Raw genomic sequence first — 56954 nt, forward strand, 5'->3', positions numbered from 1 at the left:
ATGGCGTCGTCGTTGCCCGGGATCGGGAAGTCGACCTCGTCCGGGTCGCAGTTGGTGTCGAGCACCGCGATCACCGGGATGCCCAGCTTGCGGGCCTCGTCGACGGCGATGTGCTCCTTCTTGGTGTCGACGATCCACACCGCGGCCGGGAGCTTCTGCATGTCCCGCAGACCACCGAGGGTCTTGGTGAGCTTGATCTTCTCGCGGGAGAGCTGGAGCGTCTCCTTCTTGGTGTAACCGGCGGCGGTGCCGCTCAGGTCACCCAGGGCCTCCAGCTCCTTCATCCGCTGCAGCCGCTTGTACACGGTCTGGAAGTTGGTCAGCATGCCACCGAGCCAGCGGTGGTTGACGTACGGCTGGCCGACCCGGGTCGCCTGCTCGGCGATGGCCTCCTGGGCCTGCTTCTTGGTGCCGACGAACAGGATGCTGCCGCCACCGGCGACGGTGGTGCGGACGAACTCGTACGCCTTCTCGATGTAGTCGAGCGTCTGGCGCAGGTCGATGATGTAGATACCGTTGCGCTCGGTGAAGATGAAGCGCTTCATCTTCGGGTTCCAGCGCCGGGTCTGGTGCCCGAAGTGCACACCGCTTTCCAGCAGCTGACGCATGGTCACGACGGCCATGGTGGGTTACTCCTACGTTGTCCCTGGTTGTCCGTCCGGCCGGCGGCCGGACGCCTGGCGCCCGGTCGCCGGCCAGGGTGGGCCCGGTACTGAAGACCGGGACCAGGGAGGCCGTCGCCCCACGGAGGAGACCGTGGAGAGGGCACGCGAGGTCGACCGCACGAGGCGGTCGCCAGTCGACCAGTGTACGCGCCCTCCCCGCTGCCCGGCCCCCGGGTGCGGGACCGCGGTCCGCGGTCAGCCGGCGGCGAGCGCCGCGGCGAGGAAGAGGACCAGCCCGACGGTCAGGTACGCAGTCGGCGGGCGCAGCCAGCCCCGACTGCCGTCGGCGAGCGCCAGCCCGCCGGTACGCAGCCCGTACAGGCCGGTGCCGAAGATCGGCAGCCCGACCACCAGGAAGATGCCCACCACCACGTGCGACGTCGACACCGGGTCGCCGAACAGGCCGTGCAGCAACACCCGCACCGCCGGCACCTCCAGCACCAGCACCATCACCGCCAGCAGCACCGCCAGCGCGGGGCGCCGGGTCCGGTAGACGCCGTCACCGGGCGGCGGACCGTCCGGACGCGGCAGCACCGCGGGCATCGGGCCGGTCGGCATCTCCAGCGGGTTCGGGGTCGACGCCGGCTGGGCCGGGCCGCCCGGACGCTCACCGATCCGCAGCGGGGTCGCCTCGCCGGGGTTGAGCCGTGCCGCGGCGGACTGCTCGGTCCCGCCGTCCGGGCCGGTGGTTCCCGGCGCCGCCTCGACGACCGGGTAGCCGCCGATCGGGCTGAGCCGGGGCTTGTCGACGGCGCTCCGGGCGTCGACGCCGGGGCCGCCGGCCGGGTCGCTGCCGTGGGCGACGAGGCCGTACGGGTCGGTGCCGACCGGGGCGGCGCCGGTCAGCGGGGCGGTCGCCGACGTACCGAGCGAACTCGACAGCGGGTTCCCGTGCGCGGCGGTGCCGAGCGCGTCGACGCCGCTGCGGGACACCGCGCCGAGCGGGTCGTCCGCGCCGCGGGCCGCCGACTCGCGGGCCGCGCGACGGCCGGCGCGCGATCCGGGCAGTTCACCGGAGACCTCCGGGTCGTCCGGCCGCTGCGATCGCCAGCTGCTCGTGTCGTCGACCAGCGGATCGGCGGCGGAGTACCGGCCCGGCTCGGCGTACCGGCTGTCACCGGCGCGCTGCTCGGGTGTGCGGTAGTCGTCGTCGCGGTAGCGGGGCTCGCCTGCGGCGCGCCAGTCCGACTCGTATCCCCGGTCGCCCCATCGCGACCCCTGCTCATCCTCGGAATAGCTCCGTCGTCCGTCCACGACCGGCACGGTATGCGACGGGCTCCAGCCGCGCCATCCGGGTCACCCGGGGATCGGCCCAGGTCAGCGCCGATGCCGCCAGGTCGCCGACGGGACACGGTCAGTAGCTGTGCCGGGCCGGTGCGACCACGCCGCCCCGGCGGTGCGTGTTCGGGATACCGTGCTCCGGCTCACCGCACGAGAACCGGGGTAATGGCGATGACGGCACGACCCACTACGCGCCTGCTGCTGGCGGCCACGACACTGATCCTGATCGCCGGGTGCGCGCCGGAGCCGGCGACGCAGCCGAAGTCCGGTGCCTCTCCGGTGGGCGCGCCGTCGCCGGTCACCCGCACGCTGCGGATGCCGGAAACGCTGCTCGGCCTGACGAAGAACATGGATCGCGTGGCCATCGAAGGGGCCAAGCGGCACCTCGACACCCTGAAGCGTGAAGTCGCCCCGGCCACCAGTGCGGTCGGCTGGGCGTACGGCGGGCACGGGCCGGACGCCGACATGGTGTTCATCACGGGTGTGTCCGGCACGGTCACCGACCAGCAGGGTCTGATCGAGCGCTCGCTGAGCCCGTACCGCGTCGGTGCCCTCGAACAGGTCGATGCCGGACGGCTGGGCGGCACGGCCCGCTGCGGCCGGGGGCGGACCGAGATGAAGAGCTACCTCGTCGTCTGCGCCTGGGCCGACGCCCAGACCCTGGGTGTCGTCGCCTTCCTCTCGTCCCGCCCGATCGGCGATCGCACGGCGCAGTTCCTCGACGTACGCCAAGCGATGACCGAGACCGCCGGGTGAACGGCACGCGCTAACACATCGGACGGGTGATCGCGAGCCCGTCCACAGGCGGCACCTTGTCCACAGGGAGTCCCTTCACAGCGCCCCTGCTCGCGGCCGCCGGTCGCATCCTGGCCGGCATGACGAACCGGAACCGAGCCGTCGGCGCGTACGGCGAGCGGTGCGCGCTGCGGCACCTGATCGAGACGGGTCTGCACCCGGTCGCCCGCAACTGGCGCTGCCCCGAGGGCGAGATCGACATCATCGCCTGGGAGGGCCCGGTCCTCGCCGTCTGCGAGGTCAAGACCCGCCGTGGCGAGCAGTTCGGCTCCCCCGCCGAGGCCGTCGTACCGGCCAAGGCCCGCCGGCTGCGCGGCCTGGCCGCGCGCTGGCTCGCCGAGACCGGCACCACCGCCGACGAGGTCCGCTTCGACGTGCTCTCCGTCCGGCTCCCGCTCACCGGCCCCGCCCGGGTCGAACACCTCCGCGGCGCGTTCTGACATGGGGTACGCGAAAGTGCTGAGCGTCGGCCTGGCCGGAGTCGCCGGGCATCTCGTCGAGGTCGAGGCCGACCTGGCTCCCGGCCTGCCCGCCGTGATCATCTCCGGCCTGCCGGACACCGCGCTGCACGAGGCGCGCGACCGGGTCCGCGCCGCGATCGTCAACTCCGGCCAGAAATGGCCCAACCGGCGCATCACCCTCAACCTGCTCCCCGCCACCCTGCCCAAGTACGGCTCGGCGTTCGACCTCGCCATCGCGCTCGCCGTCCTGGCCGGCTCGGGTGAGCTGCCACCGGTCGCCCTGGACGCCACTGTCGTGCTCGGCGAACTCGGCCTCGACGGCGCGGTACGCCCCGTCCGCGGCACGCTGCCCATGGTCGCCGCCGCCGCCCGCGCCGGGCACACCCGCGTCGTCGTGCCCGCCGGCAACGCCGCCGAGGCGGCAGTCATCCCGGGCGTACGCGTGCACGCGGTCGACACGCTGCACCGGCTCGTCGCCCACGTCCGCGACGGCAGTCCCCTGCTCGCCCCACCCGCCCACGTCCCGGCCGGCGGCCCGGCCGGGCCCGATCTCGTCGACGTCGCCGGGCAACCGCTCGGGCGGCGCGCCCTGGAGATCGCCGCCGCCGGGGGCCACCACCTCGCGCTGCTCGGTCCGCCCGGCGCCGGCAAGACCATGCTCGCCGAGCGACTGCCGTCGATCCTGCCGGAGCTGGACGACGAGGCAGCCCTGGAGGTCACCGCGCTGCACTCGATCGCCGGCCTGCTGCCACCCGGCGGCGGGCTGCTGCGCCGTCCCCCGTTCCAGGCGCCGCACCACACCGCCACGGTGCCCGCGCTCGTCGGAGGCGGCTCCGGGCTGGCCCGGCCCGGGGCGGTGTCGCTCGCCCACCGCGGGGTCCTGTTCCTGGACGAGGCGCCCGAGTTCGGCAAGGGCGCGCTGGAGGCGTTGCGGCAGCCGCTGGAGAGCGGCCGGGTGCGGGTGGCGCGTACCCGGGGTGCCACGGAGTACCCGGCCCGCACCCAACTGGTGCTGGCGGCCAACCCCTGCCCGTGCGCGAAGCCCTCCGGCGACGTCGACTGCGAGTGCCCGCCACTGACCCGGCGACGCTACCTGGGACGGTTGTCGGGTCCGCTGCTCGACCGGGTGGACGTGCAGGTCCAGTTGAGGGCGGTACGCGCGGCGGAGCTGCTGAGCACCGGCGCCGCGCAGGAGTCCTCGGCCACCGTCGCCGCCCGGGTGGTCGCCGCGCGGCACGCCGCCGCCGACCGCTGGGCGGCCACCGGGCACCGGGTGAACGCCGACGTCCCCGGCCCGTACCTGCGCCGGCCGCCGTGGCACCTGCCGGCCCGCGTCACCACGGATCTGCGCCACCGGCTCGACACCGGTTCGCTGTCCGCGCGCGGCTACGACCGCGTACTCCGTCTCGCCTGGACCATCGCCGACCTGGACGGGCGGGACCGGCCCGGCCACGACGACGTGGCGGAGGCCATCCAGCTCCGGACCGGGGAGGTCGCGTGAGCGCCGACGACCGCCGGCTGGCGCGGGTCGCGCTGACCTGGCTCGCCGAGCCCGGCACCCGTTCGGTGTACGCCCTGGTCGAGCGGATCGGCCCGGTCGCCACGCTCGACCTGCTGCTGTCCGGCGAGGCGCCGGAACGGACACTCCGGTCGGCCGTCGCGGCGCGCGGCGTCTCCGGTGACGCCCGGGCGGTCGCCGCCGACGCGCTGGCCAGGGGCGAGCGGCTCGGCGCGCGGCTGGTCACCCCGGAGGACGACGAATGGCCCACTCAGGTCAGGGACCTGCGCCGGCTGGCGCTGTCCGGGGCCACCCGGCGGGTCGACGTGGAGACCGACCCGCCGCTCTGCTTCTGGGTACGCGGGGCGTGGCCGCTCGGTGAGGCGCTGGCGCGCTCGGTGGCGGTGGTCGGCGCCCGGGCGGCCACCCCCTACGGCGCGCACATCGCCACCGAGCTGGGCTACGGCCTGGCCGACCGGGAGTGGACAGTCGTGTCCGGCGGGGCGTTCGGCATCGACGCGGCCGCGCATCGCGGGGCGTTGACAGCGGGCGGGCGCACCGTCGCCGTGCTCGCCTGCGGGGTGGACCGTCCGTACCCGATGGGCAACGCCGCACTGTTCGACCGGATCGCCGAGACCGGTCTCCTGGTGAGCGAGTGGATTCCGGGCGCGGAGCCGCTGCGGCCACGGTTCCTCATCCGCAACCGGGTGATCGCGGCGGCGACGAGCGGCACGGTGCTGGTCGAGGCCGCCGCCCGCAGCGGCGCCACCCAGACGCTCAACCGGGCGCTCGGCCTGCGCCGCCCGGCGATGGTGGTGCCGGGGCCGGTGACCTCCGCGATGTCCGTCGGCGGGCACGAGGTGCTGCGGGAACGGCCGGAGGCCCGGCTGGTCACGAACGTCGCGCACGTGCTGGAGGAGGTGGGGCGCATCGGGTACGACCTGGCCCCGCCCGCCCGGGCGCCCGAGCGCCCCCGGGACCGGCTCGACGAGGAGGCCACCCAGGTGCTGGAGGCGCTGCCCCGCCGCCGGGCGCTCGACCTGGAGAGCGTCGCGGCACGTGCGGGCGTGGACCTGCGTACCGCCATGCGCAAGCTGTCCATGCTGGAGGAACTGGCGATGGTGGTACGCCGCGACGGCGGTTACGCGCTCGCGCCGCCGCCGGTCTCCCGCACGTGAGGCGTCAGTCGCCCTCGAACCGGATCTCGGCGTCGCGGCGCTCCGCGCATCGGCGGACGAGCCGGGCCAGCCGGTGGACGTGGTCGACCTCGGCCGGCACCCCGGCCACCTCGGCCAGGCACCGCAGCTCGGCGAGCAGTTGCGGCATCCGTTCGGCGCCCACGGTCAGCTCGCCGAGCGGATCGACACGGTCCAGCAGCGGCGTGCGGCCACCGCCGCGGACGCGTTTGAGCAGGTCGAGCAGCACGTCCTGCGGATCCGCAACGACCTCGATCGAGACGTACACGGGCCGGCGACGGTAGTCACCCGCCGACACCTGCCGGTAGAGGACGGCGTCCACTCCCACTCTCGGCCCTCCTCGTACCGGCGTCACCGTCACGGGGACGCACTGGCCTGATCGCGGCCGGATCGACCCTCCGTCGGGGCCGGCTCGGCCGCGCTGCCCGCCGGTCGCCGCACCGGAGCGTGCCGCAGCATGAGTTTCCCCTGTCCAGACCGGCTTCTGCCACCCCGCTCAGCGCGTCGTCACGTATCCCAGGTCGGGCAGACGCGAGCGCAGTGGCGGACGGCACAACCCACGGGCGACGGGCCGACCCGCCGACGCAGGCGGGAGTGACGGCCGGGCCGGCACAGCGAGCGGCGGCGCTCCCGCCTTACGCTGGGGCGGTGATCGCCGTCCGCCTCCACCGCCGCGACCGCGTACGCCCGGACCGGGTGCCGCGGTGAGCAAGCGGCGGCGCGGCACGCGGGACGCGCACGAGGAGCTGCCGGCCTCGATGCGCGAGGCGGTGGACGACTTCGCCGACCACCTGTCGCGGGTCCGCAACCGCTCCGTCCACACCGTCCGGGCATACGTCACGGATCTCGTGTCGCTGCTGGACCACGCCGTCCGGATGGGCTGCGCCGAGTTGCCGGAGCTGGACCTCGCCGTGGTGCGTAGCTGGCTGGCGAAGCAGCGGACCCTGGGGGCGGCCCGGACGACGATGGCGCGGCGCGCCGCCGCGGCCCGGACGTTCAGCGCCTGGGCACACCGGACCGGCCTGCTCGCCGACGACGTGGCCGCACCGCTGGCCAGCCCTCGGGCGCGGCGGGAACTGCCCATCGTGTTGCGCGCGGACCAGGCCGCCGCCCTGGTGGAAGCCCCGTCGCGGCAGGGCCCGGGCCCGCCCGAGGCCGGCCGCTCGACGGTCCAGCCCGACCACGCCGGTCTCGGACGCGACCACGGAACGGCCGCCGAGCCGGCCGGCGGCGGACCGCCCGACGCGGTGCTGCTGCGCGACCGGCTGCTGCTGGAACTGCTCTACGGCACCGGGGTACGCATAAGCGAGGCGTGCGGCCTGGACGTCACCGACGTCGACCAGGCCCGGCGGGTGGTACGCGTGCTGGGCAAGGGCGGGCGGGAACGGTCGGTGCCCTACGGAGTGCCGGCCCAGCGGGCGCTGGACGCCTGGCTGCGCGACGGCCGGCCCGCGCTGCTGGCCCCGGGCTCGGGCCGGGCGCTGCTGCTCGGAGCACGCGGCGGGCGGCTCAACCCGACCACCGCACGGCGGATCGTGTCCGGCTGGGCCGGTGCCGCCGGGGTACCACGGGTGACGCCGCACGGGTTGCGCCACTCGGCCGCGACGCACCTGCTCGAAGGGGGCGCGGACCTGCGCGCCGTGCAGGAGCTGCTGGGGCACTCGTCGCTCGCCAGCACGCAGATCTACACGCACGTCTCGGTCGAGCGGCTCCGCGACGCGTACCGGCAGGCGCACCCCCGCGCCTGACCACCGAAGGCGCGCAGGCAGCGTCGGTGGAACGGTCAACGGGCCGAATCCGGCCAGCGCATGATCCATCTCGGGCTAGGATCGACGGATGACGGTGCCGCAGCCACCCGAGCCGATTCCCGGGGCTCGGCTGCTCTTCTCCCTCGATCCCTCCGTCAGCCACCTCAACCACGGCGCGTTCGGCGCCGTACCGATCGCCGTGCAACGCGCCCAGCAGCGCCTGCGCGACGAGATGGAGGCCAACCCGCTGCGGTTCTTCACGCAGGGCCTGGTCGACCGGATCGCCCACGCCCGGCGGCACCTGGCCACGTTCCTCGGCGCCGATCCGGACGGCACCGCGCTCGTCGGCAACGTCACCGCCGGCGCGGCGGTGGTGTTGCAGTCGCTGGCGCTGCGTCCCGGCGACGAGATCGTGACCACCGACCACGGGTACGGGGCGGTGGCGCTGTCGGTCGCCCGGGAGTGCGCCCGCACCGGAGCGGTGTCCCGCACCCTGCCGGTGCCGCTCACCGCCACCGACGAGGCGGTGGTCGAGATCGTCCGCGACGGGCTGCGCCCGGGGCGTACCAAGCTGCTGATCGTCGACCAGCTCAGCTCGCCGACCGCCCGGCTGTTCCCCACGGCGGCGATCGTCGCGGTGGCCCGGGAACAGGGCGTGCCGGTGCTGGTGGACGCCGCCCACGCGCCGGGCATGCTGCCGGCCACCGTCGCGTCCGTCGGCGCCGACTTCTGGGTCGGCAACCTGCACAAGTGGGCGTACGCGCCGCGCGGCACGGCAGTGCTCGTGGTGGCGCCGCAGTGGCGGGAGAGGATCCAGCCGCTCGTCGTCTCGTGGGAGCAGGACGGCGGTTTCCCGGTCCGGGTGGAGTGGCAGGCGACGCTCGACTACACCGGCTGGCTGGCCGCCCCGGTGGGCCTGTTCACGTTGCGCAGCCTCGGGATCGACCGGGTACGCGCGCACAACGCGGCGCTGGCCGCGTACGGGCAACGGGTCGTCGGGGACGCGCTCGGTGTGGCGCCGGAACGGCTGCCGGAGCCCGGCGGACCGGCGGTCGCCATGCGGCTGGTGCCGCTGCCGCCCGGTGTCGCGACGACGCTGGACGCGGCCCGGGAGTTTCGGAGCCGGATCGCCGACCGGCTGTCCGCCGAGGTCTCGATCGCCGGCTGGAACGGGCGCGGTTATCTGCGGCTGTGCGGCCAGGTCTACAACACCCCCGACGAGTACGACCGGCTGGCCGTCCGGCTGCCCACGCTGCTCGCCCAGGGCTGAGCAGGACACCCGATCACCCGGCGACGTCGGCGGGAACGGGGTGCAGCGGGAGCAGCCGCACGCGGCCGAGCCCGAGCAGGGCCAGCGGATCGAGGTATTCCGCGTCGTGTCGCAGCCCCCAGTGCAGGCAGGCCGCCTCGGCGCACCCGGGATGCCCGGCGAGCAGCTCACCGACCGGCGTTCCGGCGTACACAGGGGTACCGGCGGTGACCCGGGAGCGGACCGGCTCGTAGGTGGTGCGCAGCCCGTCGGCATGGCCGATGGTCAACACCGGCCGGCCGGCGACAGTGCCGGCGAACAGGACGATCCCGGGACCGGCCGACAGCACCGGCGCACCGGGCGCGGCGGCGAGGTCGACGCCCCGGTGCCCGGACAGCCAGGGCTGCGGCGGCGGGTCGAACCGCCGCACCACCCGGGGCGCGCCCGGCAGCGGCCACCGGAACCGCCCGCCCGGCGCACCCCGAATTCCCGCAGCCGAGGCGACAGCCGCAGGAGAACCCGAGGACGACAGCGCCGCCCGGGACGGCACGGAGGCGCCCGGCAGGCAGGCGACGAGGACCAGCACCGCAAGCACAGACCGGCCGATGGCAGTACGCACGCCGGACACCCTGCCGACGCCGAGCACCGTCCCGCGAGCCCGACCCGACCGCCCTGTGGACGAGGCCCCGGCTGTGGACGAGCGCCGGAATCGGGGCCGATCTGCTACGGCACAGACGCCTATGCTGGCCCGATGACGAAGGACTGGTACGCCTGGCATCGCGACTACGACCAGCCCGAGTCGGCTCTGGCCCGGCGGCTCGCCGAGGTGCGGCGGCGTGTCTCCGACGCGCTGGACGCGGCGCCGCCCGGTCCGCTGCGCGCGCTGAGTCTGTGCGCGGGTCAGGGCCGCGACCTGATCCCGGTGCTGGCCGCCCATCCCCGGGGTGGCGACGTGACCGCCCGCCTGGTCGAGCTGGATCCGCGCAACGCCGATCTGGCCCGCCGGGCGGCCGCCGACGCGGGGCTGACCGGCGTGGAGGTGGTGACCGGGGACGCCTCGCTGACCGACCGCTACGCCGACCTGGCCCCGGCGGATCTGGTGCTGGTCTGCGGCATCTTCGGCAACATCGGCGACGACGACATCCGGGCCACTGTGCGGCACTGCGCCTCGCTCTGCGCGACCGGCGGCACGGTGCTGTGGACGCGATACCGGCGCGAACCGGACCTGGTGCCGGTCATCTGCGAGTGGTTCGCCGAGGAGGGCTTCGAGCCGGTCGCGGTGAGCAGCCCGGCCGACGGTGTGGGCGTCGGCGCGCACCGCTTCACCGGCACGCCCCGCCCGCTGGCGCCGGGCGCGCGGATGTTCGCGTTCATCGGCTACGACGTGCTGGAGCGGACGGAGCCGTCATGACCACAGTGGACGGGATCAGCCTGCCCTCCCGGGTGGCCGGGCCGGACGAGGCGATCAGCACCGAGGAGCTTCAGCTCGCCGCGCGCAACCACGGCATCCCGCTGGAGGCGTTGCGGTACGACGTGACCCCGGCGGGCCTGCACTACCTGCTCATCCACTACGACATCCCGGACGTCGACCCGGCCGCGTACGCGCTGAGCGTGTCCGGCGCGGTCGAGCGTCCACTGCGGCTGGACCTGGCGGCGCTGCGCGACCGGCCGCGGGTGACCCACCGGGTCACGCTGGAGTGCGCGGGCAACGGCCGGGCGCTGCTGCATCCCCGTCCGGTCAGCCAGCCCTGGCTGGTGGAGGCGGTGGGCAACGCCGAGTGGACCGGTACGCCGCTGGCGCCGCTGCTGCGCGAGGCCGGCCTGTCCGGCGACGCCGTGGATGTGGTGTTCACCGGCGCGGACCACGGGGTGGAGCGCGGCGTCGAGCAGGACTACCAGCGGGCGCTGCCGGTGGCCGACGCGCTGCGCGAGGAGGTGCTGCTGGCGTACGAGATGAACGGCGCTCCCCTGCTGCCGCAGCACGGCGCGCCGCTGCGCCTGATCGTGCCCGGCTGGTACGGCATGGCGCACGTGAAGTGGCTGCGCGACATCACTGTGACGACCGAGCCGTTCGACGGCTACCAGAACGCGGTGGCCTACCGGCTGCGGCGTGACGCGGACGACCCGGGCGTGCCGGTGACCCGCATCGAGCCGCGTGCGCTGGTTCGCCCGCCCGGGTTCCCGGACTTCATGTCCCGCACCCGGGTGCTGCGGCCGGGTCCGTGCACTCTGGACGGCCGGGCCTGGTCCGGCCACGCGCCGGTGACCTCGGTCGAGGTGACGACGGACGGGGGCGGGACGTGGGCGCCGGCGGTCCTGGACGAGCCGGCCGGGGGCGAGTGGGCGTGGCGCCGGTGGTCGGTGAGCTGGACGGCGACGCCGGGCCGGTACGTGCTGGGTGCCCGGGCGACCGACGCGTCGGGGCGTACCCAGCCGGTCGAGCAACCGTGGAACCGGGGCGGGTTCGCGAACAACCTGGTGCAGCGGGTCGACGTGGTCGTGCCGGCGGAGTGATCGGGGGCATTCAGCCGCCTGCGGTCAGCTCCCGAATCCGGAATCTGCGGGAAGCGAGATGTCGGGCTTTTCGAGCTCTTCCACATTGACGTCCTTGAACGTCATTACTCGAACATTTTTGACGAAACGGGCAGGGCGGTACATGTCCCACACCCAGGCGTCGTGCATCTCGACCTCGAAGTAGACCTCGCCGTCGGAGTTGCGCACGTGCAGGTCGACCTGGTTGGCCAGGTAGAAACGGCGTTCGGTCTCCACCACGTAGGAGAACTGGCGGACGATGTCGCGGTACTCCCGGTAGAGCTGCAGCTCCATCTCGGTCTCGTACTTCTCGAGATCTTCCGCGCTCATCGCACTCCGCCTTCCATGACCACATCTTCCCCCACCGACGCCGGAGGTCGCGGCTGCTCGCCCAACGCCACGCCGACGGTACCCCCTGACGCGCCGCAGTGCCCCATCGGCTCGTCCGGGCGCCCGGCGAACGCGCCGGGGCCGAGACCCGGCAGCCCGGCCGCGGGCTCGGGAGGCGCCGCGTCGGCGCCGTCGCCCGCCGGGCGGCGGGCGCGGGGAGGCCGGCCGTCCCGTCCGGAGACGGCGGCCACGTTCACGTACGAGAAGCGGTGTTCCCGGCAGGGCCCGAGCGCGCGCAGGGCGGCGCTGTGCTCGGCGGTGATGTAGCCCTTGTGCTCGGCGAAGCCGTAGCCGGGGAACCGCCCGTCCAGTTCCACCATGATCCGGTCCCGGGTGACCTTGGCCAGCACGCTCGCCGCCGCCACGCACGCGGCCACCCGATCGCCCTTCCAGACCGCCAGGCCCGGCACGTCCAGCCCGTCGACGCCGAAGCCGTCGGTCAGCACGTACTCCGGGCGGGTGGTCAGCGAGGCGAGCGCCCGGCGCATCGCGGCGAGGTTGCACACGTGCAGCCCGCGGGCGTCGACCTCCTCGGCCGGGATGACCACCACGGCGTACGCCAGGGCCCGTGCCACCACCTCGTCGTAGACGCGCTCGCGGGCGGCGGGGGTGAGCAGCTTCGAGTCGGCCAGCTCGTCGATCTCGCCGCGCCGGCCCTCGGGCAGGATCGCGGCAGCGGCCACGAGCGGCCCGGCGCAGGCGCCCCGCCCGGCCTCGTCGGCGCCCGCCACGTGCCGGAAGCCACGCCGTTGCAGGGCCCGCTCCAACGCGTAGAGGCCGCCGTCGCGGCGGATCACGGTGCGCGGCGGGGTCAGCACGCACCGCCTCCCGTCAGCACGGCGCCGAGCCGGCCGGGCAGGTCCGGCGGGTAGTAGCGCTCGGCGGAGGCGGCCAGCTCGGCGACCGGCCACCAGCGGTGGCCGTGCACGCTCGCCCGTTCGACGTCGTTGAAGCCGGCCGTGTCGACCTCCCAGCCGGTCACCCGGACCAGGTAGAACTGCTGCTCCTGGCGGTACCAGACGCCGTCGAACGGGAACTCGACGGTTTCCGCCCAGACCGGCGCGCCCAGCTCGGCCGGGGCCATCCGCAGGCCGGTCTCCTCGGCCAGTTCCCGGGCGGCGCCGTCGGCCGGGGACTCACCCGGGTCGAGCCCGCCGCCGGGGGTGAACCAGTAGCGGTGACCCGGCCGGGCCGGATCACTGCCCTGGAAGAGCAGCACCCGGTCGGACGCGTCGACCAGCAGCACCCGGGCCGCGCGACGAGGGGTGTAGACGGTCACCGCACCAGCCTGCCAGACGCCTGCGACGAACGACCACGCCCTCCCGCCGCCGGGGCGGGGCCGGCGTGCCGGAGCGTGGCGCGGGCCGGCTCAGGGATTGGGGATCCCGTCGAACTGCTCGGGGACGCTGAGCCAGGTCGCGCGGCTGACCGGCCAGAAGATGGTGAAGGCCCGGCCGACGACCTCGCCCTCGGGGATGGTGGCCACGTTGATGTCCTCGCCCGACTGCTGCCAGTGCTCCAGCGAGTCGCCGGACGCCTCCCGGTGGTCACCCATCACCCACAGGCGCCCCTTCGGCACCGTGATGTCGAAGTCCTGGTCGGCGGGCTTGTTGCCGGGGAAGATGAACGGCTCGTCGATCGGCTTGCCGTTGATGACCAGCCGCTCCTGGCCGCCGGTGCGGTCGCAGCAGACCACGTGATCGCCGCCGACGCCGATCACCCGCTTGATGAAGTCCTCACCGTCGGGGTTGCCGCTCCACTCGGTGGGCGCCTTGAAGACGATCACCTCGCCCCGGTGCGGCGAGCGGAAGTCGTAGACCAGCTTGTTGACAAGCACCCGATCGTCGATCTTGAGGGTGTTCTCCATGGACGGCGACGGGATGAAGAAGGTCTGCAGCACGAAGGCACGCACCAGCACCGCGACCAGGATCGCCACGCCCAGGAGGATGGGCAGCTCCTTCCAGAAGGAGCTGCGGGGCTTCTCGGTCTGCTCGTCGATCACGGGAGGAGCCTACGTCGCCGGGTGCGGCGCAGTCGCCCCGAACCCGCCAGAACGGTGAGCGTCGCCGCGACCGGGAGGATCAGGACGACGCCGCCGACCGGGTCGGGATCCACCGGCACCGGCCCCGCCGGCGCGGCGTCCGCGCGGGGCACGCTGGTGAACGTCTCCGGTACGGGCAGACTGGTCCACCGCTGCGACGGCCAGACGATCATGAAGGCGCGGCCGACCACGTTCTCGATCGGCACCGGCCCCTGACATCGGGCGTCCTGCGAGACCAGCCGGTGGTCACCCATCACGAAGATCTGCCCCGGCGGCACCACCACCTCGGTGAACTGCCGGGACCGGCACTCCTTCGGATTGGGCGGCAGCTCGACCGGGGAGTCCTCGGAGACGTACGCCGTCTCGTCCAGCGGCACCCCGTTGACCACCACCCGGCCGTCGTCGCAGCACCAGACCTTGTCGCCCGGTACGCCGATGACGCGCTTGATGAAGTCCTTCTCGCCGGGGCGGCTGACTCCCACCAGATCGCCGAGCGTGCGCCCGACCCGGCCGGCGAAGTTCGTCGGCGGCGCGGGCGCCTCCTGGGCGACCCAGCGGTCGGTGCCCCGGAACACCACCACCTCGCCGCGGACCGGGTCGCGGACGTCGTAGACGACCTTGTTGACGAGCACCCGGTCGCCGACGAGCAGCGTGTTCTCCATCGACCCGGAGGGGATGAAGAACGCCTGGAGCAGGAAGGTGCGGATCAGCACGGCGAGGCAGAACGCCACGATCAGCAGCAGCGGCAGTTCCTGCCAGAGCGGCATCTGACGGCGGCCACGGCGGGCCCGCCGGCGCCAGGGATCGACGGCGCCGTCCTCGTCAACCATCTGCACCATGCCACTCTCCGGTCCGCGGAAACGACACTACCGCCCGGGAGTCCCCTCGGAGACCCCACGGGCGGTAGTGGACCGTTTCGCACCGTCCGGCTGCGCCCGTATCGACCAGGGTAATGCGGTCTGGTCGATACGACATCCGCGCAGCTCGGGCGGCGTGGCGTACGGACGTCAGTTCGCCGGCTGCTTCTCCCGCAGCTCCTTGATCTTGGCCTTCTTGCCGCGCAGCTCACGCAGGTAGTAGAGCTTGGCGCGACGCACGTCACCGCGGGTCACGACCTCGATCCGGTCGATGCCCGGGCCGTTGAGCGGGTAGGTCCGCTCCACGCCGACGCCGAAGCTGACCTTGCGGACCGAGAAGGTCTCGCGCAGACCGTCACCCTGGCGGCGGATGACGACGCCCTGGAAGATCTGGACCCGGGACCGGTTGCCCTCGACGACCCGCGCGTGCACCTTGACGGTGTCACCGGCACGGAAGTCGGGCAGGTCGGTACGCTTCGACTGGGCGTCAAGGGCGTCCAGGATGTTCATCGCTGCGTCCTCGTGAGGCTCACGGCGCATCGTCAGTCGATGCGCGGATGGGTGATTCTGACCCCCGGGTGGTGACCGGCGGGACCGGCCCCGGTCGGGGGTCCTCGCAACCGCCCACGGCGTGGACGGATGCGGCAACCCCTCTACTTTGCCACATGCCCCGGTGGCGGGGAAAATCCGCCCCGGTCCAGCGTCGCCCGGTCCCGCTTGTCGAGCGCCTCCGGGGCCAGCGCGCCGATCATGTCCGGGCGCCGGGCCGCGGTCCGCAGCAGCGACTCGTCCCGCCGCCAGCGGCCGATCTTGGCGTGGTCGCCGGAGCGCAGCACCTCGGGCACGTCCAGCCCGCGCCAGCTCGCCGGCTTGGTGTAGAGCGGAGCCTCCAGCAGCCCGTGCGCGTGCGACTCCTCGTCCAGCGAACCGGCGTTGCCGAGCACGCCGGGCAGCAGCCGGGTAACCGCCTCCAGGATCACCAGCACGGCCACCTCGCCGCCGAACAGCACGTAGTCGCCGAGGGAGACCTCGGTCACCGGCATCCGGGTCGCGGCGTGGTCCAGCACCCGCTGGTCGATGCCCTCGTACCGGCCGCAGGCGAACAGCAGGTGCGACTCGGCGGCCAGCTCGTGCGCCAGGGCCTGGGTGAACGGGACGCCCGCGGGCGACGGCACGAGCAGCCGGGGCAGCGTGTGCCCGTCCGGGCTCAGCTCACCGGGCGCCAGCGCGTCCAGCGCCTCACCCCACGGCTCCGGGCGCATGACCATGCCCGGACCGCCGCCGTAGGGCGTGTCGTCGACGGTGCGGTGCACGTCGTGGGTCCAGGTCCGCAGATCGTGTACGGCCAGCCGCAGCGTGCCGTTCGCCCGGGCCTTGCCGATGAGCGAGAGATCCAGCGGGGCGAAGTACTCGGGGAAGATCGACACGATGTCGACGCGCATGCGGTGGGCTCCAGCTAGAGGTCGAGCAGGCCGCCGGGCAGGTCGACGACGACGCGACCGCCGGCCAGATCCACCTCGGGCACGATCGCCTTGACGAACGGGACCAGCGCGGTACGCCCCTCGGGGCGCCGCAGCACCAGCATGTCGGACGCGGGCGCGTGGTCGATGCGGGCGACCTCGCCCACGTGCTCACCGTCGCGGGTGACCACGGCGAGCCCGACCAGCTGGTGGTCGTGGAACTCCTCCGGGTCCTCCGGCGGGGCGACGTCGGCGCTGTCCACGCCGAGCAGCGTGTTGCGCAGCGCCTCGGCGACGTCGCGCTCCAGCACTCCCTCGAAGGCGACGAGCAGGCGGCCCTGATGCCAGCGGGCCGACTCGACGGTGAGTGTCGGCGGCACCCGCCAGGCACCGGGCTCCGACGGGGTGACCCCCGGCTCGGTGGTCAACACCGAACCGGGGGCGAACCGTGCTTCGGGCTCGTCGGTACGCACCTCCACGGTGACCTCACCGCGGATGCCGTGCGGCTTACCGATCCGGCCGACGACGAGAAGCATCAGTACGAGTCGACGATGTCGACGCGTACCCCACGCCCGCCGATGGAGCCGATCACCTAGCGCAGCGCCTTGGCGGTCCGGCCGGACCGCCCGATCACCGTGCCGAGGTCCTCGGGGTGCACGCGGACTTCGAGGCGCTTGCCCCGACGGGAGTCGACCATGCGCACCCGGACGTCGTCCGGGTGGTCGACGATGCCCTTGACCAGGTGCTCCAGAGCGGGACGCAGCGGCATGTCAGGCCTGCTCGCCGGACTCGGCACCGGTCTGCTCCTCGGCCTTGGGGGCCTCGGCCTCCGGCTTGGCGGCCTTCTTGGCCGGCTTCGCCGGGGTGTCCGCCACGCCGGCGGCGGCCTTCGCCTCGGCCTCGTACGCCGCCTTGCGGTCGGCCCGCTCGGGGGCGACCTTCAGCGGCGGCGGGGCAGGCAGGCCCTTGAACTTCTGCCAGTCACCGGTCAGCTCCAGCAGGCGCTGCACGGCCTCGCTCGGCTGGGCGCCGACCGAGAGCCAGTACTGGACCCGCTCCGACTTGACCTCGATCACCGAAGGGTCTTCCTTCGGCTGGTACACACCGACGAACTCGATCGCGCGACCGTCACGCTTGGTGCGCGAGTCGGCGACGACGATGCGGTACTGCGGGTTGCGGATCTTGCCCATCCGCAGGAGCCGGATCTTTACGGCCACAGTTGTTTCGCTCCTGTTGCGATCTCACCGGCCCGTACGGGCGGTGTGGCGGGTGAGCGCCGACCGGCACAGTGGGGTTTGGGCCGGAGACTGCTCGGTGAACTGGCGACGCGCCCGGGTTAGAGGGCGCCGGACGCGCGCCGGATACCAGCGAACCATTCTGCCAGATCCGGCCCGGAACTCTCACACCGGACCCGGACACCACGCCCGGGGCGGGTCGGGCCGTGACGGAGGACACCGGTTCAGCGCGCCGGCGGGCGGTCCCAACCGGGCGGAAGTTCGTCCGGTACGTCCCATTCCGCAGGTGGGGTGAAGTCGCACCAGGTGCCGTCGAACGGGAACTTGCCCGCCTCGGCGATCCGGATCACCCGCTCGCCCTCGGCGCGTACCGCCTTCTCGTCGGTCACCCAGTAGTGCTCCGGGAACGCCAGCCGCTCGGCGAACTCGTCCTCGTCCTTCCACTCCCAGCTCAGGTCCGGGTACACCACCACGTCGAGGTCCTGGTCGACCATGTCGACGCCGGCCACCGTGCCGTCGTCCCAGCGGACGCCGGGCTCCTCCAGGTTCACGTACCAGTTCTGGAAGCGGCCCGCCGCGTCGCGGAACCACCAGACCGAGTGCGCCGCGCCCGTGGGCAGGAACTTCAGCACCGGCGGGCCGTTCCACAGCCCCTGCGCGAGCCGGTAGGACGACGTCACCCACTCGGCGAACGGCACGGCCCGCATGCCCAGGCCGGCCTCCGTCACCTCGTGCGCGACGGGCGCCGTCCGCGCCACCCAGAGCAGCAGGCCGCGCTCGTCGTCGGAGACCACGCGGGCCGACCGGACCCAGCCGATCCGGCCGTGCCGCACGTTCCGGTGCAGGATCAGCCGTCCCGGCGCGAACCGGCCGGCCGGATCGCCGGGCCGCATCTCAGTACGCGCGGGCGAGGATCGCCACCAGGTCGGGCTCGTCCTCCGAGTCCGGCACCGAGCCGTCGGCACGCACGAGGCAGCGGACCGTCACGCCCTGGCCGTTCGCCTCGGCCTCGCCCTCGACGCCGACCGCCGACCACGGCACCCGCGCCCAGCCGGTGGCGGACGCCTCGATGGCCTCGGCCAGCGTCGACACCTCGACGGTGCGGGACCGGCGGAACTCCAGCGCCTGGTCGTGCAGCGCCCGCTGGTCGGCCTCCAGCGCGGCAAGGACCGCGCCGACCACGTCGGCGACGGGCGTCGGGGCCTTCGAGCCGTCCGTACGCCGGACCACCACGGCGTTGCCGGCGGCCAGGTCACGCGGGCCGACCTCGACGCGGACCGGGTAGCCGCGCAGCTCGGCGTCGACGGCCCGGCGGCCGAACGCGGTGTCGGTCCGGTCGTCGAGCGCCACCCGCACCCCGGCGTCCCGCAGTGCGTCGTGCAGCTTCCGGGCCGCCTCACCGACGCCGTCGCCGTCCTTGACGATCATCACGTACGCCTGGACCGGCGCCAGCTTCGGCGGCACCCGCAGCCCGTTGTCGTCGCCGTGGCACATGATCAGGCCGCCGAGCATCCGGGTGGACGTGCCCCAGGAGGTGGTCCACGCGTGCTCCCGGCCGCCCTCGGCCGAGGAGTAGCTGATGTCGAACGCCTTGGCGAAGTTCTGGCCCAGCTCGTGGCTGGTGCCCAGCTGCAGCGCCTTGCCGTCGCCCATCATGCCCTCGCACGTGTACGTGGCGGTGGCGCCGGCGAAGCGCTCCCGGGCGGTCTTCAGGCCGACCATCACCGGGATGCCGAGCACGTTGACCATGAGGTCCTCGTACGCCTCGTGCAGGATCCGCCGGGCGTAGGCGCGAGCGTCCTCACGGGTCGCGTGCGCGGTGTGCCCCTCCTGCCAGAGGAACTCGCTGGTACGCAGGAAGATCCGCGGGCGCAGCTCCCACCGGACCACGTTGGCCCACTGGTTGAGCAGCAGCGGCAGGTCACGGTACGAGTCGATCCACTTGGCCATGAACTCGCCGATGACCGTCTCGCTCGTGGGGCGCACCACCACCGGCTCGGCGAGCTGCTTGCCGCCACCGTGCGTGACCACTGCCAGCTCCGGCGAGAAGCCCTCGACGTGCTCGGCCTCCCGCTTCAGGTAGCTCTCCGGGATGAACAGCGGGAAGTACGCGTTCTCCGCGCCCGCCGCCTTGATCCGGGCGTCCATCTCGGCCTGCATCCGCTCCCAGATGGCGTAGCCGGCCGGTCGGATCACCATGGTCCCCCGGACCGGGCCGTTGTCGGCCAGCTTCGCCTTGGCGATCAGGTCCTGGTACCAGCGGGGAAAGTCCTCCGCACGGGGAGTGAGCACGCGTGCCATGACCGCACATCCTATGCGTCCCGCGACGGGTCGGCGCAGCCGGGCGCGCCCGCACTACCATCTGCCGTCATGCACCTCCCCGGGCCGGGGACGCACCACCTGACCTTCGCCGGCCACGACGGCGGGCGGTTCCGGGTCGAGGCGGAGTACGAACTCGAGGTGCGCTGAACGGCGCCCGTAGACTTCGATCACCATGCCGAAGCCGAGGAACGTCACACCGGTGCGCGAGGCGATCGTCGACGCCGCCCGCTCGCTGACCGTCACGACCGGCTGGGCCGGGGTCCGGATGGGCGCCGTCGCGAGCGCGGCCGGGGTGAGCCGGCAGACGGTCTACAACGAGTTCGGCACCAAGGCGGGCCTGGGCGAGGCGCTGGCCCGGCACGAGGTGGACCGGTTCGTCGGCCAGGTCCGGTCCGCGCTCGACGAGCACGACTCCGACGTCCGCGCGGCCGCGTACGCGGCGATCCACCGCACCCTCGCCTCGGCCGCCGAGAACCCGCTGGTCCGGGCGGTGCTGACCAGCACCCGGGGCGGCTCGGAGGAGCTGCTGCCGTACCTGACCACCCGGTCCGAGCTGGTGCTCGCCGAGGCCGCGGCGGCGCTGCTGGAGTGGACCGGCGAGCGCCTGCCCGACGCCGATCCGGCGGCGCTGGCGTTCGCGGCGGACAGCGTCGTACGCCTGGTGGTGAGCCACATCGTGCTGCCGGGCGGCCCGGTCGACGAGACCGCCGACCGGCTGGCCGTCCTGGCCGTGCGCCTGTTCCTGATGGCGGTGACGACGCGCTAGGCCCGCCGACGGTGGCCGGTCAGCGGACGACCCGGCCGCGCAGCACGATCCGGCTGGGCGTCCGGACCACACGCAGGTCGCGGCGCGGATCCTCGGGGTAGACCACCAGGTCGGCGAGGCCGCCTTCGACCAGCCCGGGGAAGCCGAGCCATTCCCGGGCCCGCCAGGAGGCGGCCGCCAGCACGTCCGTGGCCGACATGCCGGCCTGCTCGTGCAGAAGCAGCATCTCCTCGGCCGCCAGGCCGTGGTCGATGCCGCCGCCCGCGTCGGTGCCGACGTAGATCGGCACACCCGCCTCGTGCGCGGCGCGCACCACCTCGGGGAAGCGGTCGCGCAGGGCGAGCATGTGGTCGGCGTACCCGGGGAACTTGGACCGGGCCTGCTCGGCGATGTGGCCGAACGTCCGGATGTTGATCATCGTGGGAACCAGCGCGGTGCCCTGCCGGGCCATGAGATCGATCAGGTCGAGGCTCAGCCCGGTGCCGTGCTCCACCGAGTCCACCCCGGCCCGCACCATGATCTCCACCGCCGACTCGGAGAACGTGTGCACCGCCGCGCGTACCCCGGCGGCGTGCGCGGCGGCGACCGCCGCGGTCATGGTGTCGGCGTCCCAGGCGGGCGCCAGGTCGCCCACCCCGCGGTCGATCCAGTCGCCGACCAGCTTGACCCAGCCGTTGCCGGCCGCGGCCTGCGCGGCGACCGTCGCGGCCACCTCCGCGGCGCCGACCTCCACGCCGATGTCACGCAGGTAGCGCTTCGGCGGGGCGACGTGCCGGCCCGCGCGGGCCAGTCGCGGCAGGTCCGGCTCGTCCTCCAGTTCGGGGTACGGGTACGGCGACCCGGCGTCCCGGATCGCCAGCACGCCCGCGTCCCGGTCGATCCGGGCCAGCTCCCGGGCCTGGTCGAGCGAGGTGATCGGGCTGCCGCCGCGGGCGATGCCGATGTGGCAGTGCGCGTCGGTCAGGCCGGGAAGGACGAAGCCGCCGTCGGCCACCGTTTCGGCGCCGGGCACCGGTTCGAAGGTGACCCGGTCGCCGACCAGCCAGACGTCCCGGACCTCGTCGTCGGGAAGGAACACACCGCGCACGTGCAGAGCCATGTGCACAGTCCTACCCGATCAGCCCTCCTCGCCGGCGAGCAGGTCGTTGCGGCGCGCGGTCAGCGCCGGCAGATCGATCGAGACCTTCCACGGCCGCTCGGTGACGAACAGATCCTCGGTGTGTGCCAGTTGCTCGTACTCGCGGGCGGCGCCGTCGAGCGTGTACTCGGTCAGCGCGATCCGCTCGTGCTGCGGATCCACCACCCAGTAGGAGCGGACCCCGGAGCGGGCGTAGACCTTCGCCTTGTCGTACAGGTCGCGGAAGTGCGACGTCGGCGAGACGACCTCGACGGCGAGCAGCGCGTCCTCGACCGGGACCGGCGACCGGCCGGCGTGCTTGCGCCGGATCACCACCACATCCGGGCGCGGCTCGTTGCGGCGGTCCACCCGCATGGACAGGTCGATGCTCACCAGGAACTCCGGCGGGCAGTCGACGCGCAGCGCGAGCAGCAACTCGACGCAGATCTCCTGGTGCAGGGCGGTGGGCGACGGCACGATCAACCTTCCGTTGATCAGTTCGTACGGAAGGTCCTTGGGCAGGTCGCCCAGGTCGTCGACCGTCCACTCGTGCCGCTCGGGCAGGATCGGCGCCGCGGTCATGACATCTCCTTCCAGGGGGCGAACCGACCCCAGGTGATGATCACATCGCCCACCGTCACCGACACGCTAGCGGGGGCCCTTGTCGCCACCCTTGCCCAGCTTGTTGAAGTCGATCTTCGGGAGCTTGAAGCCCGGCGGCAGACCCTGCCCACCGGCCAGGTCACCCGGGTCCAGGCCCGGCGGGAGCTGCGGCATGCCGCCCGGGAAGCCACCCGGCATCCCGGCGCCGGTACGCGGCCGCCCGCCACCCTTCGTGCCCTTGCGCTTGTTCTTCGGCGACTTGGTCGCCTTGCGCCGGCCACCGCCGGGCAGGCCCATCATGCCGCCCATCTGCTTCATCATCTTCTGCGCGTCGGCGAAGCGGTTGAGCAGCTGGTTGACGTCCATGACGGTGACGCCGGAGCCACCTGCGATCCGGGCCCGGCGGGAGCCGTTGATGATCTTCGGGTTGGTGCGCTCGGCCGGGGTCATCGACCGGATGATCGCGGTGACCCGGTCGAAGTGCTTGTCGTCCAGCTCGGCGAGCTGGTCCTTCATCTGCCCCATACCCGGCATCATGGCCAGCACGTTGGCGATCGGGCCCATCCGCCGGACCGCGATGAGCTGGTCGAGGAAGTCCTCCAGCGTGAAGGTCTCCCCGCCCATCAGCTTGGCGGTCATCTTCTCCTTCTGATCGGAGTCGAAGGCCGCCTCGGCCTGCTCGATCAGAGTGAGGACGTCGCCCATGCCGAGGATCCGGCTGGCCATCCGGTCCGGGTGGAAGACGTCGAAGTCCTCCAGCTTCTCGCCGGTGGAGGCGAACAGGATCGGCTGGCCGGTCACCTCGCGGACGGAGAGCGCGGCGCCACCGCGGGCATCGCCGTCCAGCTTGGACAGCACCACGCCGGTGATGCCCACGCCGTCGCGGAACGCCTCGGCGGTGCGTACCGCGTCCTGGCCGACCATGGCGTCGATGACGAAGATGACCTCGTCGGGCTGGACCGCGTCGCGGATGTTCGCGGCCTGCTGCATCATCTCGGTGTCGATACCGAGCCGGCCGGCGGTGTCGACGATGACGATGTCCCGGGCGGCGCGGCGGGCGTGCTCGATCGAGTCGCGGGCCACCTGCACCGGGTCGCCGACGCCGTTGCCGGGCGCCGGGGCGTACACCTCGACGCCGGCCCGGCCACCGAGCACCTGGAGCTGCCCGACGGCGTTGGGACGCTGGAGGTCGGCGGCGACGAGCAGCGGCTGGTGGCCCTGGCTCTTCAGCCAGCGGGCCAGCTTGCCGGCGAGCGTCGTCTTGCCGGAGCCCTGGAGGCCGGCCAGCATGATCACCGTCGGCGGGTTCTTGGCGAACTGGAGCCGCCGCCCCTCGCCGCCGAGGACGTTGATCAGCTCCTCGTTGACGATCTTGACGATCTGCTGCGCCGGGTTGAGCGCCTGGGAGACCTCGGCGCTCCGCGCCCGCTCCTTGACGTTCGCGATGAAGCCCTTGACCACCGGCAGGGCGACGTCGGCCTCCAGCAACGCCATCCGGATCTCGCGCGCGGTGGCGTCGATGTCGGCGTCGGTGAGCCGGCCCTTGCCGCGGAGCTTGGTGAAGATCCCGGACAGGCGGTCACTCAAGGTGTCAAACACGCGAACATCCCGTTTGTCGTTTTCGGCGGGCACATGCTGCCGGGCCGGTGGTCCAGCCCACCGTTAGGGTAGCCCGCCGCCCGCACCCCCGCTCCGGCCCGGCGGCCCGTTCCGCTACACGGCGGCGAGCACGGCGGCCTCGATCCGGGCCCGTTCCTCGTCCGAGGGCCAGCCGCCGACCAGGTAGAACGCGTCCACCACGTCGCCGCCGAGCGTCGAGATCCGGGCCGCCCGCACCTGGGCGCCGGTCTCGTCCAGCGCACAGGTGACCCGGTACAGCAGCCCGGCCGCGTCGGCGGCCCGCAACTCCAGCAGGACCGCGTCGGTGGCCGCCTCCCGGTGCCAGACCACGCGTGGCGCCGCGCCCTGGCTGCGCGCGGCCAGCGCCCGCCCGCGCAGCCGCTGGATGACCGAGACGTCGCCGCCGACCGCGCGGCGCAGGTCGGCACTGAGCGCGATCGGCTCCGGGGCCAGCCCGTAGCGCGGCTGCACCCGGCACTCGACCAGGGCCCGGCCGTCGACGGTGGCGGCGTCCGCGGAGATCACCTCCAGGCGGTGCAGCGCCAGGCAGCCGGCGACGGTGGCGAGCAACCCGCGCCGGTCGGCAGCGGCCACCGACACCCGGTCCTCCCCGAGGTGTACGACCGGCAGCGGCCCGGCCACGAGCGCCGGGTCCGGGGCCGGCGGGGCGGGCACCACGCCCGTGTCCAGCGTGGTCCGCACCCGGCTCACCAGTTCGGCGATCAGCCGGCCCTTCCAGCCGGACCAGGCGGCCGGGCCGGTGGCGGCGGCGTCGGCGCGGACCAGGGCGTGCAGCAGTTCCAGCGTGCCGGTGTCGCCGACCCGCTCGGCGACCCCCGCGACGGTCTTCGGATCGGACAGGTCGCGCCGGGTGGCCACGTCGGGCAGCAGCAGGTGCAGCCGGACCAGCGTGCCGATGAGCGCCGCCTCGTCCGGCGGCAGCCCGATCCGGGTGGCGACCGCCTCGGCCAGCGGCGCGCCGACAGCCGAGTGGTCCCCGTCCAGCCCCTTGCCGATGTCGTGCAGGAACGCGCCGAGCAGCAGCAGGTCCGGCCGTTCCACGTCGCGGGTGTGCCGGCTCGCCTCGTACGCGGTCTGCACCAGGTGCCGGTCGAGCGTGAACCGGTGCACCGGGTTGTGCTGGGGCAGGCTGCGCATCCGGGTCCACTCGGGCAGCCAGCGGTCGATCAGCCCGTACCTGTCGCATGTCTCCCAGGCGGGCACCAGGCCGGGACCGGCGCCGAGCAGGGTGATCAGTGCGGCGCGGGCCGCCGGTGGCCAGGGCGCGGGCAGCGGCGGGCAGTACGCGGCCAGCCACTCGCAGGTGGCCCGCGCGATCGGCAGCCGGGTGGTGGCGGCCGCGGCGGCCACGCGTAGCGACAGGCTCGGATCGGGGCGGGCCCCGATGGCGGTGCGGGCGAGCACCAGTTCCCCGTCCTGCTCCACCACGTCCCGGGCGACCGGGCGGCGCAGCGGACGGCCGGGCGCGGCGCGGTGCCGGCCGGAGCGGAGCCGGTCGGCGGCCCGCCAGGCGTCGTCGAGGGCGTGGCTCACCGTGCGGGCGTCGCCGGCGACCAGCCGCAGCAGCGCGTCGCCGTCCTCGGCGCCGAGCAGGCGCGCCACGCCGTCGCGTTCCTGGGCGACCAGGCGGTCGACCCGGCGGCCCACCTGCTGGTGCAGCGCGTCGCGGGTGTCCAGCAGCCGCCGGTGCGCCGCGTACACGGCGGGGCGGAGCGCGTCGGTGACCCCGGCGGTCGCGATGGCGCGCAAGATGCCCACGTCGCGCAGCCCGCCAGCCGCCTCCTTGAGGTCACCTTCGAGCAGGAACGCCAGTTCGCCGTGCGCCTCCCAGCGGGCGGCGGTGATCTCGCGCAGGCCGGGCAGCTGGCGGATCGCGGTGCGCCGCCAGTGGTCGGTGGCGGTACGGGAGAGCTGGTCGGTGAGCGCCGGGTCGCCCGCCACGTGCCGGGCGTCGAGCAGACCGAGGGCGACCTTGACGTCGTCCTGGGCCACCGACAGCGCCTCGGCGACGGTGCGCACCGAGTGGTCCAGCCGCAGCCCGGCGTCCCAGATCGGGTACCAGAGCGACGCGGCCAGCTCGTCGATGCCGGGCACCCCGGCGTGCAGCAGCACCAGGTCGAGGTCGCCGTAGGGGGCGCACTGGCGACGGCCCAGCCCGCCCACCGCGACGAGCGCGACGCCGTCCCGGTCCGGGAAGGCCCGGCACAGCCAGGCGTCGAGCGCGTCGGCCCGCGCGGACCGGGCCGCCTCGCCGATGCCTGCGGGTACGCCGGCGACCTCGTTGACCACCGCCTGGCCCTCGGAGGGGCCGGTGGCAGTGGTCAACGAGGTCACGTCGGCGGATCCGGCGATCAGAGGGCGTCGAGCCCGCGCTCGCCGGTACGCACCCGGACGACCTCCTCGACGCCGGTCACCCAGACCTTGCCGTCGCCGATCTTGCCGGTCCGGGCGGCGCCGACGATCGCGTCCACGATCTTGTCGACGTCCATCTCGTCGGTGAGCACCTCGACCCGGATCTTGGGCAGGAACTCGACCGTGTACTCGGCACCCCGGTAGACCTCGGTGTGCCCCTTCTGCCGGCCGTAGCCCTGGACCTCGCTGACGGTCAGCCCGGCCACGCCGAGCGCGTGCAGGGCCTCCTTCACCGCGTCCAGCTGGTACGGCTTGATGACCGCGGTCACCAGCTTCATGTCCAACCCCTCCATCCCAGGAACGTTAACCGGCGACCTTCTCGCTGACCGGCGCGGACTCGTCGGTCTCGACGGCGGGCTCCGCGGCCGGCTTGCCGGCGCCGATCCCGGCCATCGCGAACGCGCCACCGCTGCTGCCCGTGGTGGGCGACAGGTCGTAGCCGCTCTCCGCGTGCTCGGCGATGTCGATACCGTCGACCTCGGCCTCGGCGGAGACCCGGAGGCCGATCGTCTTGTCGATCACGAAGCCCAGGGCGAAGGCGACCACGAAGGAGTAGACGCTGACGATCAGCGCGCTGATCGCCTGCTTGCCGAGCAGCGTGGCGTCGCCGCCGACGAACAGGCCGTCGGTCTCCACCAGCGAGCTGACCGAGGCGGTACCGAACAGGCCGATCCAGAGGCAGCCGATCCAGCCGCCCACGAAGTGCACGCCCACCACGTCGAGGGAGTCGTCGTAGCCGAGCCGGTACTTCAGGCCGACCGCGAGGGCGCAGACCGCACCGGCCACCACGCCCAGCAGCACCGCCGCGGCCGGGGTGACGAACGCACAGGCCGGGGTGATCGCGACCAGGCCGGCGATGGCGCCGGACGAGGCGCCGACCAGGGTCGGCTTGCCGTCGCGCAGCCACTCCACCACGATCCACCCGAGCAGCGCGGCGGCGGTGGCGACCTGGGTGTTGATGAACGCCAGCGCGGTCACCCCGTCGGCGGTCAGCTCGGAGCCGGCGTTGAAGCCGAACCAGCCGAACCACAGCAGCGCGGCGCCGAGGGCGACCATCGGGACGTTGTGCGGCTTCATGCTCTCGCGCGGCCAGCCGACCCGCTTGCCGAGCACGAGCACCAGCGCGAGCGCCGCCGCACCGGCGTTGATGTGCACAGCGGTTCCACCGGCGAAGTCCAGCGCGCCGATGTCGCCGCCGATCAGCCCGCCGCCCCAGACCATGTGGGCGACCGGGAAGTAGACCAGGGTGGCCCAGCCGAACGCGAACAGCAGCCAGCCGGCGAACTTCACCCGGTCGGACAGCGCGCCGCTGATCAGGGCCACGGTGATGACCGCGAACATCATCTGGAAGGCGATGAAGACGTAGATCGGGATGCCGGTCTCGCCCCACAGGTCGTTCTCGCCGACGAAGGTCTTGGTGCCCAGGTACTGGCCCAGGTCACCCCAGAACTTGCCGCCTTCGCCGAAGGCGACGGTGAAGCCGTAGAAAAGCCACAGGATGCTGACGAGCCCGATGGACGAGAAGCTCATCATCATCATGTTCAGAACGCCCTTGGACCGGTTCAGGCCGCCGTAGAACAGCGCGAGACCGGGGGTCATGAGCAGCACGAGGGCAGTCGAGACAAGCAACCAGGCAGTGTTCCCGGTGTCGATCTCCACGCTGCCTCCTCTCGTTGTCGTATTCCTCCCTCCGACTGAGACCTGGCAGCATCGCCCGTCAGCCGGTTGCGCGGAAGCTTTGTCGCCGGCTGTTTCCTTCAGCGACACCGCGCGATTTCCGACGCGTGACGGGTTGTTTCCGGCGTGTGAAGAACGCCGATCTTGGTCAGCGGAGCGCGTACTCCAGCTGGTGCCGCTCGTAGTCGAGCAGCCGCAGGTCGCGCATAGGGCGACGCAGGTGGCCCTTGTGGACGATCCGGACGAACGCCGGCTCACCGGCGGCGGCCATCCGCCGGATGCCCTCGACGTGGTCGACGATGCGCTTGCGGATGGTCCGGATGAGCCGGTGCCGATCGCGCGGGATCAGCCCGTACGCGTCGGCGAACAGTCGCAGCCGGCGCGGCCGGTCCGGGTGCTTCCAGCCGAGCGTGATCGAGTCCCGGTCGGAGAAGATCGGCACCCAGGTCCAGGCCGCGTACGCCACGTCGTAGATGCGGGCGCCGGGCGACGCGAGGTCGAAGTCGATCAGCCCGAGCGTGCCGTCCGGCCGCCAGATCACGTTGTGCGGTGCCGCGTCGTGGTGGCAGATGACCTCGGTGTCCGGCGGGGGCGGCCCGAACGAGCGCCAGACCGCGCCGGGCGGCGGGGTGAAGCCGTACTGCGCGTCGTGGAACATCCGCAGCATGGTGGCCACCGTCACCAGGGCCTCGTCGGTGACCCAGTGCGGGGCCAGCGGGTACTCCCCGCACTCCCCCTCCAGGTACGACAGGACCTCCCGGTTGCGCTCGTCCATGCCGAGCGCCCGGGGCGCGCCGGTGAATCCGACGTACTCCAGGTGGCGCAGCAGCGCGTGCACGGAGGGCGTCCACGGCCCGGCGTTGCGCCGGACCGTGTCTCCCACACGGACCACTGTGCTGACGTTCCCGCCGTGCAGCGGGATCTCCTGCGAAGTCACGTACGGTCTCCCGAGGCGTGGCGACGGGTGGCTGGGGTCGCGCCACCCCGCGTAGGCGCGATCGTCAGTCGTCACGGGAGAGGCTACGCGTCCCGGGCGAGCGGCTCGGTGCCGAGCAACGCGTCGACGAACTGTGCCGGGTCGAACGGGGCCAGGTCGTCCTTGCCCTCGCCGAGGCCGACGAGCTTGACCGGGATGCCGAGCTTGCGCTGCACGGCGATCACGATGCCGCCCTTGGCCGTCCCGTCGAGCTTGGTCAGCACCACGCCGGTGACGTTCACCGCCTCGGTGAAGACCCGCGCCTGCTCCAGCCCGTTCTGGCCGGTGGTGGCGTCGAGGATCAGCAGCGTCTCGTCGATCGGGCCGTGCTTCTCCACCACCCGCTTGACCTTGCCCAGCTCGTCCATCAGGCCGACCTTGTTCTGCAGCCGGCCGGCGGTGTCGATGAGCACGGTGTCCACGCCGGTGTCGATGCCGCGCTTGACCGCGTCGAACGCGACGCTCGCCGGGTCGGCGGCCTCGGGTCCGCGGACCGTCTCGGCGCCCACCCGGCCGCCCCAGGTCTCCAGCTGGTCGGCGGCGGCGGCCCGGAACGTGTCGGCCGCGCCGAGCAGCACGCTGCGGCCGTCCGCGACCAGCACCCGGGCGATCTTGCCGCAGGTGGTGGTCTTGCCGGCGCCGTTGACGCCGACCACGAGCACCACCGCCGGGACGCCCTCCTTCGGCGCGGTGCGCAGCGCGCGGTCCAGACCCGGGTCGAGCGCGTTGACCAGCTCGGCGGCGAGCAGCGCCCGCAGCTCGTCCCCGGTACGGGTGCCGAGCACCCGGGTCCGCTCGCGCAGCCGGTCGACGATGTCCCGGGTGGCGTCGATGCCGACGTCGGCGGTGATCAGGCTGTCCTCGATCTCCTCCCAGGTGTCCTCGTCCAGCCGGTCGCGGCTGAGCAGGCCGAGCAGGCCCTTGCCGAAGACGTTCTGCGAGCGGGACAGCCGTGAGCGCAGCCGGACCAGCCGACCGGCGGTGGGCTCCGGCACCTCGACCTGCGGCACCTCGACCGGAGGGGCCGGCGGCGCCTCGACCACCACGCCGGTGGTGAGTTCCGCCTCCGGAGCCTCGACCGGCGGGCCGGCCAGGTCCTCCTCCGTCCGGGTGTCGACCTCCGTGCGCGGCAGCGGCGGCTGCGGGCGCCGGCGCAGCCGGGGCACCACGAGGCTCAGGCCGCCGATGATCAGCACGCCGAGCAGGGCGAGAGCGACGAGGAGGTATTCCGTCATGCCCGAAATCCTGTCAGATGCCGGCGACGGCGTCCCACTCACCGCCTCGGCACGCGAACAACCTGCGGGTACGCTCGCACCGGAAGGCGTACCGCAACCGCCGGCCGGGTAGGGAACAGCCGAAACGATCTTGTCGGAGGTGCATGTCGTGCCCGGTTCCCGCCTGCTCATCGGCCCGTTGCTGCGCCGGGTCGTCGACACGCGGGCGACCGTCTGGGTCGAGACGAGCGCGCCCGCTGTGGTCACCGTGCGCACGGCCGACGGCGCCACCGGCAGCGCACCGACCTTCTCCGCGTACGACCACCACTACGCCATCGTCGTGGTGACCGGGCTCACCCCGGACAGCGCCACGACCTACGAGGTGCTGATCGACGACGAGGTGGCGTGGCCGCTGCCCGACTCGTCGTTCCCGCCCAGCGTGATCCGGACCCGCGCGCTCGACGACGCGGACCAGCCGGTGCGGCTGCTGTTCGGCTCCTGCCGGGAGACCACCCAGCACTCCACCGCGCGCAAGCTGCCGCCGGACGCGCTCGACGCGTACGCCCGGCGGGTGATGGCCGCGCCCGGCGAGGCCGCGCTGCCCGACCTGCTGGTGCTGCTCGGCGACCAGGTGTACGCGGACGAGACCTCCCCGACGGTGCGGCGGCTGCTCAAGCGGCGCCGGCGGCGGCCGAAGGACGCCCCGGCGACGCAGGTGGTCAGCTTCGACGAGTACACCAAGCTCTACCTGGAGTCGTGGCGCGACCCGGAGATCCGCTGGCTGTTCTCCACCGTGCCGAGCGTGATGATCTTCGACGACCACGAGGTGATCGACGACTGGAACACCTCGCAGTCGTGGCGCGCGGACATGCGCGAGCAGCCGTGGTGGGCCGAGCGGATCCGCAGCGGCCTCGCCTCCTACTGGGTCTACCAGCACCTGGGCAACCTGAGCCCGGACGAGATCGCCGCCGACCCGGTGTACGCGAAGGTGATGGCCGCCGAGGACGCCACGAGCGTGCTGCACGAGTTCGGCGAGCGGGTCGACAAGGAGGCCGACCTGGCGCACGACACCGAGCGCTGGCGGGCCGTGCAGTACCAGTGGAGCTACGCGCTGGACCTGGGCCGCACCCGCCTGGTCATGCTGGACAACCGGTCCAGCCGGGTGCTCCAGCCGGGCAACCGGGCGATGCTGCCGCCGGGCGAGTGGTCGTGGTTCCTCGACCAGGCGCACGGCACCTACGACCATCTGGTGGTGGGCAGCTCGCTGCCGTGGCTGCTGCCGCCGGGCATCCACCACGTCGAGGCGTGGAACGAGCGCCTGGCCGACTCGGGCCGTCCCTGGGTGGCCCGGCTCTCCGAGCAGATCCGCCGGGCCCTGGACCTGGAGCACTGGGCGGCGTTCCGGCGCTCGTTCGAGGCGCTGGGCGAGCTGTTCGCGCGGCTGGGCAGCGGCACCGCGCCGCGCACCGGGGCGCGGGTGGGCGCCGGGCCGGCGTACGCGCGACCGGCGTCGATCAGCGTGCTCTCCGGCGACGTGCACCACTCGTACGTGGCCCGGGCCCGGTTCGCCGACCGCGACGTCCGCACGCCCGTGTACCAGCTCACCTGTTCGCCGATCCACAACCAGGTGCCGGCCGCCATGCGCCCGCTGATGACGCTGGGCTGGAATCCCGGCCCGGCCGGTGCGACCCGGGCGCTGGCGCGTTCGGCCGGGGTACGCCGCCCGCCGGTGCGCTGGCGGAAGCTGGCCGGGCCCTATTTCGGCAACGCGGTGGCCACGCTCACCCACCAGGGCCGCAGGGCCGCCGTGGTGATCGAGGGGACGACCAGCGAGGGCGAGCTGCGACCGGTGGCGCAACAGCAACTCAGCGACGGGGACTGAGTACCCTCTGAGCGTGGACGAGACGCTGCGCGCCGTGGAGCACGAGTTGACCGCGTTGCTGCGCAGGGGCCGGGCGCTGTCCTGGGAGATCGCCCGCGAGGTCCACCCGAACCTGGAGCCCAACGCGTACGGCCTGCTGCTCTGGCTGCGCCGCTCGGGCTCGATCCGGCTCACCGACCTGGCCGCGAAGCTGGGCATCGGCAAGGGCACGCTCAGCCGCCAGATCGGCGGACTGGAGGCGCTGGGCCTGGTCCGCCGCGACCCGGACCCGACGGACCGGCGGGCGGCCCAGCTCAGCCTCACCGAGGAGGGCACCCGGCGGTTCGACGCGGCCCGGGCGGCCCGACTCGGACAGATAAGGCGTTCGCTCGAAAGCTGGCCGCAAGAGGACGTCGCGGACCTGGCCCGGCTGATGCACCGCTTCAACGAGTCGTTCTGACCCGGCCCCACCTGGAACAAAGCCCGCCCGGGTGAGGTTGTTGCTTTAGGCAACCACCCCCCGCGGTTGCCCGAGGCAACCTTTCTCCCCGCTCCGGAGGCAACCCACGATGACCCAGGCGACTGCGCCCGCACGGGCGACCGCCGTCGACATGTCCCACCGGCAGATCCTGGAGGCGCTCTCCGGCCTGCTGCTGGGCATGTTCGTCGCGATCCTCTCCTCCACGGTCGTCTCCAACGCGCTGCCGCGGATCATCACCGACCTGCGCGGCGGCCAGTCCGCGTACACCTGGGTGGTCACCTCGACGCTGCTGGCGACCACCGCGACCACACCCATCTGGGGCAAGCTCTCCGACCTGTTCAGCAAGAAGCTGCTGGTCCAGCTCTCCCTGGCGGTCTTCGTGCTGGGCTCGGTACTCGCCGGGCAGGCGCAGACCACCGGTGAACTGATCGCCTGCCGGGTGGTGCAGGGCGTCGGCGCGGGCGGCCTCACCGCCCTCGCCCAGGTGATCATGGCGACGATGATCGCGCCGCGCGAGCGCGGCCGGTACAGCGGCTACCTCGGCGCGGTGATGGCCGTCGGCACCATCGGCGGCCCGCTCATCGGCGGCGTGATCGTGGACACCGCTTGGCTCGGCTGGCGCTGGTGCTTCTACGTCGGCGTGCCGTTCGCCGTGCTCGCCCTGATCGTGCTCCAGCGCACGCTGCGGCTGCCGGTGGTCAAGCGCGACGTGACCATCGACTGGTGGGGCGCCACGCTCATCACCGCCGCCGTCTCGCTGCTGCTGGTCTGGATCACCCTGGCCGGCGACAAGTACGACTGGATCTCCTGGACCAGCGGCGCCATGGTGACCGGCGCCGCGCTGCTCGGCGCGCTCGCCGTCCGCGTCGAGAAGCGTGCCGCCGACCCGATGATCCCGCCGCGGCTGTTCCGCAACCGCACCATCACGCTCGCCGTCGTCGCCAGCATCGCGGTCGGCGTCGGCATGTTCGGCGCCTCGGTGTTCCTCGGGCAGTACTTCCAGATCAGCCGCGGCGCCAGCCCGACCATGTCCGGCCTGATGACGCTCCCGATGATCGGCGGTCTGCTGGTCGCCTCCACGGTGGTCGGCCGGATCATCACCGCCACCGGCCGCTGGAAGAGCTGGCTGGTCATCGGCTCGGTGCTGCTCACCGCCGGCTTCGCGCTGATGGGCACGATGCGCGCGGACACGCCGTACTGGCACCTCGCCGTCTTCATGGCGCTGATCGGCCTCGGCGTCGGCATGTCCATGCAGAACCTGGTGCTGGCCGTGCAGAACACGGTCCGCCCGGACGAACTCGGCGCGGCCAGCTCGGTGGTCGCGTTCTTCCGCAGCCTCGGCGGCGCGATCGGCGTGAGCGCGCTCGGCGCGGTGCTCGGGCACCGGGTCACCGGCTACACGGCCGACGGCCTGAGCCGCCTCGGCATCCCGGCCTCCGGGTCGGGTGGCGGCGGCCTGCCGGACGTGCACACGCTGCCCGGCCCGATCCGCACCGTGGTCGAGGCCGCGTACGGGCACGCCGCCGGTGACATCTTCCTGGCCGCCGCACCGTTCGGGCTGCTCGCCCTCGTCGCTGTGGTCCTCATCCGGGAGGTGCCGCTGCGCCGCTCCAACGCCGAGCCGGTCCCCGCCGGGCGGGAGACGGCCGAGGCGATCCCGGCCGGAGCGGGGGACTGACGATGGACGCCACGGAACGTGAGCGGTACGGCCCGCGGACCCGTCCGCTGCCCTACGAACGGGGTACGGACGGGCCACGGGTGGTGCTCGTCGGCGTGGACGGCAGCCGCACCTCGATGCGCGCCGCCTCGTACGCCGCCGGACTGGCCCGGCGGCAGGGCGCCACGCTGGTGGCGGTGTTCGTCAGCTCGCCGGCCTCGTACAGCGCGATGCTCTCCGGTGTGGTGGCCGGCGCGGTCCAGCAGACCCACGACGAGCTGGCCGACGAACTGCGAGCCGAGTGCCGGCGCGGGGCCGAGGAGCTGGACCTGCCGGTGACGTTCCTGTGCCGGCGCGGCGACGCCTACACCGAGCTGTGCCGGGCCGCCGACGAGCACCGGGCCGACATGGTGGTGGTCGGCTCCTCCGAGCAGGCCGGGCACAAGCTGGTCGGCTCGGTCGCCACCCGGCTGGTCCGCAGCGGCCGCTGGCCGGTCGTCGTGGTGCCGTAGGCCGGCGATTAACGCTTCGCGGCGTGCCCGGCGCTCACCTAGCATCCCTCGGATGACCTGGACCGCACCTGAGATCGACCGCCGCCACGAGCCCTACGTCGCCGACGAGCGCACCATGCTGCAAGGCTGGCTCGACCTCCACCGTGACACCCTGCAACACAAGTGCGCCGGGCTGACCGCCGAGCAACTGCGCACACCGAGCGTGGAGCCCTCCGGGCTGACCCTGCTCGGCCTGGTCCGGCACCTGGCCGACGTCGAACGGTGGTGGTTCCGCCACCGCGCCGCCGGCCTGGACCTGCCGGACCTCTACGACTACAGCACCGACCCGGACGCCGACCTCAACGACATCGCCGACGCCGACCCGGCCGAGGCGTTCGCCACGCTGCGGGCCGAGATCGAGGCGGCCGACCGGGCCGTGGCCGACCTGCCGCTGGACCACACGTTCCGGCACCGCCTGCCCGACGGCAGCACCGGCGACATCAGCCTCCGCTGGGTGTACGTGCACGTGATCGAGGAGTACGCCCGGCACAACGGCCACGCGGACCTGATCCGGGAACGCGTCGACGGCGTGACCGGGACCTGACCCGGATCAGTACGCCAGCGCCGCCCGCAGGTACCGCAGGTCGGCCGGTCCGCTCCAGCGGTGCGCGGACAGGCCCGCCACCCGGGCGCCGGCCACCGCGCGGTCCTCGTCGTCGACGAACAGCACCCGCCCCGGCGGCGTCTCCAATGCCTCGCAGGCGGCCTGGAAGTACTCCTTCGCCGGCTTGTGCACCCCGACGACCGAGGAGTTGACGATCACGTCCAGCTCCTCGGTCAGGCCCAGCGCGGCCAGGTCGGCGTCGAGCAGGTCGGTCGCGTTCGTGCCCAGCCCGACCCGTACGCCCGCGGCCCGCACCTCGCGGACGAACGCCAGCACCTCGGGGTCGACCTCACCGCGGTAGCTCTGCCACTCCTGGACCGCCGCCCGGGCCCGATCCGCGCCGACGGCGGGGGTCAGCGCGTCGGCCACGCTCATCATCCACTGGGCGTGGCTGACCTGGCCGGTCAGCACCGGCTGGAGCAGTCCCCAGGACATCGCGATCTCACCGAGGACCCCCTCGGTCAGCCCGTACTCCCGCTCGACACCGGCGGCCACCGCCGGATCCCAGCGGCGCAGCACGCCGTCGAAGTCCACCAGGAGCGCCGTGGCGCGTTCCCGACTCACTCGCTCGTCACCTGTTCCTCGTCGTCGGCCCGGTTGAGCCGCTGGCTGATCACCTGGGTCACACCGGCGCGCATGGTCACTCCGTAGAGCGCGTCGGCGATCTCCATGGTCCGCTTCTGGTGCGTGATCACGATGAGCTGGCTCTTCTCCCGCAACTGTGCCAGCAGCGTGATCAGGCGGCCCAGGTTCACGTCGTCGAGCGCCGCCTCCACCTCGTCCATGATGTAGAACGGGCTGGGCCGGGCGCGGAAGATCGCCACGAGCATCGCCACCGCGGTCAGCGACCGCTCCCCGCCGGAGAGCAGCGAGAGCCGCTTGATCTTCTTACCCGGCGGGCGGGCCTCGACCTCGACACCGGTGGTGAGCAGGTCCTCCGGATCGGTGAGCACCAGCCGGCCCTCGCCGCCGGGGAACAACACGGTGAAGACCTGCTCGAACTCCCGGGCGGTGTCTTCGAACGCGCTGGCGAAGACCTCAAGGATCCGGTCGTCCACGTCCTTGACCACTGTGAGCAGGTCCCGGCGGGTGGCCTTGAGGTCCTCCAGCTGCTCGGAGAGGAACTTGTAGCGCTCCTCCAGCGCCGCGAACTCCTCCAGCGCGAGCGGGTTCACCTTGCCCAGCAGGGCCAGTTCCCGTTCCGCCTTGGCGGCCCGCTTCTCCTGCACCGGCCGCTCGTAGCGGACCGGCTCCGGCACCGGCCGGCCGTCCTTCTCGGCGAGCGCCACGTCCGCGTCGGTGGGCGGGACCAGCCGGTCCGGGCCGTACTCGGCGACGAGCGTGGCCACGTCCAGCCCGAAGTCCTCGGCGGCCTTGGCCTCCAGCTGCTCGATGCGCATCCGCTGCTCGGCGCGCGCCACCTCGTCGCGGTGCACCTGGCTGGTGAGCCGTTCCAGCTCGGCGGCGAGGCGCTTGGCCGCGCCGCGTACCTCGGACAGCTCGGCCTCGCGGGCGGCGCGCTCGCGGGCGACGGCGTCGCGGTGCTCCTCGGCCCGGGCGATCGAGACGGTGAGCCGGGTGAGCGCCTCGCGGGCGCCGCCGACCACGGCCCGGGCGATCTGGGCGCCGCGCGTGCGGGCCGCGCGCCGGGCCGCGGCGCGCTCCCGCGCCGCCCGTTCGGCGGTGGCCTGCCGGGCCAGCGAGTCGGCCCGCCCGGCGATCGAGGCCACCCGCTCCTCGGCGGTACGCACCGCGAGCCGGACCTCCATCTCGTTCTGCCGTGCCTGCGGCACCATGGCGGCGAGCTGGTCCCGCTCCTCGGTGGACGGCTCGGCGTCGATCGGGGTGGCCTCGGCCAGCCGGAGCCGTTCCTCCAGCTCGGCGAGCGCGGCCAGGTCCCGTTCCCGGGCCGCCTCGGCGCGGGCCCGGGACTCGCCGAGCCGGTCGGTCTCCGCCTTCGCCGAGCGGGCGGCGGCGCCCAGTTCGGCGAGGCGGCGCGCGGCCGCGTTGCGGTGGCTCTCCGCCTCCCGCTTGGCGGCGGCGGCGTGCTGCACCGCCTCCTTGGCGGCGGCCACCTCGGCGCGCGCCTCGGCCAGCTGTTCGCGCAGCTCGGCGGCGGTGCGTTCGGCGGTGGCCCGGTTGGCCCGCGCCTCCTCGACGGCGGCCTGCACCTCGATGAAGCTCGGCGCCTTGGCCGACCCGCCGGCCGCCGCGTACGCACCGACCACGTCGCCGTCGGGGGTGACCGCGCGCAGCTCCGGGTTCGCGGCGACGAGCGCGGACGCGGCGGCCAGGTCGTCGACGAGCGCCACGTCGCGCAGCGCCCGGTGCACGGCGGGGCGGATCGCGGCCGAGCACTCCACCAGGTCGGGGGCCCAGCGGGCGCCCTCGGGCAGCTTCGGGCGCAGCGCGTCGGCGGAGCCGTCCATGCCCGGCCCGGCGGGGCTGCCGACGAGCAGCCCGGCCCGGCCGGCGTCGGAGATCTTCAGCAGCCGCATCGCCTCGACTGCCTCGTCCACGCCACTGACCGCCACCGCGTCGGCCAGGCCGCCCAGCGCGGCGGCCAGCGCCGCCTCGTCACCGGGTGCGACGGTGAGCAGCCCGGCGAGGCTGCCGAGCAGCCCCGGCACCTGGTCGGCGCGGGCGAGCAGCTCCCCGGCGCCGTCCTTGCGGCGCAGGCCCATGGCGAGCGCCTCCTCGCGGGCCTTCCAGGTGGCGGCGTCCTTCTCGGCGGCGCGCTCACCGTCGGCCAGGCTGCGCACCGCGGCCTGCGCCCGCTCGTGCACGGCCACCGCCTCGTCGTGCCGGGCGTCCAGGTCGGCGTTGTCCCGGTCCGCCTCGGTCGACTGCTCGGCGACCGCGTCCAGGTCGGCCTGCGCCTTCTCGGCCCGGCTCATCGCGTCGGTGTGCGCGGCGGCGAGCCGTTCGATCTCCTCGCCGGCGCTCGTGGTCCGCGCCCGGGCGGAGTTGACCTGGCCGGTCAGGCGGGCCAGCCCTTCCCGCCGGTCGGCGATGGCCTTGGCGGCGGCGACCAGCTCCCGTTCGGCGGCGGCGAGCTGCCGTTCCAGTTCCTGGCGGTGCTCGACCGCCTCGGCCAGCCGGATCTGGTCCTCGGTGAGCGCGGCGCGCAGTTCCTCCTCCTGCTCGCGTACGCGCCGCGACTCCGCCTCCAGCTGCTCCGGGTCGCGGCCGGGGCGCTCGTCGTCGCCGGCGGCGCTGAGGTGACGCAGCCGCTCCCGGGCCAGCTGCTCGATCGAGCGGAACCGCTCCTGGAGCGCGGAGAGGCGGTACCAGGTGTCCTGCGCCGCCGCGAGCAGCGGCGCGTCCTCGGCCAGCGCCGCCTCCAGCTCGCCGAGGCGGCCCTGCACCTCACCGTGCTCGGCCTCGATCAGCTCGCGCCGCTCGCGCAGCGCGGTCTCGTCGGCGATCTCCTTGTCCAGTGTGGTCCGCAGCGTGTGCAGGTCGTCGGCGAGCAGCCGCAGCCGGGCGTCGCGCAGGTTGGCCTGGATCCCGGCGGCGCGGCGGGCCACCTCGGCCTGCCGGCCCAGCGGCTTGAGCTGGCGGCGCAGCTCCGCGGTGAGGTCGGTCAGGCGGTTGAGGTTGGTCTGCATCGCGTCGAGCTTCCGCAGCGCCTTCTCCTTGCGCTTGCGGTGCTTGAGGACGCCCGCCGCCTCCTCGATGAACGCCCGCCGGTCCTCCGGCTTGGCGTGCAGCATGCCGTCGAGCCGGCCCTGCCCGACGATGATGTGCATCTCGCGGCCGATGCCCGAGTCGGACAGCAGCTCCTGGATGTCGAGCAGGCGGCAGGAGTCGCCGTTGATCTCGTACTCGCTCTCGCCGGAGCGGAACATCCGGCGGGTGATGGAGACCTCGGTGTACTCGATCGGCAGCGCGCCGTCGGTGTTGTCGATGGTGAGGGTGACCTCGGCCCGGCCCAGCGGCGCCCGCCCGGCGGTGCCGGCGAAGATGACGTCCTCCATCTTGCCGCCACGCAGCGCCTTGGCGCCCTGCTCGCCGAGCACCCAGGCGATGGCGTCGACGACGTTGGACTTGCCGGAGCCGTTCGGGCCCACCACGCAGGTGATCCCGGGCTCCAGCTTCAACGTCGTGGCGGAGGCGAAGGATTTGAAGCCCTTCACCGTCAGGCTCTTGAGATGCACCTTCTCGATCCTCGTCCGGTGGCCGCCGTACCGTCGCCGGCTGCGCGGACCTGGTGAACCCGCAGACTAACCCGGGACCGGGGCGCCGCCGCCACGCGACCCACCCGCCGGACCGGCTGTCCGCTTTCGGCCCGGCGGCCGCGGAGGGAACGGAAATGCATGATCACAATTACCGGGCGCAATTCCGGGCGGTTCCGCAAGATCGAGAATTGCGGCGGCGGCGGCGAAAAGGGGTACGCACATGGCTGCGCGCCGGCACTTGAGTGTCGGCGCGCTTTTCGGTGTGGTGCGATTCAGTTTTCCGGCAACTGGAGATCAGGTCAGTGCGGGCTCGGCCAGACGGAGGAGGTCATCCGCCTCCGCCGCTGCCGCCGCAAGCCGATCGTTGTCGGCGCGCAGACGCGTGATCTCGAACTCCAGTGCCTGAACCCTGGCACGCAGTCGGGTGACCTCGTCGAGCAGACGCCGGTCGGGCGCTGCACTTACGTGGCCGTAGAGGGCCTTCGCCATGCTGACTCCTTGATGTGCGCTGCCGGAAAGGCCGGCCAACGCGCGCCCATGATGTTCGCGGCTGCCATTCCCACTGCATCGGGGCATGGCTGGGCGCGACTGGCGACACCTACATATTGAGCCGAAACCCCCTCCTTCGTCAAGTTGACCAAGGCCGTAGATCATCTCCACGTCGGCCGGTCCACTCGCCGGGGGGCTGCCACAAGGCGCGGACACGCTCTGTCCGGACGCCTTTACTGTACGCCGGAAATGTGTGAACGACTCATCCTTGCCGCCGGCTTCGCCTTAACTCTTTCTTAGCCACGTTGCCGCAGCTTGGAACGCGCCCGTAGCGTCACCCGGGCCCGCAACCGACCCGTGGAGGGGACAGGCGTGTACCGCTGGAACGACCCGATCGAACCGGAGGGCGCCCGCCGGCGTCCCGAGCCGCCGACCGACGAGGGTCCGGCGTGGCTCAGCGACCGGCCCGAGCCGCGGTCGTCGTACCTGTTCGGGGACGGAGCGCAGCAGCCGCCGGCCGGTTACGGCGCCCCGCCGGCCGCCGGGGGCTACCGCCCGGAGAGCGCGCCCCCGCCGCACCGGGACCGGTGGAACGGCGAGGAGCAGCCGACCGCCGCGTGGCACGGCCAGGGCCAGGAGCAGCCCACCGCCTGGCAGGGGCATGAGCAGCCGGCCGGCGGCTGGGAGCAGCCCGCCGCGACCTGGCAGCCGGCGACCGGCAGCCCGGCCGACGACCGGCGGCGCCCGAAGCGGCGCCTGTCCCGGCCGCTCGTGATCGGCGGGGCCGCCGCCGCGGCGACGCTCGTGGTGAGCCTCGGCGTGGGTGCCGTCCTGCTGCCCGGCGACGACCAGGGTACGAAGCGCACGTCCGCCGACGCGCCGGTGGCCGCCGCGCCGCAGGCACCCGAGGGGTCGGAGGAGGCGCCCGCCGACGCGCTCGCCCCCGAGTCGGCGAGCCCGTCGGCCGTACCGACCACCGCCGCGCCGAGCCCGACGAAGAAGGCCACCCCGAAGCCGAGCCGCAGCACCGCCCCGTCGCGGCAGCAGGAGCGCACCAGCGCACCGAGCGGCGGTACGTCGAGCGGCGGCTCCACGAGCACCAAGGCCACCGCCACGACCGGGCTCAGCGCCGAACTCCAGAAGGTCGTCACGATCGTCAACCAGGAGCGGGCGAAGGCCGGCTGCAAGGCGCTCACCGTCAACGCCAAGCTGAACCTGGCCGCCCAGCGGCACAGCCAGGACCAGGCCGACCACCAGAAGATGGACCACACGGGCAGCGACGGCAGCCAGCCCTGGGACCGGGTCAAGGCCGCCGGCTACAGCTACCGCATGGTGGGCGAGAACGTGGCCTGGAACTACCAGACCCCGGCGGCGGTCATGGAGGGCTGGATGAACTCCGAAGGCCACCGGAAGAACATCCTCAACTGCTCGTACACCCAGATCGGGGTGGGTGTGGCGCGCAGCAACGGGCCGTACTGGACGCAGGTCTTCGCCACCCCGAGCTGAGCGCGCGTCGTGACCGGCCCGGCGCTCGTTGAGCGGTCGGGGGCGGCGTCGGGCCGCCCGCGTCCGGGGAGCTGTCGATGCGGATCCGGCCGGTGTGGGCCGTGCCGCGCTCCCGGCCGGCCCGCGTCCGCCGACGTGGCCCGCGCCGGGGCGTGGCGCTCGCGCTGACCGCGCTGCTGCTCGCCCCGGTGTCTGCCTGCCGCCGGCCGATCACCCCGCCCGGCGCGCCCACGCCCTGGCCGGCCGCGCAGGCCGGAAGCTGGCGGTGGCAGTGGCAGCTCACCACCCCGGTGGACGTCACAGTCGACGCCGACGTCTTCCTCCTCGACCCGGTGGCGACCACCTCGGCCGAGACCGCCGCGCTGCGCGAGCAGGACCGCCGGCTGATCTGCCACGTCCGGGTCGGCACGTACGCCGCGGACGACCCGGACGCCACCCGCTTCCCCGCCGCCGTACGCGGCACGGCGGTGCCGGCGCGTCCGGGAAGCCGTTTCCTGGACGTGCGGAACTGGGACGCGCTCGCGCCGGTGCTGGCCGACCGGTTCCGGCTGTGCCGGGGCAAGGGCTTCGGCGCGGTGGCGTTCGCCGACGCGGACGGCTACCGGCACCGTTCCGGCTACCCGCTGGACTTCGACGACCAGTTGCTGTTCAACCGCCGGCTGGCCGGGCTGGCCCGCAAGCTGGACCTCTCCCCCGGCCTGGTCGACGACGTGGCGCAGGTGGCCGCGCTGGCCCCCGACTTCGACTTCGCGGTCAACCAGGAGTGCGTACGCCGCCGCGAGTGCGCGAAGCTGCTGCCCTTCGTCGACGCCGGCAAGCCGGTCTTCCACGTCGAGTACACCGGCGAGCCGGCGGACTTCTGCGTCACCTCGGTCGGCTACGGCTTCGCCTCGATCCGCAAGGACCGCGAGCTGGACGCCTGGCGGCAGCCGTGCGCCCTGCCGTGACACCCCGCCGCCCCGCCCGCCGGGAGCGGGGCGCCGATGACGATCATCCCGTACGAAAGCTGCCAACACTCTCCGTGACCCTCAGCGGCGAATAGACGCACGGAAGGCGGTATACCTGAGAGTCATAACTATGACTCTCAGGTATACCGCGCGAACACGAATACCTTCTCAGCGGCCGGCACGAGCCGGAGCTGATGTCAAGCTGTCCGGCACCACCGGTTGGGCGCCGGGACCGAGCCCCGGGGCGGGTCCGCTCGGGATCAGCGGACGCCGACCAGCTCCGGTGCCGGGGCGGGCGGCGGCTCGACCGCCGGGACGGGCCGCCGACGGCGCATGAAGCGTGGCGCCCACCAGTTCGCGTCACCGAGCAGCGTCATCACCGACGGAAGCACGACCGCGCGGATGATCGTGGCGTCCAGCAGGATCGCCGCCGCCAGGCCGATGCCGAGCTGCTTGAAATCGATCATGCTGAGCGTGGCGAAGATGGAGAACACCGCCACCATCACCACCGCCGCGCTGGTCACCACGCCGGCCGAGGAGGTGATGCCGTGCGCCACCGCCTCCCGGGTGGGCATGCCCCGGTCGACCGCCTCACGGATCCGGCTGACCACGAAGACGTGGTAGTCCATCGACAGCCCGAACAGCACCACGAACAGGAACAGCGGCAGCCAGGTGACGATCGCGTCCATCGAGGTGAAGCCGAGCAGCCCCTCCGCCCAGGTGCTCTGGAAGACCAGCACCAGCAGCCCGTACGCGGCACCGGCGGAGAGCAGGTTCAGCACGATCGAGGTCAGCGCCACCACCACCGACCGGAACGTCCACGCCATCACCAGGAACGTCAGCGCCAGCACGAACGCCGCGACGATCGGCAGCTTCGCCCAGATGTGGGCGGCGTAGTCCTCGCTGGCGGCCACGCCGCCGCCGACCGCGTACTCCACGCCCGGGATGCCGACGAGCGTGGCCGGGACCAGGTCCTCGCGCAGCTCGTGCAGCGACCGGGACGCCTCGTCGGAGCGGCTGGCGTGCGGCGTGGCCACCTCCAGCACCGACACCCGCCGGTCCGCCGACACCCGGATCTCCGGGCCGTCCCCCTCGGCCGGCGCGAAGAGCGGGTCGGCGGCGGTACGGCCGGCCAGGTCGGTGAGCGCGGCCCGCACCCGGTCGGCCTGCTCGGCGGGCGCCCGCACGGCGACGGTGTGGCTGGTGCCGTTGCTCGGGAAGGCAGCGGTGAGCCGGTCGTACGCCTGCATGGCCGCGGTGGTGCGCGGCACGTCCTCCGGGCCGGGGAACTTCAGCTTCATGCCGAGCGCCGGCGCGGCGAGCGCGAGCAGCAGCGCGACCGAGATCAGCAGCGTGGCCACCGGCGCGCGCAGCGCGGGCCGCAGCACCGCCGGCCAGAACCGGGGCCGGGCCGGCTGCCCGTTGCGCGGGGCGGTGAGGCGCCACAGCAGCGGCACCCGTGGCCGGTCCACCCAACGGCCCAGCTTCGCCAGCAGCGCGGGCAGCACTGTGAGCGAGCCGATCACGGCGACCGCCACCACGAGGATCGAGCCGACCGCCAGCGAGGAGAAGATCGCGTCCTGGGCGAGCAGCAGACCGCCCATCGAGATGATCACGGCGGTGCCGGAGACCACCACGGCGTGCCCGGAGGTCTCCGCCGCGATCTCCACCGCGTCCAGGCCGGAGCGGCCCTTGGCCCGTTCCTCCCGCTCCCGCCGCACGTAGAACAGCGAGTAGTCCACACCGACCGCCATACCGATCAGCAGGATCACGCTCGCGGTGGTGTCGGTGGCCGGCACCATGTGCGACGCGAGTGTGGACAGACCCATCGCGGCGGCCACCGAGGAGAGCGCCAGCAGCACCGGCACCCCGGCGGCGATCAGCGCGCCGAACGCGATGATCAGGATGGCCAGCGTCACCGGCAGGCTGAGCAGCTCGGCGCGCTTGAAGTCCTTGCCGAGCGTGTCGTCGAGCGCCTTGTCGATCGACGGGCCGCCGACCTGCTCCACCCGCAGTTGCGGGTGCGCGTCCTGCACCTTCGCGGTGGTGTCCCGCAGCGGCTGCACCCGGTCCCCGGCGGTGCCCGGGTCGCCCGACATGGTGATCGGCACCAGCAGCGCGCCGCCGTCGCGCGACGGCATCGGCGTACCGATCGAGGCCACGCCGTCGACCTGCCGCAGCCGGTCCGCCGCGTCCTGCGCGGCGGCCTTCGCGGCGGCCTGGTCGAGCGAGCCCGAGCGTGCGGTGATCAGCACGTTCTCGGTCGCCGGCTGGTCGAACCCGCCACTGTCGACGATCAGCTGTGCCCGTCCGAACTCGCCGATCGCCTGATCCTCGTCGGTGGCCTCGTTCAGCCCGGCGGCGCTGCCGCCGACGAAGCACACCGCCACGAAGACCACCCACAACGCGATCGCGCGCCACGGATGCTCCGCACTCCACCGTGCCAGCCGCACGGTCACCGGTCGCCTGCCCATGTCCCGGGTTCCACCCTCCTGATGCCGGCCCTGTGCCGACCCCAGATGACGCTAGGCAGCAGGCCGGGCCCCGACATCGGGGAACGGCCCCCGCTCGTCCCCGATCCCGGCGGCGAGGTCCGCGCGGCCGGAACCGGCCGCGCGGACCGGGCGGAAAAGGGCATCTCCGGGTACGCTCCGGCGCGTCTCCGGGGACAGTCGGGCGATGCACACCGGCGCAACCCCGAACCGGCTCGGGGTCATCCCCGGAGAGTGCCCCGGGGCCGCGGCTGGCATCGCGGGCAGCTGTAGGAGGACCGGTTCATGAACGCCTCGCGTCGGATCGGGGCGCCGCAGCGGGGGCAGGGCTCCCCCTCCCGGCCGTACGCGTTGAGCGACCGGTCGAAGTAGCCGCTCTCGCCGTTGACGTTGACGTACAGCTCGTCGAAGCTGGTGCCGCCCTGCTTGATCGCCTCGGCGAGCACGTCCCGGACGTGCCCGAGCAGCCGCAGCGCGGCCGGACGGGTCAGCGCGTCGGCCGGGCGGGCGCCGTGCAGCTTCGCGCGCCACAGTGCCTCGTCGGCGTAGATGTTGCCCACCCCGGAGATCAGCGTCTGGTCGAGCAGCGCGCGTTTGACCTCCGTACGCTTGCGCCGCAGCGCCGCCACGAACGCCTCGTCGGAGAACTCCGGGTCCATCGGATCGCGGGCGATGTGGGCGATCTCCGCGGGCAGCTCCGCCCCACCGGCCGACACGGACAGCCCGCCGAACGTGCGCTGGTCGACGAACCGCAGCTCCGGCCCGTCGTCGGCGAACCGGAACCGGACCCGCAGGTGCAGTTCGTCGGCCGCGCCGACCGGCTGCAACAGCAGCTGGCCGGACATACCGAGGTGGCCGATCACCGCGTCGCCGCTGTCCAGCGGCAGCCAGAGGTACTTGCCCCGGCGGCGTACCCCGGTGATCGTCCGGCCGGCGAGCACGTCGGCGAAGTGTGCGCCACCGGGCGCGTGCCGGCGTACCGCCCGCGGGTGGCGTACCTCGACGGCGGCGATCCGCCGGCCGATCACCCACTGGGCGAGTCCTACCCGGACGGTCTCGACCTCGGGCAGCTCAGGCACGGCCGGCGCCCGCCTCGACATCCGTCGTGTCGGCCTGTGGGCTCGTCCCGTCCGGGGCCTGCGCCGCCGCGTCCGCCTCGGCCCGTGCCGCCGCCTCGGCCTGCTCGGTGAGCGTGCGCCAGGCCGACTCGGCCGCGCGCTGCTCGGCCTCCTTCTTGCTGCGCCCCTCCGCACCGCCGTAGCGGTTGCCGGCCACCACCACCCAGGCGGTGAACGTCTTGAGGTGGTCCGGCCCGGTGCCCTCGATCCGGTACTCGGGCACGCCGAGCCCGAGCGCGGCGGTCAGCTCCTGGAGGCTGGTCTTCCAGTCCAGCGCCGCGCCCCGGCCCGCCGACTCGGCCATCAGCGGGTCGAACAGCCGGTGGATGACGATGGCCGCGGTGTCCAGGCCGTACTGGAGGTAGATCGCGCCCAGCAGCGCCTCCAGCGTGTCGGCCAGGATGCTCGCCTTGTCCCGTCCGCCGGTGGCCTCCTCGCCCTTGCCGAGCAGCAGGTACGCGCCGAGCCCGTCCGGGCCCAGGCCACGCGCCACGTCGGCGAGCGCCCGCATGTTGACCACGCTGGCGCGCAGCTTCGCCAGCTGCCCCTCGGGCAGGTCGGGGTGGTTGTGGAACAGCGCTGTGGTGATCACCACGCCGAGGACCGAGTCGCCCAGGAACTCCAGCCGCTCGTTCGTGGGCAGGCCGCCGTTCTCGTACGCGTACGAGCGGTGGGTCAGCGCGCGCTCCAGCAGCTCCGGGTCGAGCGACACCCCGAAGGCCGCCTCCAGGTGGCCGACGGGAGCACGCCGCCGCTTGTCGTTGGTCATGGTGCTACCTCGGTGTCGTGTCGGTCAGGTGCGAGATCGTGCGGGATGTCGGCGAGCAGGGTGCGGACCGTCCCGGCGGCGTCACGGCGCCACAGGTGGGCCGCGAGCGCGATGCCGGAGGCGACGTCCTCGGGGCCGGCCGCGCCGTGGCACACGACCACGGTGCCGCCCACCCCGAGCAGGGCCGCGGCACGCGGGGCGCCGCCGCGTGACGGTGGGCCGCCGGCCATGGCGTACGCGCCCTCGATGGCCTTCAGCAGGACGTTTCCGGTGAAGCCGTCGGTCACCACGACGTCGGCGCGGGTGCCGAGCGAGATGTCGTACCCCTCGACCAGGCCGACGTAGCGGCTGTCGCAGGGCAGCGGCGCGGCGGCGAGCGCGGGTGCGGCGATCCGGCGCAGCCGGTCGCCCTTGCCCGTCTCGACGCCGACGGAGAGCAACCCGACGCGGGGTGCGGTGACGGCGTGGGCCACGGCCGCGTAGGCGGCGCCGAGGAGGGCGTGCCGGGCCAGCGTGGCCGGGCCGGGTTCGAGCGTGCCGCCGACGTCCAGCAGCACCACCGGCCCCTCGACGGCGGGCAGCGTGGCGGCGAGCGCGGGTCGGCGTATCCCGGTCCAGCGGCCGAGGCCGAGCGCGGCGGCGGTGACTGTGGCGCCGGTCGAGCCGGCGGAGACGACCGCGTCGGCGAGTCCGTCGCGGACGGCCTGCACGGCGGTGCGTACCGTGCTCTCGCCGCGGGCGGCGGTGGGATGGTCGGCCATGCCGACGGCGGTCCGCACCGGGCGGACCGTGACCCGGGCGCGCTGAGCCGGGTCGAGCGCACCGATCAGCTCGTCGGCCACCTCGATCGGGCCGACGAGCAGCAGGTGCAGGGCGGGATCAGTGCGTACCGCTCGCAGAGCGCCGTCAACCACGACGGCGGGAGCATCGTCCCCGCCGAGGAGGTCGACGGCGATCCGCGCGGTGCCCGGCTCCGACAGTCCGCCGGCCGGAGACCGGTCGGCGGCGGCGGGAGCCGGGGCACCGGGCGAGAGCCTTGGTGCGCGCGTCACCCGACCGGTGGTCGGGGACGTCACTCGGCGGCCGGGTCAGACCTCGAGGACCTGACGGCCGTTGTAGGTGCCGCAGACGGAGCAGGCGGCGTGCGGCAGCTTGGCCGACTTGCACTGCGGGCAGGCCACGGTCGCCACCGCCGAGGCCTTCCAGTTCGCCCGGCGGGCGCGGGTGTTGCTGCGCGACATCTTGCGCTTGGGGACGGCCACGGTTCTTACTCCTCTGTACGGGTCAGTTGCGTCAGGCTCGCCCAACGCGGGTCGACCTGCTGATGGCTGTGGTCGGCCGGCAGATCGTCCCAGTGCACCCCGCAGTCGGGGCACAGGCCTGGGCAGTCCTCCCGGCAGAGCGGGTTGGTCGGCAGCGCCAGCACCACCGCGTCCCGCAACGCCGGCTCCAGGTCGATCAGATCGCCCTGCATCCGGCCCACCTCGTCCTCTTCGGTCGTGTCGTCCGTGGTGCTGTTCTCGTACGCGTACAGCTCCTGGATCGTCACGGCCAACGAGTCGTCGATCTCGCGCAGGCAGCGGCCGCACTCGCCCTTGACGGGACCGGTGACGGTCCCGGAGACGAGCACGCCCTCGGACACCGACTCCAACCTCAGGTCGAGGTCGAGGTCCGCGCCCTCCGGCACGCCGATCAACTCCACGCCGAGGTCCGCCGGTGCCGGCACGACCCGCTTGTGCGTACGCAACGCGCCAGGTCGGCGCGGCAGTTCCCTCGTGTCGAGGACCAGCGGCGACCTGGGGTCGAGTGTGCTTGGCGAGTGTTTGGGCATAGTCAGACTCCGGCCGTTGAGAGGCCGACAAAGAAGGTTACCTGCCAGGTGGGCGGACCGTCGAACCGGGGCTCACCTCCGGCTCGACGGCAGCCGGCTGTCGGCGACCGGCTCGCGCGCCGCTCAGAAGGGTAGCGGGCGGTCCGCCTCGTCCCCGGCGAAGGTGCCGATCTCGCGCAGCGCGTGCATCTTGTCCCGGCCGCGCTCTATCGAGGCCAGCGCCCGGGTGAGGAACTGCTCGAAGTTGGCCAGGGCGGTGTCGACGTAGTCGTCCACCTCCTCGCGGAGGCGCTGCGCCTCGGCCCGCGCCTCGGCGATGATCCGCGCGCCCTCGTGCTCGGCCGAGACGGTGATCTCGTTGACCGAAACCAGCCGGGCGTGTTCCGCCTCACCCTCGCTGATGATCCGGTCGGCCTCACGCTTGCCGGCCTCCATGATCTTGTCCCGCTCCTCCAGCAGCGCGGCGGCCCGGCGCAGGTCCGCGGGAAGCTCCGCGCGCAGCTCGTCGAGCGTGGCGATCATCTCGCCCCGGTCGACCATGCAGTTGTTGCGCGACATCGGGACGGAGCGGGCCTGCTCCACCATGGCGATCAGTTCGTCGATGCGATCGAGCGGGTCCACCGGTACCTCACTCCTGTCTTCGTCGGCCGCCCTCCATCATGCGGCCTGCGCCCCGTCTCGGCGCTGCAGACATCATGTCGCGCCGAGGCCACCCACACCCCACCCGCCCCACCCGGCGCGTCGCCCCTCCCCGCCCTCCTCCCCGCCCTCGTTTCGGCGATCTTGCAGTTGCGGCCCGGCACTCGTCCCTTGCGGGAGGAATGTCCGGGCCGAAAGTGCAAGATCGCCGGGCGGAGGGGGTGGGGTCAGGGGCGGAGGCGGGCGGAGAGCTGGGCTCGGACCAGGTCGGGGACGTGGGCGGAGATGTCGCCGCCCCACTTCGCCACGTCCTTGATCAGGCTGGACGAGATGAACGAGTAGAGCGGGTTGGTCGGCATGAACAGCGTCTCCACGCCGGCCAGGCCGATGTTCATCTGAGCCATCTGCAGCTCGTAGTCGAAGTCGCTCACCGCACGCAGGCCCTTGATCAGCACACTCGCCTGCTGCGCGCGGCAGAAGTCGACGAGCAGGCCGCGGAACGACTCCACCCGGACGTTGTCGTACGAGGCGGTCACCTCGCGGAGCATGGCGATCCGCTCCTCGACGGTGAACAGGCCCTGCTTCGACTGGTTGACCAGCACCCCGACGATCACCTCGTCGAACAGCCGGCTGGCCCGGCCGATGATGTCGAGGTGTCCGTTGGTGACCGGGTCGAACGAGCCCGGGCAGACCGCACGTCTCATGATCGGCGACCGTACCAAAGAGTGGTCTCGCCGTAACGTCTGCTGCGCTCCGGAGTGACACCTTCCACCCACGTGACCGGTCCGGTACGGCTGGACCGCTCGACGATCACCAGGGCGTCCGGGGCGAGCCAGCCGCCGTCGACCAGTGCCGCCAGCATCGCGGTGATCTCGGCGTCCGGCACCGCGTACGGCGGATCGGCGAACACCACGTCGTACGGCGCGCCGTCCGGGCCGGCCGCCAGCACCGTGGCGACCTTGCCGGTGACCAGGCGCGCGGCCGGCCCGGCCCGGAGCGCGGCGATGTTCTCCCGGATCACCCGGGCGGCCCGCGCGTCGGACTCGACGAGCAGGACGTGGGCCGCCCCCCGGGACAGCGCCTCCAGACCGACCGCGCCGGAACCGGCGTACAGGTCGGCGAAACGCGTCCCGTCCAGGTCGACGTGGGAGTGCACGGCGCTGAACAGTGCCTCGCGGACCCGGTCGGAGGTGGGCCGGGTGCCGGCACCTGGTGGCGCGGCGATCCGCCGGCCGCCGAGCGTGCCGGCCACGATCCGGGTCACCGTCGCTCCCTGCGCATGCCCCGACGCTACGCGACGCCGCGTGGGGTGGACGAAGTACCCGGCGCGACGATCCGTGACCCGATGTACATCAATGATCTCGAATGCATACCGGACCCGGTACGACCCTTCGGATAAGGGTGACGCCCGCGCTCTCGGGCGCCGACCACCCGGTCGGCGCGCCCTCGCCGTGCGTGCGGCGCCGCGGGTCAGGCCGCGTCGAGCACCGACGTGACAGCGGCCGGGCTCACCTCGGCCTGGTTGGCCAGCAGGACGAGCCGCTCGTCCGAGTCGGGCAGCCAGGCGGCGAACGCCTTGTAGCCGCCGTTGTCCCCCGAGTGGTGCAGCGCCCGCCGCCCGGCCAGCGGACCGACGAAGAACCCGTAGCCGTACGCCTCATCCGGCCGCCCGGTCGGTGCGTGCGGTGCGGTCAGCGCCGCCACCGAGGCCGGGGCGAGCAGCCGGCCCCGGCGCGGTACGTCGAGCCAGGTGAGCAGGTCCGCAGCGGTGCACCAGACGTCGCCCGCGCCCATGCTGACGGTCGCCAGGTCCCAGGACGGCACCGGACGGCCGCCCTGGTGCCCGACCGCCACGTCCGGCCGGCCGTCGCCCGTACCGGCGAAGCTGCCCGTCATGCCCAGCGGCGCGAAGACCTCCTCGGCGAGGAACGCGGCGTACGGCCGGTCGGCCGCCCGCTCGACGGTCCGGGCCAGCAGCACGTAACCGGGGCTGCTGTAGTGCCACCCGGCTCCGGGCGGGAACAGCGGCGGAAGCGCCGCGAACCGGTCGAGCAGCTCGTCCGGCTCGGCCGGCCCGTGCAGGTCGATCGCCGGGTACTCCTCCCAGTGGCCCAGGCCGGAGGTGTGGGTGAGCAGGTGGTGCAGCGTCATGCCGGACCATTCCGGCGGCGGCGTGCCGGGCAGCCACCGGGTGACGGGGTCGGCCAGGCGCAGCACGCCGCGCTCGGCGAGCAGCAGCACCGCCACGGCCGCCATCTGCTTGCTGATCGAGGCGATCTGGAACCGGGTCGCCGGGGTGCACGGCCGGCCGGATGTCTCGTCGGCCGCTCCGGCGACCCGGTCCACCAGGAGCTCGTCGCCCCGGGCCAGCAGCAGCACACCGCGTTCGAGGAAAGGTGTCGACATCTGCGCGAGCCTAGGCACGCGACGCCCGCCCCGCAGTCCCCGGACCCGCACCAGCGCGGTCACCGGGCACACCGGCCGCCGAGCGTCAGCCCTTCTCCAGGTATTCGGCGCGCTCCTCGTCGACCAGCGCGGCGACCGACGCCGCCAGTGCCGGATGCCGGGCCAGATCCGGATCCTCCCCGACCAGCTCGATCGCCTCGGCCCGCGCGTCGCGGATCAGTTCGGTGTCCCGCAGCAGCGACAGCAGCCGCAGGTGCGAGCGCCGGCCGGACTGGGTCGCGCCCAGCACGTCGCCCTCCCGGCGCTGCTCCAGGTCGAGTTCGGCGAGCTTGAACCCGTCGGTGGTGGACGCGACCGCGTCCAGCCGCTCCCGCGCGGACGAGCCCTCGGCCGCCTCGGTGACCAGCAGGCACAGACCGGCGGCCGAGCCCCGGCCCACCCGGCCGCGCAACTGGTGCAGCTGGGAGACGCCGAACCGGTCGGCGTCCAGCACGATCATCACTGTCGCGTTGGGCACGTTCACGCCGACCTCGACCACTGTGGTCGCGACCAGCACGTCCAGCTCGCCGTCGGCGAACGCGCGCATCACCGCGTCCTTCTCGTCGGCCGGCAGCCGCCCGTGCAGCACCCCGATCCGCAGCCCGTGCAGCGGCCCCTCGGCCAGCAGCGGGGCCACCTCGGTCACCGCCAGCGGCGGGCGCCGGCCGTTGTCGTCCTCCCGAGGCGCCTCCTCGTCCGACACCGGACCTTCTCCGATCCGGGGGCACACCACGTACGCCTGGTGGCCCTTCGCGACCTCCTCGCGCAACCGGCGCCAGGCCCGGTCGAGGAAGGCCGGCTTCTCGGCGGCCGGGACCACGTGCGAGGCGATCGGCGAGCGGCCCTGCGGGAGCTGGGACAGCGTGGAGGTCTCCAGGTCGCCGTAGACGGTCATGGCCACGGTGCGCGGGATCGGGGTGGCGGTCATCACCAGCACGTGCGGCGGCTGCTCGGCCTTGGCCCGCAGCGCGTCGCGCTGCTCCACGCCGAAACGGTGCTGCTCGTCCACCACCACCAGGCCGAGGTCGTGGAAGTCGACGCCCTCGTAGAGCAGGGCGTGCGTGCCGAGCACGATGCCGGCGCGGCCCTCGGCCACCTCGGCCAGTGCCCGGCGCCGGGCCGCCGCGCCGAGCGAGCCGGTGACCAGCTCCACCCGCGTGGCGTCGGCGGCGGCGCCCAGCTCACCGGCCCGGCCGAGCGGGCCGAGCAGGTCGAGGATGCCCCGGTGGTGCTGGGCGGCGAGCACCTCGGTCGGGGCCAGCAGCGCGGCCTGCCCGCCGGCGTCGACCACCTGGAGCATGGCGCGCAGCGCCACCACCGTCTTGCCGGAACCCACCTCGCCCTGGAGCAGCCGGTGCATCGGGTGGGCCCGGGCCAGGTCGGCGGCGATCTCCCGCCCGACGACCTGCTGGCCGGAGGTCAGCTCGTACGGCAGCCGGGCGTCGAACGCGTCCAGCAGGCCGCCCGCCTTCGCCGGCCGCGCCCGCCCCGGCGACGCCGCCGCCCGGTGCTTGCGCTGCACCAGCGTGAGCTGCACGGCGAACGCCTCGTCCCACTTCAGCCGGCGGCGGGCCCGGTAGAGCGCCTCCTTGCTGGTCGGACGGTGGATCTCGCGCAGCGCGGTGCCGATGTCGATCAGGTTGCGGGAGGCCCGCACGGTGGCCGGCAGCGGATCCTCCGGCGGGGTGAACGTGTCGAGCACGACTCGGACGCATCGGGCGATCACCCAGGTCGGCACCGCCGCCGCGGCCGGATAGACCGGGATCAGCGCCCCGGCGAACTCCTCGACCTCCTCGTTCGCCGCCGCCTCGCCCTCGCCGCCCTCGCCGAGCAGGACGTACTCCGGGCCGTTGAGCTGGCGCTTGCCGCGGAACTCGGTCACCTTGCCGGCGAACAGCCCCCACCGGCCGGGCCGCAGCTCCCGCTCCCGCCACGCCTGGTTGCCGAAGAACGTGCAGGTGAGCACGCCGCCGGAGCCGTCGCCGACGGTGACCTCCAGCAGGTTGCCGCGCCGCTGGCGCATCGGGCGGACCGCGGTGCGCTGCACCTGGGCCAGCACGGTGACCTGCTCCCCCACGTCGAGCGAGCGGATGTCGGTGTGCTCGCCGCGCTCGTCGTACCGGCGCGGGAAGTGGTAGATCAGGTCGCCCGCGGTGTGCAGGTCGAGATGCCCGGCCAGCGCCTTCGCGGTGCGCTCGCCGACCAGCTTCTTCAACGGCGTGTCCACGGTGGCCGCCTCGCTCGTCATTCGACCCCCACCAGGAGCGGATAGTGCGGCTGCCCGCCCTCGTACGCCTGCACCTCAACGAACGGCCAGGCCGCCTCGACGTGTGCGCGGACCCGGTCGGCCAGCCCGGCCGGCGCGTCGGCGCCGCAGAGCAGCGTGACCAGTTCGCCGCCACCGCCGAGCATCCGGTCCACCACAGCGGTGCACGTGTCGACCAGATCCTGCCCGATCAGGTGCACCTCGCCCTCGACCAGGGCCAGCACGTCACCCGGGCGGGCCGGACCGGCGACGGTGAGCGCCTCCCGGGCGGCGTGGCAGACCTCGGCGTACCGGCAGGCGCCGGCCGCCTCGGCCATCGCGATGACGTCGTCCTCGAACCGCCGCTTCGGATCGCGTACGGCCAGCGCGGCGAGCGCCTGCACCGGCGAGCGGGTGGGCACCACGCTCACCTTGATGCCGAGGCCGTGCACCTCCTTGGCCGCCGCGCTCGCCACCGACTGGGTGTTCGGGTCGTTCGGCAGCACCACCACCCGGGCGGCGCCGGTGGCCCGGATCGCGTCGAGCAGCTCACCCGTGGACGGGTTGGCGGGCACCACCACGGCGCCCTCGGCGGCGAACAGCTCCGCGATGCCCGCGCCGGTGGCCACCACCACGGCGGCCCGCCCCTCGGGCAGCGGCACCTGCCGCCCCGGCGCCGGGGCGGCCTGGTCGGCGAAGCGGGTCACGCTGATCCGGTGCGGGCGGCCGGCGACCACGCCCGCCTCGACCGCCGCCCCGATGTCGTTGACGTGCACGTGCACGTTCCAGGTGCCGTCGCCGTCGCCGACGACGGCCAGGGAGTCGCCGAGCGCGTCCAGCTCGGCGCGCAGCCGGGTCACCGCCTCGTCGGTGGCGTCGAGCAGGTACTGCACCTCGTAGGCGTACGCGTCGGAGCCGCTCTCCCGCACGGCGGTGGCCGGCGCGCGGCGGACGGGCGGCGCGGGCACCGGCTGCCCCGGGCTCTCCCCCGTGATCACCTCGACCAGCGCGTCCAGCAGCAGGCACAGGCCGCGCCCGCCCGCGTCGACCACGCCCGCGCGGGCCAGCTCCGGCAACTGCTCGGGGGTACGCGCCAGCGCGTGCGCCGCCGCCTCGGCCGCGGCCCGGGCCACGGCGCGCAGGTCGTCGCTGTCCGCCCGGCGGGCCGCGTGCGCCGCGGCGGCGACCACGCTCAGCAGCGTGCCCTCGACCGGCCGGGTCACCGCGGCGTAGGCGGCGGTGGTGGCGTCGGCCAGCGCGTCGGCGAGCTGCCGCCCCCGCACCGCGGGCACGGCGGCGAGCGTGTCGGCGAAACCACGCAGGATCTGCGAGAGGATCACGCCGGAGTTGCCCCGCGCCCCGAGCAGCGCGCCCCGGGCCATCAGCCGCAGCGCGTGCCCGTGCGGCGTGTGCCCGTCGTCGGGGAGCGTGCCGAGGTCCATGGCCAGGGCCTGCTGGGCCGAGGTGAGCGTGAGCACCAGGTTGGTGCCGGTGTCGCCGTCGGGCACCGGGTAGACGTTGAGGTCGTCGATCTCGCCCTGGTGGGTGCGGAGGGCGGTCAGCCCGCTCGCGCACCAGCGGCGTACCGCTGCGGCGTCGAGGGTTTCCAGCACGTCGGGAAGCCTACTGGCGCGCACCGACACGCGCCGGGGTCGTCCGCCGCGTGTCCGCCCCGGCCGACGGCCCGGCCGGGACGCCGGTACGCTGGGTGGGCTCGCGAAAGGGCCGGTTGGGCGTACCGACTGTCATCGGGTAACCTGACCAGGTTGCCCGGGCAGCGCCTGGCGGCGACCTCATGAACGTTTCAATCCCAGGAGTATCCCGTGGCTAGCGTGTGCGACGTCTGTGGCAAGGGGCCGGGCTTCGGCCACAACGTGTCCCACTCGCACCGGCGGACCAACCGCCGCTGGAACCCGAACATCCAGTCGGTGCGTACCCCGGCCGGTGGTGGCACCACCAAGAAGTTGCAGGTCTGCACCTCGTGCATCAAGGCCGGCAAGGTCACCCGCGCCTGACGCGGCAGCGCCACCGGAACATCGTCGGTCGCCGGCGGATCCCTTCGGGGTCCGCCGGCTTCTGTCGTGTCCGGAGACCCGGCCGGTCCACCGACTCGGTATCGGCCGACCCGCCCCCGCACCCCTGACCGACCGTACGGCGACCGGCTGGTACCGGCCGGTTAGGGTGCTGCTGCGCCGGCCGTCCGGTTCCGGCGCGAGCCGTGGGGAGGATGACCGGTGGACCTCGATCTGGGTCGCGAGCAACTGGTGGTCGTGGGCGCGTCGTTCGGCTCGCTGAGCTGGTTCGACCAGGAACTGCCGCCCGGCAGCGTGGTGCTGGTCGAGGAGCCGGACGTGATCGCCCGTCGCGACCTGGCCCGGTTCGCCGAACGGCTGCCGATGATCGGGCGCCTCGTCGCCGCCGAGTACCAGACCGGCTTCGACCCGGACGCCCTGCTCGCCCGCGAGCCCGGCCTCGCCGACGCCCGGCTGGTCCTGCCCGGCCTGGAGTACGCGGTCGGCGCCACCGCCCGGCTCGCCGAGCGCCTCGGCCTGCCCGGCGCCGGGGTGGAGGCCGCCGACGTCTTCTCCGACAAGCACCGGATGCGGCTGCTCGCCGACCGGATCGGGCTGGCCAACCCGGCCTACGAGCTGGTCGACGACCCGGCGCGGGCGGTGGAGTTCGCGCAGGCGCACGGCGGCCGGTGCGTGCTCAAGCCCACCCGCCGCTCGGGCAGCCTGGGCGTACAGCTGATCACCGACGCGGCCGAGGTGCCGGACCGGTGGGCGGCCAGCGCCGCCCCGCCCGACCCGGCCGAGGCCACCGAGCGCGGCCTGCCCACCGGCGTGCTGGTCGAAAAACTGCTCGTCGGCTCCGAGCACAGCGTCGAGCTGCTGGTCGCCGACGGCGAGGTGGTCTTCGCCAACGTCACCGACAAGCGGATCGCCGGTGGCCGCTTCCCGGTCGAGACCGGCCACACCGTGCCGTCCGCGCTGCCCGCCGAC

General features: G+C 73.6%; 57 protein-coding genes (2 of these 57 running past the window's edge). 18 read left to right on the forward strand and 39 right to left on the reverse strand.

The features are described 5' to 3' along the window. Both rpsB and V6U82_RS04360 read right to left on the reverse strand, forming a co-directional pair. On the reverse strand, positions 1–623 hold the 5' portion of the coding sequence (gene rpsB, locus V6U82_RS04355; protein WP_114919656.1) for a 30S ribosomal protein S2. 244 nt of this gene lie to the left of the window's left edge; 623 of the gene's 867 nt are visible here — the first part of the coding sequence; it begins with the start codon at positions 621–623; its stop codon lies off the left edge, out of view. A 237-nt stretch (positions 624–860) separates the two neighbouring features. Continuing rightward, entirely contained in the window at positions 861–1919 is a 1059-nt protein-coding gene (locus V6U82_RS04360; RefSeq protein WP_334459325.1) for a hypothetical protein, read from the reverse strand. 306 nt (positions 1920–2225) lie between these two features. Here V6U82_RS04360 and V6U82_RS04365 point away from each other — a divergent pair, with 306 nt between their 5' ends. The 4 genes from V6U82_RS04365 to V6U82_RS04380 all read left to right on the forward strand — a co-directional run bounded on the left by V6U82_RS04365 (position 2226) and on the right by V6U82_RS04380 (position 5878). Beyond that, positions 2226–2702, forward strand: a complete 477-nt coding sequence (locus tag V6U82_RS04365; protein WP_128138351.1) for a hypothetical protein — start codon at positions 2226–2228, stop codon at positions 2700–2702. Between the two features lie 119 nt (positions 2703–2821). After that, positions 2822–3181 (forward strand): YraN family protein, encoded by a 360-nt coding sequence (locus V6U82_RS04370; RefSeq protein ID WP_334459326.1) that lies wholly within the window; start codon positions 2822–2824, stop codon positions 3179–3181. Between the two features lies 1 nt (position 3182). Continuing rightward, positions 3183–4703: a YifB family Mg chelatase-like AAA ATPase gene (locus tag V6U82_RS04375; protein WP_334459328.1), complete on the forward strand. Its 1521-nt coding sequence runs from the start codon at positions 3183–3185 to the stop codon at positions 4701–4703. Continuing rightward, positions 4700–5878 carry a DNA-processing protein DprA gene (locus V6U82_RS04380; protein ID WP_128138982.1) on the forward strand — a complete coding sequence of 393 codons (1179 nt, stop codon included), beginning with the start codon at positions 4700–4702 and terminating at the stop codon, positions 5876–5878. The genes V6U82_RS04375 and V6U82_RS04380 overlap by 4 nt, the downstream gene beginning before the upstream one ends. 4 nt (positions 5879–5882) lie before the next feature. Here V6U82_RS04380 and V6U82_RS04385 read toward each other — a convergent pair whose 3' ends face one another. Next, a complete protein-coding gene (locus V6U82_RS04385; protein ID WP_128138983.1) occupies positions 5883–6224 on the reverse strand; it encodes a hypothetical protein in 342 nt (113 codons plus the stop codon). A gap of 430 nt (positions 6225–6654) precedes the next feature. On the opposite strand from V6U82_RS04385, the gene V6U82_RS04390 reads away from it, so the two are divergent. Further along, positions 6655–7644 carry a tyrosine recombinase XerC gene (locus V6U82_RS04390; RefSeq protein WP_334459671.1) on the forward strand — a complete coding sequence of 330 codons (990 nt, stop codon included), beginning with the start codon at positions 6655–6657 and terminating at the stop codon, positions 7642–7644. Between the two features lie 88 nt (positions 7645–7732). Next, positions 7733–8914: an aminotransferase class V-fold PLP-dependent enzyme gene (locus V6U82_RS04395; RefSeq protein WP_334459330.1), complete on the forward strand. Its 1182-nt coding sequence runs from the start codon at positions 7733–7735 to the stop codon at positions 8912–8914. 13 nt (positions 8915–8927) lie between these two features. Here the strand turns inward: V6U82_RS04395 and V6U82_RS04400 are convergent, their stop codons facing one another. Next, the gene (locus tag V6U82_RS04400; RefSeq protein ID WP_442933420.1) at positions 8928–9512 is read right to left on the reverse strand and encodes a murein hydrolase activator EnvC family protein; all 585 of its coding nucleotides are present in this window, start codon (positions 9510–9512) and stop codon (positions 8928–8930) included. A 132-nt stretch (positions 9513–9644) separates the two neighbouring features. On the opposite strand from V6U82_RS04400, the gene V6U82_RS04405 reads away from it, so the two are divergent. Further along, complete coding sequence (locus tag V6U82_RS04405; protein WP_334459331.1) at positions 9645–10304, forward strand: class I SAM-dependent methyltransferase; 660 nt, start codon at positions 9645–9647, stop codon at positions 10302–10304. Further along, positions 10301–11407, forward strand: a complete 1107-nt coding sequence (locus V6U82_RS04410; RefSeq protein WP_334459332.1) for a sulfite oxidase — start codon at positions 10301–10303, stop codon at positions 11405–11407. The genes V6U82_RS04405 and V6U82_RS04410 overlap by 4 nt, the downstream gene beginning before the upstream one ends. A gap of 24 nt (positions 11408–11431) precedes the next feature. Here V6U82_RS04410 and V6U82_RS04415 read toward each other — a convergent pair whose 3' ends face one another. The 12 genes from V6U82_RS04415 to proS all read right to left on the reverse strand — a co-directional run bounded on the left by V6U82_RS04415 (position 11432) and on the right by proS (position 19709). Then, positions 11432–11755 (reverse strand): DUF2469 domain-containing protein, encoded by a 324-nt coding sequence (locus V6U82_RS04415; RefSeq protein ID WP_011905215.1) that lies wholly within the window; start codon positions 11753–11755, stop codon positions 11432–11434. Continuing rightward, positions 11752–12633, reverse strand: a complete 882-nt coding sequence (locus V6U82_RS04420) for a ribonuclease HII (protein WP_334459334.1) — start codon at positions 12631–12633, stop codon at positions 11752–11754. Before V6U82_RS04420 ends, V6U82_RS04415 begins: the two co-directional genes overlap by 4 nt. After that, the gene (locus tag V6U82_RS04425) at positions 12627–13094 is read right to left on the reverse strand and encodes an NUDIX hydrolase (protein WP_334459335.1); all 468 of its coding nucleotides are present in this window, start codon (positions 13092–13094) and stop codon (positions 12627–12629) included. Before V6U82_RS04425 ends, V6U82_RS04420 begins: the two co-directional genes overlap by 7 nt. Before the next feature lie 90 nt (positions 13095–13184). Beyond that, positions 13185–13817: a signal peptidase I gene (gene lepB, locus V6U82_RS04430; RefSeq protein WP_114919649.1), complete on the reverse strand. Its 633-nt coding sequence runs from the start codon at positions 13815–13817 to the stop codon at positions 13185–13187. Then, complete coding sequence (lepB, locus tag V6U82_RS04435) at positions 13814–14695, reverse strand: signal peptidase I (RefSeq protein ID WP_334459336.1); 882 nt, start codon at positions 14693–14695, stop codon at positions 13814–13816. Before lepB (V6U82_RS04435) ends, lepB (V6U82_RS04430) begins: the two co-directional genes overlap by 4 nt. A 168-nt stretch (positions 14696–14863) precedes the next feature. Then, positions 14864–15223: a 50S ribosomal protein L19 gene (gene rplS, locus V6U82_RS04440; protein WP_013284591.1), complete on the reverse strand. Its 360-nt coding sequence runs from the start codon at positions 15221–15223 to the stop codon at positions 14864–14866. 143 nt (positions 15224–15366) lie between these two features. Next, entirely contained in the window at positions 15367–16155 is a 789-nt protein-coding gene (gene trmD, locus V6U82_RS04445; protein ID WP_128136374.1) for a tRNA (guanosine(37)-N1)-methyltransferase TrmD, read from the reverse strand. Positions 16156–16169: 14 nt separating this feature from the next. Then, positions 16170–16709: a ribosome maturation factor RimM gene (gene rimM, locus V6U82_RS04450; RefSeq protein ID WP_334459338.1), complete on the reverse strand. Its 540-nt coding sequence runs from the start codon at positions 16707–16709 to the stop codon at positions 16170–16172. A gap of 56 nt (positions 16710–16765) precedes the next feature. After that, complete coding sequence (locus tag V6U82_RS04455) at positions 16766–16969, reverse strand: KH domain-containing protein (RefSeq protein WP_334459340.1); 204 nt, start codon at positions 16967–16969, stop codon at positions 16766–16768. Continuing rightward, positions 16944–17390: a 30S ribosomal protein S16 gene (gene rpsP / locus V6U82_RS04460; RefSeq protein ID WP_120571174.1), complete on the reverse strand. Its 447-nt coding sequence runs from the start codon at positions 17388–17390 to the stop codon at positions 16944–16946. The genes V6U82_RS04455 and rpsP overlap by 26 nt, the downstream gene beginning before the upstream one ends. Before the next feature lie 242 nt (positions 17391–17632). Then, positions 17633–18301 carry a DUF402 domain-containing protein gene (locus tag V6U82_RS04465; protein ID WP_334459342.1) on the reverse strand — a complete coding sequence of 223 codons (669 nt, stop codon included), beginning with the start codon at positions 18299–18301 and terminating at the stop codon, positions 17633–17635. Between the two features lies 1 nt (position 18302). Then, on the reverse strand, positions 18303–19709 hold the full coding sequence (gene proS / locus V6U82_RS04470) for a proline--tRNA ligase (protein WP_334459343.1): 1407 nt from the start codon (positions 19707–19709) through the stop codon (positions 18303–18305). Positions 19710–19902: 193 nt separating this feature from the next. Between proS and V6U82_RS04475 the strand changes: the two genes are divergently transcribed. Then, a complete protein-coding gene (locus V6U82_RS04475) occupies positions 19903–20496 on the forward strand; it encodes a TetR/AcrR family transcriptional regulator (RefSeq protein ID WP_334459345.1) in 594 nt (197 codons plus the stop codon). Positions 20497–20515: 19 nt separating this feature from the next. On the opposite strand, the gene V6U82_RS04480 is transcribed toward V6U82_RS04475, so the two are convergent. From V6U82_RS04480 to ftsY, 8 genes are all read right to left on the reverse strand, one after another. Continuing rightward, positions 20516–21595 carry an amidohydrolase family protein gene (locus V6U82_RS04480; protein ID WP_334459346.1) on the reverse strand — a complete coding sequence of 360 codons (1080 nt, stop codon included), beginning with the start codon at positions 21593–21595 and terminating at the stop codon, positions 20516–20518. A gap of 18 nt (positions 21596–21613) precedes the next feature. Further along, positions 21614–22195 (reverse strand): Uma2 family endonuclease, encoded by a 582-nt coding sequence (locus V6U82_RS04485; protein WP_334459347.1) that lies wholly within the window; start codon positions 22193–22195, stop codon positions 21614–21616. Positions 22196–22261: 66 nt separating this feature from the next. Next, complete coding sequence (gene ffh / locus V6U82_RS04490) at positions 22262–23815, reverse strand: signal recognition particle protein (protein ID WP_121685483.1); 1554 nt, start codon at positions 23813–23815, stop codon at positions 22262–22264. Positions 23816–23929: 114 nt separating this feature from the next. Beyond that, entirely contained in the window at positions 23930–26191 is a 2262-nt protein-coding gene (locus V6U82_RS04495; protein WP_334459348.1) for a [protein-PII] uridylyltransferase, read from the reverse strand. Between the two features lie 17 nt (positions 26192–26208). Next, positions 26209–26547, reverse strand: a complete 339-nt coding sequence (locus V6U82_RS04500) for a P-II family nitrogen regulator (protein ID WP_013284578.1) — start codon at positions 26545–26547, stop codon at positions 26209–26211. A 25-nt stretch (positions 26548–26572) separates the two neighbouring features. Next, on the reverse strand, positions 26573–27928 hold the full coding sequence (locus tag V6U82_RS04505; protein WP_128137364.1) for an ammonium transporter: 1356 nt from the start codon (positions 27926–27928) through the stop codon (positions 26573–26575). A 166-nt stretch (positions 27929–28094) separates the two neighbouring features. Beyond that, entirely contained in the window at positions 28095–28958 is an 864-nt protein-coding gene (locus V6U82_RS04510) for a phosphotransferase (RefSeq protein ID WP_174361701.1), read from the reverse strand. An 8-nt stretch (positions 28959–28966) separates the two neighbouring features. Next, the gene (gene ftsY / locus V6U82_RS04515) at positions 28967–30157 is read right to left on the reverse strand and encodes a signal recognition particle-docking protein FtsY (RefSeq protein ID WP_334459350.1); all 1191 of its coding nucleotides are present in this window, start codon (positions 30155–30157) and stop codon (positions 28967–28969) included. 148 nt (positions 30158–30305) lie between these two features. Here ftsY and V6U82_RS04520 point away from each other — a divergent pair, with 148 nt between their 5' ends. The 5 genes from V6U82_RS04520 (at position 30306) to V6U82_RS04540 (ending at position 35230) form a co-directional block, all read left to right on the forward strand. After that, on the forward strand, positions 30306–32018 hold the full coding sequence (locus V6U82_RS04520; protein WP_128137365.1) for an alkaline phosphatase D family protein: 1713 nt from the start codon (positions 30306–30308) through the stop codon (positions 32016–32018). Positions 32019–32031: 13 nt separating this feature from the next. Next, positions 32032–32457: a MarR family winged helix-turn-helix transcriptional regulator gene (locus V6U82_RS04525; protein ID WP_120571185.1), complete on the forward strand. Its 426-nt coding sequence runs from the start codon at positions 32032–32034 to the stop codon at positions 32455–32457. A gap of 109 nt (positions 32458–32566) precedes the next feature. Further along, a complete protein-coding gene (locus V6U82_RS04530; protein WP_334459352.1) occupies positions 32567–34156 on the forward strand; it encodes an MDR family MFS transporter in 1590 nt (529 codons plus the stop codon). 2 nt (positions 34157–34158) lie between these two features. After that, positions 34159–34647 (forward strand): universal stress protein, encoded by a 489-nt coding sequence (locus V6U82_RS04535; protein ID WP_128137367.1) that lies wholly within the window; start codon positions 34159–34161, stop codon positions 34645–34647. Positions 34648–34699: 52 nt separating this feature from the next. Then, complete coding sequence (locus V6U82_RS04540) at positions 34700–35230, forward strand: DinB family protein (protein WP_128137368.1); 531 nt, start codon at positions 34700–34702, stop codon at positions 35228–35230. Between the two features lie 6 nt (positions 35231–35236). Here V6U82_RS04540 and V6U82_RS04545 read toward each other — a convergent pair whose 3' ends face one another. The 3 genes from V6U82_RS04545 to V6U82_RS04555 all read right to left on the reverse strand — a co-directional run bounded on the left by V6U82_RS04545 (position 35237) and on the right by V6U82_RS04555 (position 39960). Beyond that, positions 35237–35854 carry an HAD family hydrolase gene (locus V6U82_RS04545; protein WP_128137369.1) on the reverse strand — a complete coding sequence of 206 codons (618 nt, stop codon included), beginning with the start codon at positions 35852–35854 and terminating at the stop codon, positions 35237–35239. Further along, on the reverse strand, positions 35851–39450 hold the full coding sequence (gene smc / locus V6U82_RS04550) for a chromosome segregation protein SMC (RefSeq protein ID WP_334459355.1): 3600 nt from the start codon (positions 39448–39450) through the stop codon (positions 35851–35853). Before smc ends, V6U82_RS04545 begins: the two co-directional genes overlap by 4 nt. A gap of 315 nt (positions 39451–39765) precedes the next feature. Beyond that, positions 39766–39960 (reverse strand): hypothetical protein, encoded by a 195-nt coding sequence (locus tag V6U82_RS04555; protein WP_013284566.1) that lies wholly within the window; start codon positions 39958–39960, stop codon positions 39766–39768. A gap of 372 nt (positions 39961–40332) precedes the next feature. Between V6U82_RS04555 and V6U82_RS04560 the strand changes: the two genes are divergently transcribed. After that, the gene (locus V6U82_RS04560) at positions 40333–41466 is read left to right on the forward strand and encodes a CAP domain-containing protein (protein ID WP_334459356.1); all 1134 of its coding nucleotides are present in this window, start codon (positions 40333–40335) and stop codon (positions 41464–41466) included. Positions 41467–41543: 77 nt separating this feature from the next. After that, positions 41544–42413, forward strand: a complete 870-nt coding sequence (locus tag V6U82_RS04565; protein ID WP_334459358.1) for an endo alpha-1,4 polygalactosaminidase — start codon at positions 41544–41546, stop codon at positions 42411–42413. A gap of 260 nt (positions 42414–42673) precedes the next feature. Here V6U82_RS04565 and V6U82_RS04570 read toward each other — a convergent pair whose 3' ends face one another. The 12 genes from V6U82_RS04570 to V6U82_RS04625 form a co-directional block, all read right to left on the reverse strand. Then, positions 42674–44887, reverse strand: a complete 2214-nt coding sequence (locus tag V6U82_RS04570; RefSeq protein ID WP_334459359.1) for an MMPL family transporter — start codon at positions 44885–44887, stop codon at positions 42674–42676. Positions 44888–45126: 239 nt separating this feature from the next. Beyond that, on the reverse strand, positions 45127–45984 hold the full coding sequence (gene mutM, locus V6U82_RS04575) for a bifunctional DNA-formamidopyrimidine glycosylase/DNA-(apurinic or apyrimidinic site) lyase (RefSeq protein ID WP_334459360.1): 858 nt from the start codon (positions 45982–45984) through the stop codon (positions 45127–45129). Further along, positions 45977–46792, reverse strand: coding sequence for a ribonuclease III (rnc, locus tag V6U82_RS04580; protein WP_121685472.1), 816 nt, complete (start codon positions 46790–46792; stop codon positions 45977–45979). The genes mutM and rnc overlap by 8 nt, the downstream gene beginning before the upstream one ends. After that, positions 46789–47772: a phosphate acyltransferase PlsX gene (locus tag V6U82_RS04585; RefSeq protein WP_334459676.1), complete on the reverse strand. Its 984-nt coding sequence runs from the start codon at positions 47770–47772 to the stop codon at positions 46789–46791. The genes rnc and V6U82_RS04585 overlap by 4 nt, the downstream gene beginning before the upstream one ends. Positions 47773–47880: 108 nt before the next feature. Then, positions 47881–48054, reverse strand: a complete 174-nt coding sequence (gene rpmF / locus V6U82_RS04590; protein ID WP_030500827.1) for a 50S ribosomal protein L32 — start codon at positions 48052–48054, stop codon at positions 47881–47883. 5 nt (positions 48055–48059) lie between these two features. Continuing rightward, positions 48060–48623 carry a YceD family protein gene (locus V6U82_RS04595; RefSeq protein ID WP_334459363.1) on the reverse strand — a complete coding sequence of 188 codons (564 nt, stop codon included), beginning with the start codon at positions 48621–48623 and terminating at the stop codon, positions 48060–48062. Positions 48624–48746: 123 nt separating this feature from the next. Next, the gene (locus V6U82_RS04600) at positions 48747–49244 is read right to left on the reverse strand and encodes a hypothetical protein (RefSeq protein ID WP_334459366.1); all 498 of its coding nucleotides are present in this window, start codon (positions 49242–49244) and stop codon (positions 48747–48749) included. Positions 49245–49489: 245 nt separating this feature from the next. Then, positions 49490–49966, reverse strand: a complete 477-nt coding sequence (gene coaD, locus V6U82_RS04605) for a pantetheine-phosphate adenylyltransferase (protein ID WP_128138481.1) — start codon at positions 49964–49966, stop codon at positions 49490–49492. Continuing rightward, positions 49963–50526, reverse strand: coding sequence for a 16S rRNA (guanine(966)-N(2))-methyltransferase RsmD (gene rsmD, locus V6U82_RS04610; protein ID WP_334459367.1), 564 nt, complete (start codon positions 50524–50526; stop codon positions 49963–49965). The genes coaD and rsmD overlap by 4 nt, the downstream gene beginning before the upstream one ends. Before the next feature lie 206 nt (positions 50527–50732). After that, on the reverse strand, positions 50733–51668 hold the full coding sequence (locus V6U82_RS04615; RefSeq protein WP_334459369.1) for a serine hydrolase domain-containing protein: 936 nt from the start codon (positions 51666–51668) through the stop codon (positions 50733–50735). 85 nt (positions 51669–51753) lie between these two features. Then, positions 51754–53955 (reverse strand): ATP-dependent DNA helicase RecG, encoded by a 2202-nt coding sequence (recG, locus tag V6U82_RS04620; protein ID WP_334459370.1) that lies wholly within the window; start codon positions 53953–53955, stop codon positions 51754–51756. Beyond that, a complete protein-coding gene (locus V6U82_RS04625) occupies positions 53952–55565 on the reverse strand; it encodes a DAK2 domain-containing protein (protein ID WP_334459371.1) in 1614 nt (537 codons plus the stop codon). The genes recG and V6U82_RS04625 overlap by 4 nt, the downstream gene beginning before the upstream one ends. A 210-nt stretch (positions 55566–55775) precedes the next feature. Between V6U82_RS04625 and rpmB the strand changes: the two genes are divergently transcribed. Continuing rightward, positions 55776–55967, forward strand: coding sequence for a 50S ribosomal protein L28 (rpmB, locus tag V6U82_RS04630; protein ID WP_013284551.1), 192 nt, complete (start codon positions 55776–55778; stop codon positions 55965–55967). A 219-nt stretch (positions 55968–56186) separates the two neighbouring features. Then, positions 56187–56954: the 5' portion of an ATP-grasp domain-containing protein gene (locus tag V6U82_RS04635; protein ID WP_334459374.1), read on the forward strand. Its footprint extends 489 nt past the window's final position; 768 of the gene's 1257 nt are visible here — the first part of the coding sequence; the start codon lies at positions 56187–56189; its stop codon lies beyond the right edge, outside the window.

It is taken from the genome of Micromonospora sp. CPCC 205554 (genome assembly GCF_036902745.1).
Taxonomy (GTDB): Bacteria; Actinomycetota; Actinomycetes; order Mycobacteriales; family Micromonosporaceae; genus Micromonospora; species Micromonospora tulbaghiae.

Excerpts from the sequence above, each read along its gene's own strand:
- V6U82_RS04370 (WP_334459326.1), top strand. The coding sequence starts at position 2,822 with ATGACGAACCGGAACCGAGCCGTCGGCGCGTACGGCGAGCGGTGCGCG.
- V6U82_RS04375 (WP_334459328.1), top strand. The coding sequence starts at position 3,183 with ATGGGGTACGCGAAAGTGCTGAGCGTCGGCCTGGCCGGAGTCGCCGGG.
- V6U82_RS04390 (WP_334459671.1), top strand. The coding sequence starts at position 6,655 with ATGCGCGAGGCGGTGGACGACTTCGCCGACCACCTGTCGCGGGTCCGC.
- V6U82_RS04395 (WP_334459330.1), top strand. The coding sequence starts at position 7,733 with ATGACGGTGCCGCAGCCACCCGAGCCGATTCCCGGGGCTCGGCTGCTC.
- V6U82_RS04405 (WP_334459331.1), top strand. The coding sequence starts at position 9,645 with ATGACGAAGGACTGGTACGCCTGGCATCGCGACTACGACCAGCCCGAG.
- V6U82_RS04410 (WP_334459332.1), top strand. The coding sequence starts at position 10,301 with ATGACCACAGTGGACGGGATCAGCCTGCCCTCCCGGGTGGCCGGGCCG.
- V6U82_RS04415 (WP_011905215.1), bottom strand. The coding sequence starts at position 11,755 with ATGAGCGCGGAAGATCTCGAGAAGTACGAGACCGAGATGGAGCTGCAG.
- lepB (WP_334459336.1), bottom strand. The coding sequence starts at position 14,695 with ATGGTGCAGATGGTTGACGAGGACGGCGCCGTCGATCCCTGGCGCCGG.
- rplS (WP_013284591.1), bottom strand. The coding sequence starts at position 15,223 with ATGAACATCCTGGACGCCCTTGACGCCCAGTCGAAGCGTACCGACCTG.
- trmD (WP_128136374.1), bottom strand. The coding sequence starts at position 16,155 with ATGCGCGTCGACATCGTGTCGATCTTCCCCGAGTACTTCGCCCCGCTG.
- rimM (WP_334459338.1), bottom strand. The coding sequence starts at position 16,709 with ATGCTTCTCGTCGTCGGCCGGATCGGTAAGCCGCACGGCATCCGCGGT.
- V6U82_RS04465 (WP_334459342.1), bottom strand. The coding sequence starts at position 18,301 with ATGCGGCCCGGCGATCCGGCCGGCCGGTTCGCGCCGGGACGGCTGATC.
- proS (WP_334459343.1), bottom strand. The coding sequence starts at position 19,709 with ATGGCACGCGTGCTCACTCCCCGTGCGGAGGACTTTCCCCGCTGGTAC.
- V6U82_RS04475 (WP_334459345.1), top strand. The coding sequence starts at position 19,903 with ATGCCGAAGCCGAGGAACGTCACACCGGTGCGCGAGGCGATCGTCGAC.
- V6U82_RS04480 (WP_334459346.1), bottom strand. The coding sequence starts at position 21,595 with ATGGCTCTGCACGTGCGCGGTGTGTTCCTTCCCGACGACGAGGTCCGG.
- V6U82_RS04485 (WP_334459347.1), bottom strand. The coding sequence starts at position 22,195 with ATGACCGCGGCGCCGATCCTGCCCGAGCGGCACGAGTGGACGGTCGAC.
- V6U82_RS04500 (WP_013284578.1), bottom strand. The coding sequence starts at position 26,547 with ATGAAGCTGGTGACCGCGGTCATCAAGCCGTACCAGCTGGACGCGGTG.
- ftsY (WP_334459350.1), bottom strand. The coding sequence starts at position 30,157 with ATGACGGAATACCTCCTCGTCGCTCTCGCCCTGCTCGGCGTGCTGATC.
- V6U82_RS04530 (WP_334459352.1), top strand. The coding sequence starts at position 32,567 with ATGACCCAGGCGACTGCGCCCGCACGGGCGACCGCCGTCGACATGTCC.
- V6U82_RS04535 (WP_128137367.1), top strand. The coding sequence starts at position 34,159 with ATGGACGCCACGGAACGTGAGCGGTACGGCCCGCGGACCCGTCCGCTG.
- V6U82_RS04540 (WP_128137368.1), top strand. The coding sequence starts at position 34,700 with ATGACCTGGACCGCACCTGAGATCGACCGCCGCCACGAGCCCTACGTC.
- V6U82_RS04555 (WP_013284566.1), bottom strand. The coding sequence starts at position 39,960 with ATGGCGAAGGCCCTCTACGGCCACGTAAGTGCAGCGCCCGACCGGCGT.
- V6U82_RS04565 (WP_334459358.1), top strand. The coding sequence starts at position 41,544 with ATGCGGATCCGGCCGGTGTGGGCCGTGCCGCGCTCCCGGCCGGCCCGC.
- V6U82_RS04570 (WP_334459359.1), bottom strand. The coding sequence starts at position 44,887 with ATGGGCAGGCGACCGGTGACCGTGCGGCTGGCACGGTGGAGTGCGGAG.
- rnc (WP_121685472.1), bottom strand. The coding sequence starts at position 46,792 with ATGACCAACGACAAGCGGCGGCGTGCTCCCGTCGGCCACCTGGAGGCG.
- V6U82_RS04595 (WP_334459363.1), bottom strand. The coding sequence starts at position 48,623 with ATGCCCAAACACTCGCCAAGCACACTCGACCCCAGGTCGCCGCTGGTC.
- coaD (WP_128138481.1), bottom strand. The coding sequence starts at position 49,966 with ATGAGACGTGCGGTCTGCCCGGGCTCGTTCGACCCGGTCACCAACGGA.
- V6U82_RS04615 (WP_334459369.1), bottom strand. The coding sequence starts at position 51,668 with ATGTCGACACCTTTCCTCGAACGCGGTGTGCTGCTGCTGGCCCGGGGC.
- recG (WP_334459370.1), bottom strand. The coding sequence starts at position 53,955 with ATGACGAGCGAGGCGGCCACCGTGGACACGCCGTTGAAGAAGCTGGTC.